Genomic DNA, 57,671 nt, shown 5'->3' on the forward strand with positions numbered 1-57,671 from the left:
CGTGTATACGTAAATCCTGACGGAAGTTGATCCCTAACCTGAACGCCCGTCGCATCCTGAGGACCACTATTGGTTACGATTATATCGAAAGAAACTTCTGAACCAATTAGTGGCGTTGTATTTCCGCCCACAATTGTTTTAGTCAACGATAAATCGGCAGCTAAATTTGTTGGCGTTACAATTACGCTTCCATAATCGTCTTCGGTTGTTACTCCATTATTTGGTGTACTGTCAGGATCCGGTAAATCACTGGCAGTAACTTCGGCAATATTGGTGTAATCGCCCGTAACATTTACGATTCCGCTTATCGTTAAAGTCTCTGATTTGCCGTTAATTAATCCTCCAACATTCCAGATTCCAGTCGTAGTATCATACGTTCCGGTAGAAATACTCGAACGTGTATACGTAAATCCTGATGGAAGTTGATCCATAACCTGAACGCCCGTTGCATCCTGAGGACCACTATTGGTTACGATTATATCGAAAGAAACTTCTGAACCAATTAGTGGCGTTGTATTTCCGCCCACAATTGTTTTAGTCAACGATAAATCGGCAGCTAAATTGGTTGGCGTTACAGTGACGCTTCCATAATCATCTTCGGTTGTTACTCCATTATTTGGGGTACTGTCAGGATCCGGTAAATCACTGGCAGTAACTTCGGCAATATTGGTGTAATCACCTGTAGCATTTACGATTCCGCTTATCGTTAAAGTCTCTGATTTTCCGTTAATTAATCCTCCAACATTCCAGATTCCCGTCGTAGCATCATATGTTCCGGTAGAAATACTCGAACGTGTATACGTAAATCCTGATGGAAGTTGATCCGTAACCTGAACACCCGTCGCATCCTGAGGACCACTATTGGTCACAATTATATCAAAAGAAACTTCTGAACCAATTAGTGGTGTTGTATTTCCGCCCACAATTGTTTTAGTCAACGATAAATCCGCAGACTGTGCTGTAGGAGTGGTTGTAACTGTTGCGTAATCATCTTCAGTCGTTACTCCGTTATTTGGGGTACTATCGGGATCCGGTAAACTGCTCGCAGTAACTTCGGCAATATTGGTATAATCACCCGTGGCGTTTACGGTAGCGGTTATCACTAATGTTTGTGATTGTCCGTTTGGTAGTCCTCCAACATTCCAGATTCCTGTACCCGCATCGTATGTTCCTGCTGAAGGAGCTGCAAGAGTAAAGGTATAACCAGTAGGAAGTGAATCGGTAACCTGAACACCCGTCGCATCCTGGGGGCCGCTATTGGTCACAATTACTTCAAAAGATATTTGTGAACCCACTAGTGGCGTTGTATTTCCTCCAACAATTGTTTTAGTTAAGGATAAATCGGCAGCAATTGGAATTGGTGTCACAATTGCAGTGTCGTAATCGTCCTCTGTTGTGACTCCATTATTAGGCGTACTATCAATATCAGGCTGATCACAACTTGTCACTTCTGCAATGTTGAGGTAATCACCTGTAGGATTTACATTTACTGTTAAAAGTAAGACTTCTGTAGTTCCGGCATTCACTACACCAACATCCCAAATACCGGAAGTCTCATTATAAGTACCGGAAGTTGAACTAAATAAAACATAACTGTATCCTGATGGAAGCAAATCTTTTACCTGAACACCAGTTGCCGTATTTAAACTACTATTTCTTACTCTAATTTCAAAAGAAATCTGAGAACCTACCAATGGTGTTAAAGTATTATTTACAACCGTTTTCGTCAACGACAAATCTACCACATTTGGCAAAAGCGTAACGGTAGCGTCATCCTGATCGTCTTCGGTTGGAACATTATTATTTGGTGTACTGTCAGGATCCGGAAGATCACTCTTTGTAACTTCAGCCGTATTAATATAAGTTCCTGTTGCATTCACCGTTGCATCAAAAGTAAGATTCAATAATCCTCCATTTGCTAAACTTAGGTTTTGCCACAACAAAGTACTACTGGCAGCATCATAAACACCTCCATTTGATACGGATCCCGGAACCAGTGTATATCCATTTGGAAGAACATCTTTAATGGCAACTCCCGTAGCATTTCCGGGTCCATTATTAGTAAGAGCCAGTGTAAATGTCACCACTCCTCCCGCTGTTGAACTAATTGGAGTAACCGTTTTGGCTAATTCTAAATCAGCATTTTGCAAGGTAACAACAGCATCATCCTGATCGTCTTCTGTAGCGACATTGTTATTCGGCGTACTGTCGGGATCATTTTGATCAGAGGTAATAACTTGCGCTATATTTTGATATCCATTTACAGCACTTGATACATTTACGGTTGCTGTAATTGTTAATGTTGCGAAATTTCCATTGTTTAAAGTTCCAACTGTCCAGATCCCTGTACCGGCGTCGTAAGCTCCCGCACCGGTATCACTTACATAAGTGTACCCTACCGGCAATTGATCTCTTACCGATACATTAGTTGCATTGTTTGGCCCTGAATTGGTTACCATCACGGTGAAAACAACATTATCACCAATACTTACAACAGTTGGCAATACTGATTTTTGCAAAGACAAGTCGGCTGATTGTATTGAAACGGTCGCATCATCCTGATCATCTTCGGTTGGAATATTGTTATTAGGTGTACTGTCAATATCAAATTGATTGCAAGCAACAACCTCTGCTGAGTTTAAATAAGTACCTGACGCATTTACTGTAGCTTTAAAAGTCAGGCTTAATGTTGTTCCCAGTGCAACATTCAAATTAGACCAACTTATAGAAGAATCTCCTATATTATAAACTCCTCCATTGCTAACAGAACCTGGAACTATTGTATATCCGTTAGGTAAAAGGTCTTTTACTCCCACGCCTGTAGCACTAACTGTTCCTCCTACGGCAGGATTATTGAATACATCTATGGTAAATGTCACCACGGCACCAACATTTACGTTGATTGGTGTAACTGATTTTGTCAATTCCAAATCGGTTCTCGCAATTATGGTAATACTCACCTGATCGGCAGCAACCGCGCAAGGTCCGTTTGTAACACGCCACTCAAAAACTGTTGTTCCTACATCTAGCCCTGTAACTGTTGTAGTTGGCGAATTTACATTCCCAAAAACAACTGATGAAGTCCCTGAAATCTTAACCCATTTTCCTTGTCCGACTGTAGGCGGAGTTGCTCCCAGCATAACCGGAGTAAATTGAGGCAAAGTCTGATCGGGACCTGCATTGGCATTAATGGGTTGTTCGTAAATTTCAATACGCATTGTATCTGAAGAAGAGCAGCCATCATTATTTGCCGTCGTTGCTGTCCAGGTAAACTCATAAGTACCGACGCTTAAACCAAAAACAAGCGTTGTAGGATTATTCGGTGATGCAATATTAGCAGGATTCCCCAAAGTTTGAGTCCATGTACCAATACCTTGCGTTACCGGAACTGCTGCCAGATTGGTCTGTGTCACGGCACATAATTCCTGATCGGGTCCTGCATCAGCAGTAGTTGGAGGCACATCATTAAACGTAACTGAAACCTGATCTACAGAAGGCTGACATAATGATGGATTTGTAAATGGCCCGTTTGTTACCGTCCAGGTCAAAGTATAAGTTCCTAAAGCCGTAATATTTGATAAAGTTGTTTGTGGATTATTTGGACTATCAATAATCACCTGCCCTCCTGACGGATCATCTGCCGGAGCTGCAAAAGACCATTTCCCAATTCCTGCTGTAGGTGCAACAGCATTGGTTTTATAGGTTCGCTGACAGGCAACGGTATCGTCCGGCCCTGCATTTGCCTGACTTGGAGCCTGAAATACATTGATACGGACAATATCGGATAAGTCTCTACAACTTCCTCCTCCACCCGGGCCTCCGTTGGAATTTTTAAATGTCCATTTCAAAATATACAAGCCCGGCACTGTCAGACCGGTAACCTGTGTAGTCGGATTATTAATATCGGTTATATTGGCAACACTTCCTCCGGGTTGTAATACCCACTCCCATTCTGCGGTAGTTACATCAATAGGTTTTGCATTTCCTGCTAAAGTTATTGTACCTCCCACATCGGTGATACAGATACTTTGATCAGGTCCTGCATCAGGCTGAACACTCGCTCCGCTATTTACCGTAACAGTTACACTATCTGAGGTTCCCGGACAGGTGTTTCCTGATGTAAAATTATAGACACTGGTGGTATAAGTAAACACATACGTATTTCCCGGAACCACCGTTGCATTTGCTACATAACTGTTTGATGGCGATTGTGTAATGGTAACACCTACCGGATTACCGCTTGTCAGGGTCCATGTACCGGTAGAATTTTCGGTACCGATTAATTGTACACTTGCCACATCACAATAGGTTGCATCTGACCCCGCAGAAGCCGGGGCCGAAACTTCAATAACCACATCATCAAACGATCCCGTGCATAAAAAGTTTTCGGTACTTGTTACTTTCCATCTAAAAATATATCTTCCTTCTACAAGATTATTAATAACTGTATTAGGGTCCATAGGATCTACAATCCAAGGGATATTAGGTGCTCCTGCTAAAAGTGACCATTCACCCCCTTCAAAAAATTCATCGTAGGAACTTCCTGCCATCGTAACAGAAGTTCCGTTGCAAATCTCCTGATCCGGGCCTGCATTTGCAGTATGTGGTGGCACACCAAGCAAAATTTTAACATCATCAAATGCGGTAGAACAACTTCCTGCCGTCACGGTCCAACGAAAAACATAGGCTCCACTCCTCTCAAATGTAAATACAGCCTGAGGATCTGTTACATCACTAATAGTATAATCCCCAAGTCCGCTAACTCTTGACCATACTCCAATAGCTCCGCTGGACAATGTTGCATTCATCGTTATTGTTGTTCCACAAACACTTTGGTCGGGTCCGGCTCCTGCTGTTGCCGGATTTTCTGCTACCGTTATTTCTACTGAATCCGAAGAATTACCACATAAACTAGAATCTAGAGTAATGGTCCAGGTAAATTTATAAGTACCATCGGCCGGTATTGTAACTGCGGTCTGAGGATCATTAATATTGGCAAAAACTACACCTGCACTTGGAATGACCGTCCATGTACCTTCCTCATTAATAGCGGGAGTATTGGCATTTAAGTTTATGGTTGTTGTACCATCCGGATAACAAGTATCGGTGCCGGCCATAGCCACGGTCGGTGCCATATCGGCAGAAGTTACGACCGACATATCATTTGAAACGGGTGCACTACAACCAGTTGTTCCCGGATGTAAAAAACCTATCGTCCATCGCAAGACATTTGTCGCACCGGCTGTTAAAAATCCGGTTGCCACAGCATTAGGATTATTTATATCTGAGAAAACAATAACATCGGGGCCGGAAACCTGAGACCACTGTCCATATTCTCCTGCTGCAGGAATGCTTCCATTCAGTGCAATTTGTGAGTTTAAACAAGCTCCCTGATCCGGTCCGGCATCAACGGTTGTTAATATGGCATTTGAAACATAAACCGTAACATTATCGGTAGACAAAGGACATTTAGTTCCTCCTCCTTTTGTGATATACTGAAACTCATAAGTTCCCGGCACTAAACCGGTAGCTGTGGTATTCTGTGCCATCGGATTGACTATAGTAGCATCATTTGGACCGCTTAATTGTGTCCAATAGCTAGTTCCTTGTGCGGTAATACCAACTCCTTCCAAAGGTGCTATTGTTTCACCACAATTTAAACTAACATCTGATCCTGCATTAGATGGGGTAGCCTGAGCCGATACAATAACAGCGATACTATCAAAACCGTAATCACAACCTACCGGTAAATTCCCATCTTCTGTTCTGGCAAATTGTAAGGAATAAGTTCCCGGTATTGTTAAATTTGGCAAAGTCACACTGGTATCTCCAATCTGAACCGGAGCCGTCGGGAAAGGGCCAAGCGGAGATCCAACCGGACCATCCAAAATTCGATATCGGTTATATCCTGTGCCCGTAACGGTGATTGGTATGGTAAATTGCGTTTGTTCACAATCTCCATAGAGATCATTACCTCCATTTACCGAAATACTTCTGGTCGCCCCTTTATACTCTACTATATAATCTTTTGTAAAAATACAACCGGTATTAGAATTTGTTAAAGTATAACGAAATCTGTACGGATCTCCCGCATCAGAAATATTAGTGACCAAAGTGGTTGGACTTGAAGGCGATTGTATAGATCCCGGAGGCAATGTTGCTCCTCCGATTTGTGTCCATAAAACTGTTTCCCCTGCAAACAATGGTGCTGGCGCAGAAAGGGTTACCTGAGTAATAGTATTATCACAAAAATAAATATTTTCTGTACCACCCGGAAGTACCGTTACATCCTGAGTAGCAGGCGGAACAGTAATTGTTACTTCATCACTACCCGATGCACAAGGTCCGGTAACGGTCCATCTTAAAACATAGGTTCCTTCCTGTAAATTAGAAACCGTATTGGTATTAGAATTTGGATTAGAAAAAACAGGAACATTGGGCCCACTTACAAATGACCAGGTTCCCATTTGACCATTCAGTCCGCAACCTCCAAAAGAAGCATTTAAGTTAACACTTTGTGTAGTTGTATAACAATTACTCAATGTAATATCAGATCCTGCCGTAATAGGTGTAACACCACCATAATTAGTAATCGTAATAGATGAAGAAGTACTGCAAAAACGTCCGGGAGCATATTCGGGGCCTGTAATGATCCAAGTCATTGTGGTTGTACCACAGCTGTTTGGTGGCAGTGTTATAGTGGTAGTCGCTGAAGTTGGAAAATTCATGATAACTCCGGCATTATTGGATCCTGTTACCTCCCAATGTCCTGTTTCTCCAGGATTTTGAGGTGTATTTCCCGAAATAACAAGACTGCCCGAAGAATTAGGACACGAAGCAATATCCACCCCTGCATTAGCTATTGTAATTGGCATTACAACAACTGTTTTATCCTGAAAAGCTGTAACACCATCACCACAAGTTGCCGAATAACGAAAAACATAGGTGTTACCACCTGCATATCCGGTTACAGTTGTCGTAGATGACGTAGGAGATGTTATCGTGACTGAGGGTCCGCTTATTTGTGTCCATTTTACTGTTCCAATGATCGGAGAAGGATTATTTCCCTGCAAAATCATAGGATCAGTGGCACAAATAGTTTCATTGAGCACCCCCGCATTAATCGTACAGTTCTGCGCTTTTACGCTTATTAAAGTTCCGAAAAACAAAATAAGGCTCCAAAAAAATAGCTTCTTTCCGATAATTTTATATCCAAAAAGTCTTGTTTGGTAATCTTGTTCCATATAGTTTACTTTTTATAGTGGAAAAACTTTATTCAAACATTAAGCAGACCTTTAGCAATTACAATACCTGCAAACGTCTGACTTTATAATATGCATAGATTTTAATTTTAACATATAATTCTCATCAGTTCCGGCCTGATCTAAAATCACTTTCTCCAACTCCTGCAGGAGAACAGATGGACGTGGTATGAAACTGCATATCGTTACTATACTTTTGATTAATGTCGGTCTGTTTAATTCGCCTCAAAAAGTAGAAAACGACCCAAAACCTTTATCAATCCTTAAAACAATTACAATATTTGGGGCACCTTTCGGTAAATATTTGTCTGTTGTTTTCTTAACCAAATATGCTTTGCTAAACTTCTACCGGCACTATTTGGGGAAGGCCGTTGAGGAAAAAGAAGAATACTTCCGTCTGATAGTCTCGTAAATTGATTCTGCTTTTCCTCACAGTTAGCATTTAAACAATTATTGGCGAGAATCGTAATTTAATTTTTTCTAAAAATACCTTAGAAATTAGGTCGTCCTTTTTTAATTGGTTACACCATTTCTTCAAATTAAAAATTACATTTTCGCTTGTAACTGAAATAAGGTTAAAATTAAGTTATTTAACTTTTTTTTAGTTTCCATTTCTTTTCAAACATGTTTCATTTTATAATATGAAACAAGAAAAGAGTATAAACGAGTAGCTTTTTTCTCAATTTTTCAAAAATTAAAGGAGGAAGAAATCGAGCAAAGGATTTTTAGAAATCAAGATTATGATCTGAATATACGCTGATTGTGTTTTTAAAAGACATTAAAATGGTGGTCAATTTTATACTTTGTTATTTCAAAGTTTCACAACTGGCAAAAAAAATGCAAACGTTCTGTCTGCAAAATTTTAATTTTAAAATTATACTACTCCTTAGCATCTTTTTTTCATGTTTATTATTCATATAAACATTGTGATGAGGTCTACCAACATGATGCGATTCATATTTTATATTAGAAATCCAACCATGCTCTTTTGATTTTTTTTTGGAAAGGCACAGGAGTCATTTAATCATGGTTAAAAGAAAAATCTTCTGCCCTTTTTGTTTATGATAATATGACAGCCTCATAGGGGCGCTATATCTATAGATTAAATTTGACAACAATGACGTTAAACTCCAGAGAAACGTCATAACAAATTTATATACCGCTCCTCCGGAGCTCCCTTTGCGTTGGAACTATTTGCTATAAATATGCCGCTTCTCCGAAGCTTAAGAAATACAACTGTGAATAAATTGAATTTGATGATGTAAAGCTCCAGAGGAGCGAAATATTTATAGATTCGAATTTGAAAATAATCATGTAAAGCTCCAGAGGAGCGGCATAACTTTGCGTCGAAACATTTGATATAAATAGGTCGTTTCTCCAAAGCCTAAGAAATACAACGGTGAATAGATCGAATTTGATAATGTGAAGCTCCAGAGGAGCGAAATATTTATAGATTTAAATTTGAAAATAATCATGTAAAGCTCCGGAGGAGCGGCATAACTATAAATATCTCGCTTCTCCTAAACTTAAGAAATACAACTGTGAATAGATCGAATTTGATAATGTGAACCTCCGGAGGAGCGAAATATTTATAGATTCAAATTTGAAAATAATCATGTAAAGCTCCGGAGGAGCGGCATAACTTTACGTCGAAATATCACAGAACCACAAAAAGAAGCATTGCAATAAAACTTGGAATATGATAACGAAATTTTTTCCAACCATGACCAAGGAATCACTAAGTTTTATTTTTCTGTACAATTTAGTGAGAAATATTTTTTAGCCGATTTAGCAAATTTGTTCAGATCGTTTTTATCTAAAAAAAAGAATCTGCTAAATCTGCGTGAAAACTAAAAAAACTATCATTAATGCGTTCCTAAAGTTTTCAAAACCAATTCGGCAATATCTTTTGTGACTTGTGTTGGCGAGTTACAATCGCAATTGCTAAATCCGAGGACATAAATATCTTCTGAAGGAATATAAACTCCCATCGTTTTAAAACCAAAAATGCTTCCTCCATGTTCTCGTATTGGTATTCCGATTAGTTCTTTAATATGCCATCCGTAGCCATAAGTAAATTCATCACCATTGTTTAATTTATATTTTAGGAAAGCTTTATTTGTTTCTTTACTGCCTAACAATGTATTTTCTTTAAGAGCATTTTGCCATTTCAACATATCGTCCGCAGTAGACATCAAGGAACCCGATGAAAAAGGAACACTAAAATTGATGCTCGTTTTATTGACATATCCGCTTTCTTTTTTATGATAGCCGTATGCCCTGTTTTTAATAATTTTGCGATCGCTGGCATAATAGGACTGCTTCATTCCTATTTTTTCAAAAATATGTTTTGTCACAAAATCTTCATAGGTTTCTCCCGAAACCAGCTCGATAATATATCCTAAAAGAACGTAACCTGAATTGTTGTATTCAAATTTTTCTCCCGGCAGAAAATCCACGGGTTCATTCTTAAAAAAATCAACCATCATTTTTGGTGTCATTTCTTTTTGTGCGATATCCCAAAGCGATTTCATTTTTGTAAAATCTTTAATTCCGGAAGTATGCGTCAATAAATGATGAATGGTTATTTTATCACCGGAGGGATAATCCGAAATATAGTTTGAAATAGTTTGATTTACGTCTAACTTCCCCTGCTCTTCTAACATTAATATGGCAATGGCTGTAAATTGTTTTGTCATTGAACCCAACTGAAATACATGTTGTGGCGTCAGATCAACATTCAATTCCAAATTGGCTTTACCGAAAGCTTTCTTGTAAACTATTTTACCCTTTTTAGCAACCATAAATACACCTCCGGGTCCATTACTGTCTTTAAACTGTGTCTGAATGAGATTGTCAATTTTAACTTCTGTACTCTGAGCCAAAATTGCATTTAACGGATTAACCGCAATGAATAGAAATAACAGTATACTAATTTGTTTGATGTGCCTCATGTCTCTTTTTTATAAAGTTTAATCACCTTTGATTTCATTTTAGACGGAAAGACTTTAGGATTGGTTACAAATTTTAAAAAAGGAATGAACCAAAACTATTTACAGTTAACAAACCATCGCATTACATCAAAACAGATTTCGCAAAAATTTCAAAATCTGAAGAGACTCGATTTCTATTAAATCCCATAAAAAACAAAACCCCGCAAGAAATAATTCTCACAAGGTTTAAAAAGCAGTTATTAAAATTTTATAAACTGCAAAAATTTAGTTTTTACTTAAGTAGAATGTCTTTGCGAACTTTAATTATTTGCAAAAGAGTATAAAAGAAATCTTCGCGAACCCTGCGTTTAAAAAACGCAACAGTACTATTTTAATACGATACTATTTCAACAAAATTTTATCGTTTGTAATATGCAACAATACTGGCTTTGGCTAGGGTTTGATTCCAAAGATTGAACCCTACTACAGCAGGATTTGTATTCTCATTAACTCCTAACTTGTCTGTTTTTAAAGCATAAACGGTTAGTACATATTGATGAAATCCGTGACCTTCGGGTGGGCAAGCTCCTCCAAATCCTTTTATTCCATAATCCGTTATGCTTTGAATGGCTTCTTTGGGTGCCAGATTGAGTTTAAGGTTACCTGCATTTGTTACCAATTCATGTACGTTTGCAGGGATATCAAATACAACCCAATGCCAGAATCCGCTTCCAGTTGGTGCATCGGGGTCGTACATCGTTATGGCAAAACTTTTTGTCCCTTCCGGAGCATTTTTCCAAAGTAATTGTGGGGATTGGTTGTCTCCCGAGCATCCAAATCCGCTAAACTCTTGCTTTTTTGTAATTTCTCCTCCCAGATCATTACTGGTTAACGTAAATGTTTTTTGCCCGAAAAGGGTAACAGAGAAAATTAAAGACAGTACCAGAATCAAATTTGCTTTTTTCATTTTATTGCGATTTAAAATTTTAAGCAAATTTAACTGATATACGAACTTAAAAATTATAGCATCCGGTTCAAAAAATGTTGCTAAAAGTTCAACTTTTCTGATGGTACTTTGGGGTAACACCGTATTTTGATTTGTAGGCCTGAATAAAACTGGATAAGTTCTCGTAACCGACTTCGGAATATATTTCAGAAGAACTTCTTTGCTCCTGACTCAGCAAAGAATGTGCGTATTCCAATCTTTTATTTTGAAACCATTTGCTGGGCGATTCCGAGTAGTGTTTTTCAAATTCCCTTTTAAAAGTAGAAATACTCATATCACATAAAAAAGCCAATTCGCTTAAGGTTAATTTACTCAATTGATTGCTCTCTACAATACGAATGAATTTTTGTGTTGCCCCGCTATTATTCAGCGCTAGTGAAAGCAGAAAATCTGTTCCGCGTGTTGCTGTAAGGTACAGCATAATTTCTTCAAACTTCACTTCCAATAAGAGACGTTGCGCGTTTTGTGAAAGCTTCGAAATATCCGACAAGCTGTTGACAAACCCTTTTATAAACGCATCATATTCAAAGGAAAAAACAGGTTTATAATCGGTTGGATCGGTACTGTTTAATTCAAATTTCCTCATAAATTTCAACAAGGCTTCATTCGAAAAGAAAAGAAGAACACTTTTGTAATTCTTAGTTTCAGAAAGTTTTTCTGTCATTAAACAATGACCCGATTTCATTATAATAAACTTCGAACTGGTAATGGATAAGGATGAATTTTCGAAAACAATTTCTTTAGTTCCTTCCATCAAAAAGCTAAAGGTGTTTTGGTTCAAAATGATTTGTTGCTTCGAAATTTCCTTCGTACTGCTATAATCGAAAACTTGTACCGATTGCGGAGATGCCACAAGTAACTCATCAGGAATTCTAATTATGTTCATTCTATTTTTATGAAGTTTTGCGGCAGATTTAAAGTAAAATGTATTGAATGTAATTCCTAAAATGATTTTTTCAGAATAATCTATATATTAAAAACATCCAATGCATACAAATCATTATTTTTCAACAGCCAAATTACAAAAAAAAGACAAGGCAACAGCGCATTCCTGCTTATACAACCACTAAACTCTCAGGTTTCGGTACATACAGCTTCTAATGACTTAAAAAAGCAACTGTTAATTACCTTACTTTATTTACAATTTCAAAATATTGCTTTACAATAAGTTAATCTTAATACTATAAAAGTTTTACTACTTTTAGCCTATTAAATCCTGAATTTCGAAAAACAATAAAACAGAACCTTAAAAAAGGAGCTTCTTTTTTTCGTAAAATTCAATTATTACAAATTAAAAAGTTCGCAGAAACCGGAACTGATTCGTTTTCAAACGAACTCAAATTTGGTTTAGACTTTGTCTGTTTACATCATTACTAAGTAAATTAGAAAAGTTTTTAATTTAAGATTTCCTTTTTTTACGCCAAGACATTCTTACGAGCCAAATTATAAATACGCTTTCTTTTTTTCCAATTTTTAAATTATAAGTATGAAAAAAATTTATGAAACAGAGACTAGTTTTGCCGATTTAGGAGATCGAAAGATTGCTTATCGCTCGTATGGCAAAGGAAAAACAATACTCTTCATAAACCGCTTCAGAGGAACACTCGACACCTGGGATCCTTTATTTATAGCTGTAATGGCTAAAAAATTTAATGTCATTACTTTTGATTATTCGGGCATTGGCTCTTCAACAGGAACGTTGGCTCCTGATATAGCACTCGTAGCCAAAGATGTAAAAGATCTGGCTGATGCTCTAAAATTGAGTACTATTATCGTTCTGGGCTGGTCCTATGGTGGTTTGGTAGCACAGGCAGCTACATTATTGTACCCTAATTTGGTCACACATTCTATTTTACTGGGAACAAATCCTCCCGGAAAAAACAAAGTTCCCCTTGAACCTGCTTTTTTAGATGTGGCACTAAAACCGCTAAATGATTTTGAAGATGAAATCATTTTATTCTTCGAACCAAAATCAGAAACCAGTCGTGCCGCTGCAAAAGTATCGCACGAGAGAATCCATAAAAAAATCGATATCAAAAAAATTCCTTCCACTATCGACGTCTTTCAACTCTATTTTTCGGGAGGGGACAGCTTTAGGGAAGATATTTTAAACTTTAGGGAACAGCTCAAAAAAACAAAAACTCCAATTTTAGTCATTTCCGGGGATCATGATATTAGTTTTGCGGTAGAAAACTGGTATCCCTTTATCAATCAGATGATCAATTCACAACTGATCGTCTACTCCGAAACCGGCCACGCCCCGCAGCATCAATATCCCGAGCTGACTTCTAAGTATATTATCAACTTCGTGAAATATACTTATTAATCGCAGTTTGCAATCACCGTTTAAACCTGAAACCTGAAACTTGAAACCTGAAACTTGAAACCTGAAACTTGAAACTTGATACCTCGATAGTTAACCATTTCATAACACCCACATTACCATTACTTTATATTAGTTTTATTAATTTGAATAAAACTAATCGTTATGAAATTCTTTAACCTAAATTTCTTGGTCTCTTTTAAAGAATGGCTTTTCTTAAAAGCTATGCAATCTTCTTTCCTTCATTAATAAACCATACCCATAAAGGAAAGCAGCATTTAAATGAGTAAAACAGAAAACGCACTTTTAAATAAAGAACAATTTGGAGAGGAATTCCTGTGGGGTGTATCTACAGCCGCTTTTCAAATTGAAGGAGCTCATGATGCCGATGGCAAAGGAGCTTCAATCTGGGATGTTTTTACGTCGCAAAAAGGGAAGATAAAAAATGGCCATCATGCGCTGTCGGCTTGTGATTTCTATACCCATTATAAAAACGACATTGCACTAATCCGGGAACTCAACATTCCGAACTTTCGATTTTCGATCAGTTGGCCCCGAATTATGCCAAACGGAACGCATCCTGTCAACCAGTCAGGAGTCGATTACTACAATAGAATCATTGATTTTTTACTGGAATGTAATATCGAACCGTGGGTTACGCTTTACCATTGGGATTTACCACATGCCCTGGAAGAAAAAGGCGGATGGACCAATCGGGAGTCCGTTACCTGGTTCTCGGAATATAGCGAAGTTTGTGTACACTATTTTGGTGACAGAGTTAAAAATTGGATGGTAATCAATGAGCCTTCTGTTTTTACTGGTGCCGGTTATTTTCTTGGGATACATGCTCCGGGGAAAAAAGGCTTGACCAATTATCTCAAGGCCATGCATCATGTCACTTTATCTACAGCCGCCGGTGCTAAAATGATACGAAGCAGACTGCCTGAAGCCAATATTGGCACTACATTTTCATGTACGCATATCGAACCCGAAACTGACAAACCAAAAGATAAAGAAGCCGCAAAACGTGTAGATACGTTACTGAACAGAACTTTTATAGAGCCTATTTTAGGACTCGGTTATCCGAAAGAGGATTTAGCAGTCCTTAAAAAACTCAAAAATTATATATTGGAAGATGATTTGAACAATATGTCTTTTGATTTCGATTTTATTGGTCTCCAATGTTATACCAGAGAGGTAGTAAGAGCTTCCTTACTGATTCCCTATATTGGTGCCGAACTAGTCAGTGCCGAAAAAAGAAACGTACTCGCAACCGAGATGGGCTGGGAAGTTTACCCTCCGGCTCTGTATCATATCATAAAAAGGTTTAACGCCTACGCAAACATAAAGAAAATCATTATTACCGAAAACGGTGCCGCTTTTCCGGATATTGTCAAAAATGGAAAAGTGTATGATATCAAACGTACACATTACATTCAGGATCATTTAGAGCAAGTACTCAAAGCCAAAAAAGACGGTTATCATGTCGACGGTTATTTTGTATGGAGCCTTACGGATAACTTTGAATGGGCAGAAGGTTACAACGCCAGATTTGGATTAATCCATATTGATTTTGATACTCAAAAAAGAACCATCAAACAATCCGGAATGTGGTTTCGTGACTTTTTATCGAAAAACAACTAGAAAAAAACGACTATCCTTTCTTAGATTATTTTTAAAATCTTTAAATAAAATAGACTATTCCTTCTTTAGCAAGTGCACAACAGTAAACCTCAACCTTTTTGGCTTGAGGTTTATTATTTAACTCAAAGTGCTAGTTGAATAATACTGTATACTGTAAAATGTAAAATGTGAAATGTAAAATGTGAAATGTGAAATGTAATAAGTTTTTTTTAAACTCATTACTATCTTACATTGTACGAACATATGGTTGTGTAAGATCGCTGAAATACAGTTCCAATACACTTATATTCTAACGCTTCACTTAAAGACAATAAAATCAGTCAATTAAATATTTTACCATTTCAGACTAGCATATCTCATTATACATCTTACATTTTACATCTTACATTATACATTTTACATTTTACATTTTACATTTTACATTTTACATTTTACATGTTGCATCTCACATTTTACAACTAGTAACTAGTAGCATGAATTATTTCCAGCAATCTAAACAAAAAATGCATTTTTTTAGAAGCATTAAAATCAGAATAACTTCCGCTAAAAAATTGCAAATTAATACTATTTTATAATGTAAAACTTTAATAAATATCTATTAATTCAAAATATATCTTACAAAATTCAACTGTATTTGATTGCAAATTATTATATTTCACTATTCTAAAAGGTAATCTTTATTATGAAAAATAATGTATCACACGAACCTTATGAATTGGTTCTTACAGAATTAGTAGATGAATCTCCAAAAAGCGAGCAAACATCCAGTTTTTTCGAGCTTGTATACGTTGTTCAGGGAAATGGATTACAACATTTTGCCGGCAATACGGTTGACTATGAGCAAGGCCATTTGTTTCTTTTGACTCCAAAAGACTCACATCGTTTGAATTTTCAGGAGCCCACAAAATTGTTTATTATTCGATTTAATACGGTTTATTTAAACGGAACTTCACAACAAGAAATACTCAGACCGATAGAAGTAATTCTTAAAAATGCTTCACATGAAGCCGGTTGTATCTTAAAAAATGACGATGATAAAAGGATCGTTCATCCGTTAATAGAAGCTATTATAAGAGAACATCAAAACAAAGGATTGTATCAAAAGGAGTTGCTCACTCAATACATCAATACGCTGTTGGTAATCGTTGCCCGAAATGTTATGTCCACCCTCCCGGAGAAAATTAACGATCAAAGTGATCAGAAAGTAGTTCAGATCTTGCAATATGTACAAGCTAACATTTACAATCCTGAAAAACTTAGAGGGGAACACATTAGCAATAAATTTGGAATCTCTGAAAGTTATCTGGGGCGTTTTTTTCGCAGACATACCAATGAGACACTTCAGCAATATCAAACGACTTACAAGCTCAGCTTAATTGAAAATCGCTTGCTGCATACCCATATGCGTATCAATGAAATTGCTGACGAATTTGGTTTTACCGATAAAAGCCATCTCAACAATATGTTCAAAAAACACAGAGGATTCAGCCCGTCTGAATACCGTAAGATGTTTTATGGGTTAGGAGGGCTTTGATTATTAAGAACGATTCGGGAATCACAGTTTAACCGAAAAGCCGAAAAGTTTTTTGCACGCAGATTTAGCAGATTATGCTGATATTTTTGTTTTGTTATTTCGATAAAAAAAATCTAAATAAATCTGCTAAATCTGCGTGAAAAAAAAAATCCAAGCAAACAAAAGACAAGTCTCACTTAAGTAAAACTAACTTTTAATTATTATTAAACTCAACAACTTTGCGGTCCTTGCGAAAAATATTTACGCACTTTGCGGTTAAGCTTTTTAACCGCAACAACTATATTAAATTAACTTTTAATACCTTATTAATTTATAAGGTTTTATGCAAAACAGCAACAGCCTCTTTCCAAGTATTTACTCTTAGGTAGTTTTCTTTATCTGTGTTGTGAAATGAAGTAAACATGATGGGTTTACCCATGCAAAAATCTAAATTCTTCGGGTGATCATCAATCATATAATCAGTATTGATAATTCTTTTGCTACCGCATAAAATAATATTTTCCCAGCCAATAAAAGAAAAATGTTCTCTAAGCCATTCTAATTTTTCAGCAAGAGACAGCGGAAATTCCATTGCAGCAGAAACAATAAAAATTTCAAAATTTTCTTGCAACAAACGCAAACTTTCAACGGCGTCCGTCATTACAGGCAGTGTTCTAAAAAAATCTTTGGAGTTCAAAATAGCACGTAAATTTTCTTTTCCCGGAAATGCTTTTTCTTCACTTAGACCCTGAATGTTTTCTTTTGAGATTGCAATTCCGTATTGCTCTTTGTAATAGGTAATCAAATGGGTTTCGATATCGGCAATCACACCATCCATGTCAATTGCAATTGTTTTCTTTTTCATAGTAGATTAATTTTGCGGTAAAATTATGCAAAAACTGCAAAACATTGCAAAATTTAACTTATTTTTGCAATATAAATTTGCAACACCAATGAAAAAAGAAGAGCGTCAAAAAATAATAGTGGACTATTTGTCTAAAGAACATCGTGTAACTTCAACAGAATTGAGCGACTATCTGAGTGTTTCAGAAGACACGATTAGACGTGATGTAAAAGAACTCTCGGATCAGGGTCTTTTAAAGGCTGTTCGTGGTGGTGCTGTTGCTCCATCTCCTATTCCGCTACATTATCGCAAAAGAGAAAAACACGATATTGAAAACAAAAAAGTCATCGCTGAAAAGGCTATTTCTTATCTTAAAGACGGGCAGGTCGTATTTATTGATGGTGGAACTACCTCGTTGGCTTTAGTACAAAGTTTTCCTTATGATTTGAAAATAACTGTCATAACAAATAGTTTTCCTGTAGCGGTATTAATTGAAGATTTACCCAATATTGAATTGATTTTTGCCGGCGGAAAAATGTGTAAAACGTCTTTTGCAACCGCCAGTATCGAAACAATCGATTTCTTTAGAAACTTTAGAGCTGATATTTGCATTTTGGGAATCTGCAGTATTCATCATGAAAGAGGTATTACCGGAGTTTTACACGATGACTCACAGATTAAAAAGAATATGATTCAAAATTCTAATTTTGTAATCGCCCTGAGTTCCATCGAAAAAGTAGGAACTGCCGAGTCTTATCATGTATGCCCTATTAAAGACATTAATGTACTGGTAACAAATATCTCTCCCGACGACAAAATTTTAAAGGTTTACAAAGACGCCGGTTTAACAATCCTTTAAAATATGTTGTCGTAACTGTTTTAGTTTGCCACGACCCGAGCGATAGCGAACAGGCGAAGCAATTGCACGAATTCACACGAATTGTTTTGTTTTAATGCGAACACAAGTATTGAATGTCTACAATGAATCCAAAAAAAAACCTCAAATCTGTGAAATCTGTGGCTATAACTTTTTTGCCACAGATTTCACAGATTAAAAAGATTACATCCAAGTTTTTAAAATTTAATTCGTGTGAATTCGTGCAATTCGAGGCTAAAATAAAAAACCTCCCGGGAGCGCACACTCCCGGAAGGTTTTCATCTACAATTCAAAAACACTATTTATTTCCAGCCTCCACCTAAGTCCTTGTAAACATGAACTGCGGCATTTAATTGGTCCTTTTTGGTTTCTATTAATTCTAATTTTGATTCTAAAGCATCTCTTTGTGTCATCAGCACTTCAAAATAATCTACTCTGGCAGATTTAAATAAGTCATTAGAAACATCAATAGAGGTGTTTAGAGCTGCTACTTGTTTTGATTTTAAATCGTAACTTTTTTCTAAGTTACTGATTTTTGAAAGTTCATTTGAAACTTCAATATAAGCGTTCAAAACCGTACGATCATAATTGTATAATGCCTGAAGCTGTCTTGCATTGGCATTGCTAAATTCTGCTTTGATCGCATTTCTGTTTATCAACGGTGCAGCCAGATCGCCTGCTAATGAATACAGCAGCGACTCCGGAAACGTTAATAAATAAGAAGGATTAAATGCATTTACTCCTATGGCAGCCGAAATATCCAAAGAAGGATAGAATTCGGCACGTGCTACTTTTACGTCCAGTTTTGCAGCGGTAAGTTCCATTTCGGCTTGTTTGATATCCGGGCGATTCTGCAATAATTGAGACGGAATTCCGGAACTAACAGTTGATGGCAACAAACTTAAAAAGTTGTTTCTATCTCGCTTAATTTCCTGTGGATATTGACCCACCAAAAAGTTAATCCTGTTTTCCGTCTCTTTTATTTGCTGAAGAATAACAAACTCCTTGCTTTTCGAATCCATCACCTCAGCCTGAAATTTCTGAACCCCCAGTTCAGTTGCTCTTGCAGCTTGTTTTTGGATTTTTACAATTTCTAAAGCATTCGATTGCAATTCTATATTTTGTTTTACAATGTCCAACTGACTGTCAAGAGCCAATAATTCATAATAAGAACTGGCTATTTCTGCAATCAGGTTAGTCACCACAAAATTCTTTCCTTCGACGGTTGATAGATATCGGCTCACTGCTGCTTTCTTAGAATTACGCAATTTTTTCCAGATATCTACTTCCCAGTTGGCATAAGCGGCTACTACAAAGTCACCAAGTGGATCGGGTGTTTCTTTCCCGGGTTTTATTTCTGTAGTGGCATCACCGGCACCCTGACTTGTATATCTTCCGACTTTCTCTACTCCTGCTCCCGCTCTTACCCCTACTTTTGGCAGATAAGCTCCTTTTTTAATACGGACGTCATTTTTAGCGATTTCAATTTCCTGCAAAGTGATCATCAATTCCTGATTGTTTTTCAGGGCGGTATCAATTAACTGTACCAGATTTTGATCCTTAAAAAAATCACGCCACGGAATAGTAGCGGTATTGATTGTATCCTTACTATTGGTGTACGCCTCAGGAACAATCTTTTTATTTGGAGTTTCGGTTGTAGCCTGTGGTGCCTTGCAGCTGACTGCTGCAAGACAAAGACCTAACACAATACTATATTGTAACTTAAATTTATACATGATTATTATCAATTTCTTCTGTTAATGGATTCTCTCTTTCATGTTTTACCAATTTGTGCTTCTCTGCTATTTTTGCAAAAATGTAATACAATCCCGGAATAATAAACACCCCACAAATGGTTCCTAAAAGCATACCTCCGGCAGCGGCTGTACCAATGGTTCTATTCCCGATTTTACCGGGACCCGTAGCAAACGCAAGCGGCAATAATCCGGCAATAAAAGCAAATGAAGTCATTAAGATTGGACGGAACCTTGCTTTTGAACCTTCCATAGCCGATTCAAAAACCGATTTTCCTGCTGCATGCCTCTGAATTGCAAACTCTACAATCAGTACGGCATTTTTACCCAGTAAACCAATAAGCATTACCATGGCCACCTGCGCATAAATATTGTTCTCTAATCCTGTTAGTTTTAGTAAAAGGAAAGCTCCAAAAATACCCGCCGGTAAAGAAAAAATTACGGATAAAGGAAGAATAAAACTCTCGTATTGAGCTGCCAAAACCAGATACACAAACCCTAAACAGATCAGGAATACCCAAATAGCCTGATTGCCTTGTGCCACCTCATCGGCAGAAATACCGGCCCAGTCAATATCATATCCTCTTGGCAGTTTTTTGGCGGCAACCTCCTGAATTACTTTAATGGCCGTACCCGAGCTATATCCCGGAGCTGCTCCACCACTAATCTCTGTAGAAGTATACATATTGTGTCTGGTAATTTCTGAGAGACCGTATACTTTTTCTAATTTCATAAAGGCAGAGAAAGGCACCATTTCATCGCGATTGTTTTTTACATACAGTTTTAAAATATCATCCGGTTGTGCACGATATTCCGGTGCCGCCTGAACGATTACTTTATAATTAATCCCGTATTTAATAAAACTGATTTCATAATTACTTCCCACAAGAGTTGACAGCGTATTCATTGCGTTCTCGATAGAAACTCCTTTTTGCTGTGCCAAATCATTGTCAACTTTCATCATATACTGAGGAAAACTGGCACTAAAGAAACTAAATACATTAGAGAGTTCTTCTCTTTTATTTAATTCTTCTACAAACTCCTTATTAACTTCTTCTAATTTTTTGAAATCACTGGTACCTGTTTTGTCCAGTAAGCGAAGTTCAAATCCTCCCGCTGCTCCATATCCCGGTACTGCCGGCGGTTGGAAAAACTCGATATTAGCTCCCGGAATATCTTTTGATTTTTCCTCCAGCTCTATCATAATCTCCTGTACAGAATGTTTACGATCGTTCCAGTCTTTTAAGTTGATCAGACACGTTCCGGCATTAGACCCTGTACCTTCCGTTAAAATTTCATAACCTGCCAATGACGAAACTGATTTTACACCTTCTACCGTTTCGGCGATCTTTTGCAATTTCTCTGCAATATTATTGGTTCTTTCTAATGAAGATCCCGGAGGCGTTTGAATAATAGCGTAAAACATTCCCTGATCCTCATTCGGAATAAATCCGGAAGGAACGGTACTGCTAACTAACCATGTTCCGGCACAAAAACCAACAAGTACCACTACGGTAACGATTCTTCTGTCTACGATTTTGGCTAATACATTTTGATATTTTCCCTGCGCAAGGTTAAACTTATTGTTAAAACCATCAATAAAAAGATTTACAGGAGTTTTCTTTTTAGGCTGACCGTGGTTGTTTTTCAACATCATCGCACAAAGTGCAGGTGTCAAAGTTAAGGCCACAATACCCGAAAGGATAATAGCGGTTGCCATTGTTATCGAAAACTGTCTGTAAAATACCCCAACCGGACCGGACATAAAGGCAACAGGTATAAATACCGCAGCCATCAGGAACGTAATCGCAATAATAGCTCCGGCAATCTCATGCATCGCTTTTTTAGTTGCTTTATAGGCAGAGAGATGCTCTTCTTCCATCTTGGCGTGAACGGCCTCAATAACCACAATCGCATCATCGACAACGACTCCAATTGCCAATACCAGAGCAAATAGCGTAATCAAGTTCAACGAAATATCAAAAAACTGCATGAAAACAAAAGTTCCAACCAACGAAACCGGTACCGCAATTGCCGGAATAACCGTAGAACGCCAGTCTCCTAAGAAAAGAAACACCACTAATCCTACCAGAATAAAAGCTTCAATTAAGGTGTGGATTACTTTTTCGATAGAGGCATCGAGGAATTTAGAAACGTCATATGAAATTTCATATTCCATTCCTTTTGGAAATTTCTGTTTAATTTTTTCCAGTTTGGCTTTTACGTCTTCAATAACCTGATTGGCATTACTTCCGAAAGATTGTTTCAATACAATTGCTGCAGAAGGACGACCATTCAAATTAGAATAAATATCATACATTGAACTTCCAAACTCCACTTTAGCAATATCTTTCAAACGCAACAATTCCCCATTGCTATTCGATCTTACTACAATATTCTCATATTGCTCTTTATTTGTAAAACGTCCGGAATACTTTAACACATATTCAAATGCTTGAGAGCGTTTACCGGAACTTTCTCCTGTTTTACCTGGTGAAGCTTCCAAACTTTGGCTGGATAAGGCTTCCATCACCTCATCGGCAGAAATTTTGTAGGCCAGCATTCGATCAGGTTTCAACCAGATACGCATGGCATATTCACGAGTTCCCAAGATATCTCCTGAACCAACACCGTTTACCCTTTTCAATTCAGACAGTACATTGATATCGGCATAGTTGTATAAAAACTTCATGTCGGTATTTTTATCCGTACTATAAAGATTCACATACATCAACATACTCGGAACTTCACGCGTAATTTTCACTCCCTCTCTTACTACCAATGGAGGTAATTTATTTGTAACCGAAGCCACACGGTTTTGAACATTAATAGCGGCCTGATTTGGGTCAGTCCCTAAATTGAATACAACCTGTATACTTGCCTCACCATCGTTACCGGCATCAGAAGTCATATATTTCATTCCCGGAACACCATTTAAGGCTCTTTCTAAAGGAATAACAACCGATTTGATCATCAACTCTCCGTTAGATCCCGGGTAATCTGCCGTAACATTTACCATTGGAGGAGAGATTGAAGGGAACTGGGTAATTGGTAAATTCAGTACAGACAGTACCCCTAAAAAGACAATGATCAGCGATATTACGATCGACAATACAGGTCTTTGAATAAATTTATTAAACATTTTTGTATTTTTTTAATGATTAAACCAATTAGACCTATTCTGCTTTAACACGTAAATGATTCATGACCGCTTTAGGAGATTGGTACTCATACTGAATCTTGTCATTTTCTTTTACTTTCTGAACACCTTCAAGTAAGATTTTATCATTTTCTGCCAGTCCGTTGCTAACCACATACAAATCAGGAATCTCACCTGTAATTGTGATTTCTTTTGAACTTACTTTATTGCTTTTATCAATTACAAAAACATATTTTTTATCCTGAATTTCATAAGTTGCTTTTTGCGGAATTACAATAGCATTTTTAAGAGGTACAAGCATTTGAATTTGCCCGGTTTCCCCATTTCTCAATAGTTTTCCGGTGTTAGGAAATCTCGCTCTAAAAGCAATATTTCCGGTTTCATTGTTAAATTCACTTTCGATTACTTCAACGTTTCCTTTGTATTTAAACGTTTCTCCATTAGCCAAAACCAAACCAACTTTAGCATCTGCACGGTCTTTAACATCGGTTTGATATTGAAGATATTCCGGTTCTGAAACGTTGAAATAAGCAAACATCTGACTGTTGTCTGAAAGGCTTGTCAACAACTCCCTTTCGTCGATAAGGCTTCCCAATTTTAACGGAATTCTGTCAATGGTTCCGTCAAATGGAGCTCTGATCTCTGTAAAGGATAAATGCAATTTTGCAAGGGCAACTTCTGCTTTTGCTGCCTGAAGTTTAGACATGGCAACCGCTTGTTCGTTTTTGGAAACAATATTTTTATCTGCTAATGTTTTGGTATTTTGTAATTCTATTTCAGCAGATTTTTGCTCGGCCTGAGCTTTAAGTAATTCCGCTTCATACATCTTAGGCATGATTTTGAACAATAATTGGCCTGCTTTTACAAACTGACCTTCATCTACATAAATATTCTGTAGAAAACCTTTTTCCTGAGCGCGGATTTCGATGTTTCGAACCGATTTGATTTGCGAAACATACTGTTTGGTAAATGAAGTATCAATTTTTACAGGATTTGTAACTGTAAATTTTTCAACCTCTTCTTTTTCTTCTTTTTTTGATGTACAACTGGTAAGGCACAACAAGGCAGCTAAGCCTGTTAACACGACAATTCTTTTCATGAGTATAATAAATGGAAATTAAGCGAATAAATGCCGGAAATAGGAAATTCCCAGGTCTGAAAATAAAATCAGTCGCCAGAATAAAACGTGAAAAGGTAGAATGAAAAAGTATCTCAAAAATACAATTCGCACTTATGCAGGATCACGCTTTGGCAACCGATGTATAAGTCGAATCAAATTCTTAAAACTCTCTGAGTAATATAAATAGGATTTGGCTGGCCACAAGATGGCCCTAAAATTTCAAAACGACTATAAGAATTTACAACAATCTGACGAGAGAATGCCAGATACAAATTAGCTACTAAGCTATGATTTGTTGCAAAAATTTTATTTGTAAGTCCATCTTTAAGCGTATCATTTCCAAGACATTCTTCATCAAGATCAACATCTGCATCTTCAATTATTGAACTGCCTTGCTCCTGATTGGTGAATTTTACGCGGTGTCTTTTTTCAAGATTGTGATGAGAATTCAGATGAGTTCCGGCATTAAGATATTGCCCTCCGCCCAGCAGAAGGAAATTCATGAATACTAAAAATACTACTAACTTTCTCATTCGAGTGCGAATGTAATAAAAGATCGGAATAAAAAAAATAAAATAAGAAAGTCTTAACAAGTCCAGACAAACGAAAACGTTTTCATTTTATAATTTATTTTTTCTACAAATAAGGTTTTGCAAAACCAACATAAAAAAAACAGAAACAAACTACTAATCAACAATTTAAGTCGTAAAAAAACAGCTTACTTTTTTGCCAAATCATTACAATAAAACTTCCATAATTGTAAAATTTTGCCCTGCTTTATTAAAGTTTTTATGGGTATCTTTCATTCCAAATTTTTCGTAGAATGCTTTTTTATGGCTACGAGCATTACACCATACTTTTGTAAGTTCCTTTTCTTTTGCCAATTTCAGGATGTAACGTAACAACTCTGAAGCAATTCCTTTTCCTTGATATTCTTCTAAAGTGGCTAATTTTCTAAACTGCATTTCACCATTAGAAATAAAGCAGGAAACAATCGAAACTAACTTTTCTTCTGTAAAAACTCCAAAATGCAAACCTAAATCATCTTCTGCCAGTTGTACAAATTCAAAAGGTTCGTTTGGCCACATTACCTCATGCCGAATCTGCCAGGTTTGTGATGCTTTAATTTCTCTAATTTCCATATGCTATTTGCTTGTATTCCATACTTTCAAATTTACAGTATTTTTTAACATTCTTTCCATAATAACAAGTACTCCTTACCACTATCTACCGCTATTATAACACCAAAATAATTCCGATTTAACAACCCATTCTGGTTAATAATATTTAATTTTATCCCATATAAATCGAATAGATTCAACTATGAAAAACTTCATTTTAGCATCGTTATTATGTATTAGTGTAAACGGTTTTGCACAATTAGTAACATTTGGCCCTCAATTTTCTTCTAATATCACTTCCGCCGTCACGGATGATTTTAGTTCGAAAAGTTCCGGAATGGGTATCGAAGTAGCCGGATTTGCAAGAGTAAATCTATTGCTTTTTTACGGTCAGGCCGAATTTGGATATTCTAAGTCAAGATTTAGTGTCTCTCAAACCGGAATTGGTGAAACCGAATATGAACTGGCGGGAACTGACGCTACCCTAATCGCCGGATTTAAAATTGTACCTTTAGGAAAACTAGGGAACGTTAGACTTTTTGTGGGTTATAATTGGAAAAATTACTCCAGCATAGATGCCAACAACAACTTGAATTATGTTGCTTTGGAACGTAATAACAGCAGCGTTCTCGGTGGTGTCGGAGTTGATTTATGGAAGTTTACTTTAGACTACCGATATCTTGCCGGTTTAACAGATCTGGATGCTTCTAACAGAAAATTAAAAACCGGAATTTCAAATATTTCATTAGGTTATAAGTTCCTGTAAGCAACCCCAAAACCTAAAATAAGTAAATATTGTCTCTTTTTACAACTAACTAAAAAGACGATAATAACTCTTGTAATTATTTTTAACACATAGAAACATAGTATCGAAAACGAGAAAAGACGTTTCACTTGTTTAAAATTTCAATTGTCAGTCTGAGCGAAGCCGAAGACCTCATCGTTTGTGTATGTGACAGAAATGAGTTTCTTTTCCTCGTTCCTTTTTATAAATGAAATCTATGTTTCTATATGTTAATTCTAATTTCTACAAATTGCATCCAATGAGAATGGCAATAAACTATTATTTCTATAGTTCTAAAACTTTAGTATAAAATCGTTCGGCGTTATTAGTACTAATTTTTTCGACTCCGTTTATATCTTTTTTGGCAATATTAATCAGGTGTAATATATTTCCCGATTCATTTAAAGAACAAATCCAGGCACTCCCGTTTGACCAAACAATTGCCGAAAATAAAGAATCTGCCTCTTCTTCGTTATAAAAAACCAAATCTTCCGTTTTTACCCACTTCTTCAATTTTGTCTTTTTATCTTCTTCATAAAACAAAACCTTTGTTTCGCTTATTTCAATTACTTCAGTAACTGTTTTATTTTCATCTTCTTCAGTTCTAACTGCCCAAGTTGGCTTATTACCATCCAAACGCCAGTTACCAAGTGTTTTAGAAAAAAAATCTTTCCTTAATCTCTTTTTTAAGGCCGTTATCTTTTTCATTGCTTCTTTCCCGACTTCATTCTCCCGATGTATTTTACAGGCAACAGAGAAAAGATCCAATGCTTTATCTAACTCCTCTTTTTTATAATAAGAAATAGCCAAATCATATCTGTTTTTCTGAAATGACACTTTTGAAGCGCCTTGAGAGAAAATTTCAGACGACAGTAATAAAACGAGGAAAACGAGATACCTTTTCATATTCATTTTTAGCAAAATTAATTTCATTTGCAAATTTTACAGAAACACAAATTAGAGCGCTTCGTTTCTATTGCGATGCCAAAAATATTTACTGTCAGTACATAAACTGATCCAAAAAAGACTTAAAACTAACAGGATAAGTTTTTTTACTCTAGGGAATACATCCCAAAAAAAGCCACTAAACAACACTCCTTAAAAACAAAAAACAATATTTTACCAACAACTTGTATACAAAAAAAACTGCCCCAAAAAGTTAGATCCTTTTTGGGGCAGTCCGAAATTAAAATTCTGTTTTTTCTAGCTTTTCCAAGTATTATTGTTTGGAGTGGCATCCATAAAAATACCTCCGTCAATTGTTACTTGTTTGATTTGTTTTTTATTTTTTGAAGCAACGCTAGCCACTTTTTGATTCTTCTCCCAAATAGCCGGTGTTTGATGTAATGTTTCTTTTGTATCGTCTGCATAAACAATATTCACATCAAATGGAATAGCAAAGCCACCTGTATTTTCTATCAAAATAGTTTGACCATTAACGCTTTTAACAGAAAGATCAATATAATTATTAGTGAAAAACCAATTATTAAAAAACCAATTTAAATTCTTTCCGGAAGCACTATTTATCGAATTAAAATAATCCCACGGAATCGGGTGTTTTCCATTCCAATTGTCCATATAGGCATGTAATGATTTTTTGAATAATGCATCTCCAAGCAAATCTTTTAGCGCAATATAAGACAGTGAGGCCTTCCCGTAGGAGTTATTTCCATATCCGGCGCCTGAAAGCTGTGAAGACATAGAAATAATAGGCTGATCTTCTTCTGTTGACGGATCACTTATGTATTGTTTTACTCTAAATTCTTTATAAGACTTATCTGCAGCTTCTTTACCATGCTGTGAAATACCGATTAAATATTCAAAAGTAGTAGCCCAACCCTCATCCATAAAAGCATATCGTGTTTCATTGATTCCCATATAAAAAGGGAAATACGTATGTGCTACCTCATGGTCCTGAACTAATTGAGCAAAAACAGGGTCATTCATTTGTGAATCATTACACATCATTGGATATTCCATATCGGCGAATCCCTGAAAAGCAGTCATTTTAGAAAAAGGATATGGAATTCCCGGCCAATTGTTCGAAAACCAATCTAACGCATATTGGTTGTTTTTTACAGACACTACAAAATCAGTCCCTTTTATATCATAAGCCGCCTGAACACTGGCACGACGGTTTGTTTTTTTGTCTACCACTACACTACTTGCATCCCATAAATAATGGTCGCTCAATCCGAAACAAACGTCTGTAATATTTTTGGCTTCAAATTTCCAGATATTCCAATCATTTTGTTTGGTTACGACACCACTTTTCATTTCCTGCTCGTTAGCAATATGAAGCACTTCATCTGTTACATATGATTTTTTCAGACGAGCTGAAAATTCAGGTTGCAAAACCTCATCCGGATTTAATAAATCCCCTGTCCCATATACCACATAGTTTTTTGGTGCTTTAACAGAATACGTATAATCATTAAAATCATTATAAAATTCCTGACGATCTGTATGAGGCAATCTGTCCCATCCGTTATAATCATCAAAAACCGTAACTCTTGGGTAACTGTACGCTACAAAGAAAGTAGTATTATCTATTTGTCCTTCTCTTCCACTTTCCTTAGATAAAGGGTAATTCCAATCGATATTGATTGTTATTTTGCTATGAGGAAGCATTGGCTTTTTCATTTTTACATTTCCAACCGTTCCCCAGTTTCTTCCATTCTCATTATAAACTTCTCCTTCAATTTTAAGAGACGTGATGGTTAATCCTGCACTCAAAAAATCATCACTTACATCTCCTCCACGCGGTGAAGTGGGTTTATGAAGATTATTCACAAATCGAATTGGTAAATTTCTTAAGGTATCATTACTATTGTTTTCGTAAATGATAGTTTCAGTACCACTGACTACCTTAGTTTCTGCATTAACTGTAAGTTCCATAGTATACTTACCGTGATTTTGCCAATATTTTTTTCCCGGTTTTCCATCCATAGAACGGGTTCCGTTTTCGTAAGCTTCTTGAACATTTCTGGGCATATAAAGCTTTTGCGAAAAGCCGTTTTGCGACAGAAACAGAAACCCAAAAAGCAATAATTGGAGTACATTTTTTTTCATAAGTGATTTAGTTGTTAGTTGATTGATTAATTATGATATCAAAATTAGTGGAAGATTCTACACAAATGTTACACTACAAAGTAAAATTATACTTTTAGTAGTTTACTTAAGTTATTCCTTAATAATTTTTTTTCCCTTTTACATTTCACTTTTCACTTTTCACTTTTCACTCAAAAAAAACCGCCCTTTTCAAAAAAGAAAAAGACGGTAATCAAAAATTAATATATAACCTTTGCTCTACAAAATATAATCGGTATTAATAAAATTCGATTCTTTGCTGTTAAGCAATTCCTGCAAAATTTTATTGTTATAATCAATATCTTTTGAAGCAACAAATGTACGAATGGAGAAAGAACGCAAGGCGTCCGGAATACTTAAAGTACCCACGGCAGAATCTTTACGCCCAGTAAAAGGAAAGGCATCCGGGCCTCTTTGACAAGAACTGTTTAAGTTTACTCTGCAAACTAAATTGACCAAAGCATCAATAAGCGGTGCTAAAGTTTTAATATCTTTTCCGAATAAACTCACCTGTTGTCCGTAATTAGATTCGGCCATATCTTTTAATGGTTCTTTGATATCTTTAAAAGAAATTACCGGAACTACCGGACCAAATTGTTCTTCATGATAAACACGCATCTGTTTGTTTACAGGGAATAAAACCGCCGGAAAAATATAATTGTCAGCATGTTTTCCCCCTTTTTCATTCAGTATCTCTGCTCCTTTACTTTTTGCATCATCAATTAATTCCTGAATATAGGACGGCTTCTCCGTTTCCGGAAGCGGTGTTAATGAAACTCCTTTGTCCCATGGATTCCCGAATACTAAAGCATCTACTTTTTCGGAAAAACGTCTGTTAAATTCTTCTCTAATCGATTCGTGTACGTATAATACTTTCAAAGCCGTACAACGCTGACCGTTAAAAGACAAACTTCCTGTTATACATTCCTGGATAGCCAAATCTAAATCGGCATCCGGCAAAATAATTGCAGGATTTTTGGCTTCGAGACCTAAAATCAAACGCAGTCTGTTTTTATTAGGGTGCTGATCCTGTAGAGCAATGGCAGATTTACTGTTCCCGATTAAGGCTAACACATCAACTTTTCCTGATTTCATTATCGGAGAAGCCACTTCGCGCCCTCTGCCATAAACAATATTGATTACCCCTTTCGGGAAACTGCTTCTAAATGCTTCCAGCAATGGCGAAATACACAGAACACCATGTTTAGCCGGTTTAAAAATTACAGCATTCCCCATAATCAAGGCCGGAATCAACAACGAGAATGTTTCATTTAACGGATAATTATAAGGTCCAAGGCACAAAACAACTCCTAATGGGCCACGACGAATCATAGCGTTTACGCCTTGTACTTTAGAGAAATGAGAACTTCTTCCGTTAAGTTCTTTATAACTGTCAATTGTGTCGTAAATATATTCTACAGTCCTGTCAAATTCTTTTTGGGAATCTCCTAATGATTTTCCAATTTCCCACATTAAAAATTTCACCACTTCTTCTCGTGTAGCCTTCATTTGTGTCACGAAACTTTCCATGCACTTTATACGATCGGCAACTTTCATCGTTGGCCACAAACCTTGTCCCATATCATAAGCTGCCGTCGCAGCATCTACTACTTCATGCGCCTCTTTTTCTCCCATAAAAGGAATAGAGCCCAATAATGTCGGCGTATATTTTTCTGTAGATGAAATAGTCGAAAAAACAGGTGTGGTTTGTCCGGTCCATTGTTTCAATTCACCATTTACAAGATAGGTATCTTGATTGATAAGGGTTTTAATCTGAAATTCTTCGGGTATTAAACTCATAATCTTGGTTATTTGTAATTTGGTTATTAATCGCATTTTAAAAGAAAAAAAGAGGCTTTTTGGCCTCTTTTTCTTTATTATTGTACTGTATCACCTTCCCAGTCCAGGATACCACCAAGTAAATTATAGGCATTTGCTATCCCTAATTCATTCATGATCTGGCATGCCTTAGCACTTCTGGCTCCGGAACGGCAATACACATAGTAATTTTTACTTTTATCTAATTCTTCGATTTCGTAAATAAAACCTTGTCCTTTATTAATGTCAATATTTACGGCATTCTCGATGTAGCCGTCATTAAATTCGTCTTCAGTTCTTACGTCAAGTATAACTGCATTCTCGTCAGCAGCCAGTTGAGCAACCCAATCTTCTTGTGATAAATTCATAATAAATGTGTTTTTGTAAAATTACGACGTTTCTATTAATTAAAAACGTGCCAAATGCGATTTCGATTATTATTCTCAGAAAACGTTTTAGAGAAAGGATTATAATCAGTATTTCACAAAAATACTCACTATTTTTAAAAATTCAGTCTATAAAATCGATAGAAAATAGGATTTTTTCATTTGCATAAAATAGGTCTTAAAAACAATTTTCTGACAACTAATACCATTTCAATCTGCTATCTTTGTAAAAAATTATACATTTTAAGTTCTTTTTGACAATAAAAATAAAATTCAAACCCCTAAAATCATTCGTTTGAAAGAGAAAAAAGTAACTCATACATTATAAACCTGGTTCTTCTTTTTATAAAAAATGAAATAACTCTCATCAGCTTATAAATGATGATTCCGTGAGTATTAAAAAAAACAAACATGCAAAATCCGTTAAAAAATATCTTCCCTAATTTCTCCGATGAACTTATCGCTACTATTGAAGAAAATGCAAGTTCACAGGATTTCGAAGCTGGAACCATCTTAATGCGAACCGGACAATACATTAAAAACACGGTTTTGATCACCAAAGGGAAAATCAAAATTTATCGCGAGGGTGAAGACGGAGGAGAATTTTTAATGTACTACCTACAACCCGGACAAGCCTGTGCCATCTCAATGATTTGTACCGCCAAAAGCGAAAAAAGCCAGATCATGGCCAAAGTTGTAGAAGATGTTTCGGTAATGATGATCCCCTTGCAAATGATGGACAAATGGATGATGGAACACAGATCCTGGTACGAATTTGTAATAGATACCTACAGGAGTCGTTTTGAAGAGGTTCTCGAGGTTGTAGATAATATCGCCTTTCGTTCTATGGATGAACGTCTCGAATTTTATCTAAAAAGACATTCCGATGCCTGTGGTTGCACTGAAGTCAAATTATCCCATCAGGAAATCGCAACAGAATTGAATACCTCCAGAGAGGTTGTCTCCAGATTACTCAAAAAAATGGAACAACGTGGTCTCGTTAAATTAAACCGAAATCAGATTGAGATTTTGAAATGAGATTAGAAAAACACGAATTACACTAATTTGCACTAATTTTTTCTTAGTTTTTCTATCTCTAAAAAAATTGCGCTAATTCATAGTGGTAAAAAATGTTTGTCACAGATTAGAAGATTAAAAAGATTAAAAATCTGTGCGAATCTTTTTAATCTGTGGCAAGAAAAACTATTCGTGTAATTCGTGGCTAAAAAACAACGACGGATTAGAAGATTAAAAAACTAAAAATCTATGCGAATCCTTTTAATCTGTGGCAAGAAAAACTATTCGTGTAATTCGCGGCTAAAAAACAACGACGGATTAGAAGATTAAAAAAATTAAAATCTGTGCGAATCCTTTTAATCTGTGGCAAGAAAAACTATTCGTGTAAATTCGTGCAATTAGTGGCAAAAGAAAAAACAATTCGTGCAAATTCGTGAAATTCGTGTTTAAAAAGGTCTTATGTGATAAATGTTACTGTAGATTTCTACCAAACAAAGCACCTTTGCTTAAAAATACAATAAATGGAATATTTCGGTTACTTTGCTTCGATTATCATAGGAATCTCACTTGGCTTAATTGGCGGCGGCGGATCTATTCTTACTATTCCGATTTTGGTGTATTTGTTTAGAGTAAATCCCGAACAAGCCACTTCGTATTCTTTATTTATAGTGGGGTTAACCGCTTTATTTGGAAGTTACAGTCATTATAAAATGGGGAATCTAAAACTAAAATCTGCTTTGTATTTTGCCATTCCGTCAGTGATTTCGATCTTGATCATCCGGGAGGTTATTTTTCCTCAAATTGCTCAAACCTTATTTTCAGTAGCTTCTTATACCGTTTCAAAAGATTTTCTGATCATGATTATCTTTTCCGTATTGATGATTACAGCGGCGGTCTCGATGATCAACAAAAACAAACCTGAAATAAAAGGTGCCGAAACCAACTACCCTCAACTAAGCTTAATTGGTTTTCTAGTGGGAATTGTAACCGGATTTCTGGGTGCCGGTGGCGGCTTTTTGATTATTCCGGCCTTACTTTTTTTCGCCAATCTACCCATGAAACAAGCCGTTGGAACTTCCCTATTAATTATCACAATTAATTCCTGCATAGGATTTGGAGGCGATTTGTACATCGGAACACCGATAGACTACACCTTTTTACTAAGCGTATCCGCCATGGCACTTATCGGAATGATCATTGGAAGTCAGCTTTCTAAAAAAATTGATGGTGCCAAACTGAAACCTATTTTTGGGTGGTTTGTTCTCGTAATGGGATTTTATATTATTACTAAGGAAGTTTTATTTTAAGGCCTGAAGTTTTATATTCTTTTTTAACTATCTCTTGTTGTAATTAGAGGTTCAAAAAAACATCCAAAGAGGTTTAACTGAAAATCGAAATTTTGGCTAAAGCCTCTAATTATGAGCACTCTATTGCTCCTCCAGCTAAAGCTGAAGGCTATTGAAATTTTTATTCTATTTATAAGTTTTATCCTAATTTCAACAACTTCTTCTTTTTATTAATTGCTACCAAATTTAGTTGGAGATTTACAAATACACATTAAAAAAACTTTAGCCAAGCCTACCCTTTTGGCTAAAGCCCTTGTTTAACAATCTAAAATTAATCCTCCAACTGAAGCTGGAGGCTATTCATTTTTTTGTTCCATTTGTTGATTTCATTATAATATAACCCCTTTTAATTGCCTTCAGCTTTAGCTGGAGATTTACAAATACACACTAAAAAGGCTTTAGCCAAAACAAGTATTTTCACTAAAGCCCTTAATAACAACCTAAAATTAATCCTCTCCAGCTGAAGCTGAAGCTTATTCATTTTTTTGCTCCATTTGTTGATTTCATTATAATAGCTAACCCTTTTTAATTGCCTCAAGCTTTAGCTGGAGATTTACAAATACACACTAAAAAGGCTTTAGCCAAAACAAGCGTTTTGACTAAAGCCCTTAATAACAACCTAAAATTAATCCTCCAGCTAAAGCTGGAATCTATTGAATACTCTTGCTTTAATGCTCCCCATACCCAATATCATCCATTTTACCGCTAAAAACACGATACTGAATAATAAAATAAACAACCACCAACGCCAAAGCCACAAAAAACCAACTCATTCCCACAGACAAACCGTATTCGCCGGCTGCAGCGTTGTAAATCGTTAATGACGGATTGACTTTATTAGTAGAAGGCAAAACATTAGGAAAAATAGAAACTGCTGTTGAAGCAAATCCTCCGACCAAAAACAAGGTTGAAAATATAAAACCGTGTCCGTCTTTTTTAAAAGAGCGTACTTTAAACAAACCTACTATTCCAACAAAAGTCATTAGAGGGAAAAACCAAAGAATCGGATTCTCAATAAAGTTATGGAACGGTTTCGGCTCGATAAAATGCCAGATTTGTAAGGAGATAAAAACCAAAATCAGTAAGACAATATTGAGTTTAAAAACGACATTTTTGAGTTTTATATTTAAGGATGAATTGGTTTTGTAAATAATCCAGTTGGCACCGTGAATGGTTAGCGCGACCACACTTACAATTCCGAGAAACAAGGTAAACCAATCGATAATTCCCAATTCATTGGCCTGCGGACTAAAAGTTGGATTCCATAAAGGCAAAAAGAAATAATGAGCTTCCTGAGTAGAAACGCCATTGGTTACCATTCCTAAATTAACACCACGAACGATATTCCCCAAAGCAATCCCAAAAAACAAAGCCAAAAGCAAACTGGCAATCCCAAAAGCTTTATCCCAAATAGTCTCCCACATCGGATGGTGGATTTGTCCGCGCATTTCTAAACCAATAGCACGAAAAATCAACAACCACAAAATCATGATTAAAGGCAGATAAAATCCGCTAAAAGAAGAAGCGTATAAAGTTGGGAAAGCAAAAAACAAAACCCCTCCGGCTGCAATAATCCAAACCTCATTCGCATCCCAAAACGGACCAATAGCGTTGGTAATTGCTTTTTTATCTTTTTCTGTTTTTGCAAAAAACAAATGAATGATTCCCGCTCCAAAATCGTAACCGTCTAAAACAATATAAACGGCCAAAATTCCCATTAAAACTACGTACCAAAAAAATTCCATATTTATATATTTTCAGTTAAAGCCTCCTTGTGAGGGCCTTTGTTGATAATTTTCCCAATCAATAATAAAAACAACATTCCGAGTAAAAGGTACAATCCGATAAAACCTAATAATGTAAACAAAGTATTTCCGGAAGAAACGGTTGGTGAAGCTCCTTCGGCTGTTCGCAATAAATTATAAACCAGCCACGGTTGTCTTCCTAACTCGGCAGTATACCAGCCTGTTGTATTGGCAATATAGGGAAACGGCATCATAAAAAGCAAGGACCATAAAATCCATTTTGTTTCAAATAGTTTCCCGCGAATAAGTTGAAAAAGAGCACAAGCCATTAAACCTATAAACAAAGTTCCGAGTCCAACCATAATATGATAGGCATAGTACAATCCTGAGATATTAGTGGGATGCAGATCTTCTTCAAATTGATCCAGACCTTTAATTTCCTGATCCCAATTTCCATAAGTAAGGAAACTCAGAATGTTTGGAACTGCGATCTTATTATCCAGTTTTTTATCTTTTACATCGGGTTGCCCAATTAAAACAATCTCGGAGCCTTTTTTCTCGGTGTGGAAAATTCCTTCCATAGCCGCAAATGTTACCGGTTGGTATTTCACTACATTTTTTGCCAGTAAATCTCCTGTGGGAACAGCAACAATCATACTTGCAATTAATCCGAAAATAACTCCGGTTTTAAGAAACAGTTTCCCAAAAACAATATTCTTTTTGCTTAAAATATAGAAAGAACCTATTCCTGCCACAACAAAAGAACTCGTTACTAGAGAGGCTGCCTGATTGTGTAAATAGGACGGCCAAAGCCACGGATTTAAAAACAGCGCTTTAAAATTTGTTAATACAAACTTTCCATTCTCCAAAATCTCATACCCCACCGGGTTCTGCATCCACGAATGTGTTGCGATGATTAAATAACCACTGGCCCATGAACCAATGCAAATCAATAATCCGGTGACAAAATGCCATTTATGTCCGAGAAGTTTTTCTCCAAATAAAAACAGACCTAAAAAAGAGGATTCTAAGAAAAAAGAAAACATGCCCTCCATTGCCAGAGTCTGACCGATGATACCACCAGTCAATTCGGAGAATTTAGCCCAGTTTGTTCCAAATTGAAACTCCATCGGGATTCCGGTCACCACACCCATCGCAAAATTTAGAGCGAAGATTCTCATCCAAAAATGCGTGGCGTGATTATATTGTTCGTTTTGAGTTTTTAAATATTTCCATTTGAAGTACACAATGATCAGTGAAAGACCCATTGTAAGTTGCGGAAAAAGATAGTGAAAGGTAATTGTGAAGGCGAATTGCATTCGGTCATAAAAAAGCATTTCTTCCATGAGTGGTATTTTTATTATGAAGTCCCACAAATTTACCTATTAAAGTCCAAAATCAGGACCTTAAAAAAAAGTTTCTTACTTGATATTTCGTAAACTTTTCAGTACTTTGAAAAGGCTCTTATTTTTTTTAAACCATATAAGTGATGTAAGTTTATTTTAGTGCTGTGCTTTGACTTTATGGAACGCAAATAAAAAGCCTCTGAATAGAGGCTAACCTGTTTTTAGTTATTAGATATAATTCTGGTATTTGTTTCGTTACAGAGCTAATATTAATCGAACTTCTTTATCTATTTTTTGGTTCTTTTATATTGGCTCTAAAACTCATGTAAACATGGTAAAAATCTTCTAAATGTTTGGGCACATCCACTTGTAGTTCTAAAAAATAGTGACATAATGTTGGTGTGTCATAAAATTCTAAATCTTGTATGATACAACGAGTACCATGTATACAATTTCTAACTAAATGAAAATCATCGCCTATATTTGTGATACTGCAACCATATTCCTCTTCAAAATATTCTGTTAATTGAGTAAAATTCATTTATAGAGAGATAATTTCTTTATTACTTATTTCAATGTCATTTTTAGCCATAAAGTCAAAATACAATTTTGCACACTTTTTTAAAGAAATAAGAACACCTTCCTCAGAGTTCGATTGCGCACAAATTACCGGTATATCAGATAGATACCCAAAGAAATATCCACTATTGTCATGTTGAATAATAATTGCGTCTGTTTTCATAAGTTCTTGTTTGAGGTTGATGAGTACTTCTAATTAAGCGGGGACAATGTAAACAAGATCACTTAAAAATCAACACACTGGCCTTACGCTTTACCCTTAGATAATACAATATTATAACTTTTTTCTTACATAAAAATAAAATTACTGTTAATTTTTCAATATAGCAATCAAAATATAGTTGTTAGATTGCTCCTAACTCTATTGAGATTGACATTAATTTAAATCACACAAAAATTATCTATAAGTCCCTGAATAATTTTCGCCGTCCATAAGATTTACAAAATGCCCGATCGCTAATCAAATTACATTCGTCTGATTTTAATGCTTTAACCCGTTTATTTTCTTTCGTATTTTCACAAAAAACAAATTTCTGTAACATTAGTCACTTATTTTCCAAAAAAACAAAGTTACCTTTGTCACACATTATTTTAGATTGTTTATCATGAAAATAGAACAAATTTACACCGGATGCCTAGCACAAGGTGCTTACTATATCACTTCAAATGGCGAGGCGGCCATTATTGATCCGCTTAGAGAAATTCAACCTTATTTAGATCGTTTGGAACGTGACGGCGTAAAGCTGAAATATATTTTTGAAACTCATTTTCATGCCGATTTCGTTTCCGGTCACGTCGACTTAAGCAAAGAAACACAAGCTCCTATTGTTTACGGGCCAGATGCTGCCTGCGAATTTGATTGTATTTCAGCAAAAGACGGACAAGAATTTAAAATCGGAAGTATTACAATAAAAGTGTTGCATACTCCGGGTCACACCATGGAAAGCACCACTTATTTGCTGATTGACGAAAACGGAAAAGACCACGCTATTTTCTCCGGAGATACGTTATTTATCGGAGATGTCGGGCGTCCGGATTTGGCGCAAAAAGCAGCCGGAATGACTCAGGATCAATTGGCGGGGATTTTATTTCATTCGCTAAGAGATAAAATCATGACGCTCGCAGATGATGTTATTGTTTATCCTGCGCATGGTGCCGGAAGTGCTTGCGGAAAAAACATGAGTAAAGAAACTGTTTCTACTATTGGAAATCAAAAAGCAACCAATTATGCTTTGCGTGCTAATATGACGGAAACAGAATTTATTGCTGAGGTAACCGATGGACTATTGCCTCCACCTGCTTATTTTAGTATGAATGTTGCAATGAATAAAAACGGTTACGAAAGCTTTGAGTCTGTTTTAAATAACGGAATGAAAGCCGTAAACGCAAAAGAATTTGAAGCCGTTACCGAAGAAACCGGAGCTTTGATCCTCGACACCAGAAGTGCTGCCGATTTTAGCAAAGGGTTTATTCCACAATCTATTAATATCGGAATCAATGGCGATTTTGCTCCCTGGGTTGGTACTTTAATTGCCAATGTAAAGCAGCCTATTATATTGGTTACCGAAAAAGGACTGGAAGAAGAGACCGTAACCCGTTTAAGTCGTGTTGGTTTTGATACTATTATAGGTCATCTGGAAGGCGGTTTTGAAGCCTGGCAGAAAGCAGGTTTCGAAGTGGATACTGTAAACCGAATTACTGCTGCACAATTTGCAAGCGAATTTAAAATGGCAGAAGATAAAGTAATTGACATCCGTAAAGAAACAGAATACGCTGCTGAACATATTGAAGAAGCATACAGCAAACCGCTTGCTTATATCAATGACTGGGTAAAAGACATCAACCCGAATGAACATTTTTATCTGCATTGTGCAGGAGGATATCGCAGTATGATCGCGGCTTCGATTTTACAAGCACGCGGTTTTAGAAACTTCTCAGAAGTTGAAGGCGGTTTTGGAGCTATCTCTAAAACAGAAATCCCAAAATCAGATTTTGTCTGCCAAAGTAAAGTTTTGTAAATGAATTAATAGGTACAAAGGTTCAAAGGTGCAGAGGCACAAAGTTCTGAGCCTTTGAACTTATGAAAAGTGGCTAAGATTCTGAGTCACTAAGGTTCTAAGTTTTGAACCTTTATTACTTAGAATCTAAAAAAACTTTAAACTCACACAAAGCAAAAACTTACCAACTCAGAATCTTAGTAACTCTGAACCTTTAAATAAAAAATATGAATCTACTAGAAATAATAAAAGAACCTTGGCCTTGGTATGTTTCAGGTCCGCTTATTGGATTAACTGTACCGATTTTGTTAATCATAGGAAATAAATCATTTGGGATTAGTTCGTCATTGCGACATATCTGTGCCATGTGTATTCCTGCCAATATTTCCTTTTTTAAATACGACTGGAAAAAAGAAAGCTGGAATCTGTTCTTCGTTTTCGGAATATTTTTAGGAGGTATCATTGCAACGGCATTTTTGTCAAACCCAAATGCAATTGAAATCAATGCTAAACTTTCGGAGCAATTAGCCACTTATAGCATTACCGATCATTCCGGTTTATTGCCTGCGCAACTTTTCTCATGGGAAAGTTTATTTACACTACGCGGATTCATTATGATTGTAGTGGGTGGATTTTTAGTAGGCTTCGGAACGCGTTATGCGGGAGGATGCACAAGTGGTCATGCCATTATGGGAATTTCAAATTTACAATGGCCGTCTTTAGTTGCTACTATCTGTTTTATGATTGGTGGTTTTGCTATGGCCAATTTGATTCTTCCTTATATTCTTTCACTTTAATATTTTAAAAATGGCTAACTCAAATTTAGAAAATAAAAATACAGATACAGAAGGAATCAACGGAAGTCAATTAAAAGACTCCGCGTTCTCCAATCTAAAATACCTTGTTGTCGGAATCTTTTTCGGAATTGTATTCGTAAAAGCAGAAATCATCAGCTGGTATCGTATTCAGGAAATGTTTCAATTACAGTCCTTCTTTATGTACGGCGTAATCGGAAGTGCCGTTGTGGTAGGCATTATATCAGTATGGTTGATTAAAAAATTCGATATTAAAACCATTCAAGGAGAAAAAATCGAAATTCAACCCAAAACATTCAGCAAAGGACAAATTTATGGTGGCCTCCTATTCGGATTTGGATGGGCTATAACCGGTGCTTGTCCCGGCCCTCTTTTTGCACAAATTGGTACCGGAGTTACGGTAATTGTCGTTACTTTAGTCAGTGCAATAGCCGGAACATGGGTTTATGGCTTGCTAAAAGACAAGCTTCCTCATTAATTTTTTTACTTTATACTTACAAATTCACCCGGCAGGTTTTAAAAACTTGTCGGGTGATTTTTTTTTCACCCAGACCTTTTTCTTAGTTTAAAAAATAGTTAAATCACTCAAAAGCAATACTTTAAAAAGTAAAAATAGTTTACTTTTATTTCGGTTTTAAAAGACTAAAATCTCTCTCAAAACCAGCCGTTAATAAAATTAACAAAAAATTAACACTACACTTGTATATACAACTATTAAAAGATATACATTTGTATATACAAATTATACACTTACGACTATGACAATTGAAGAGGTTATTAAAAGTACAGTTAAGATGGATAATGCGAAAAAAGTTATTCTGAATATTATGTACACGCAAAATGTGATTCTGGATCATTTTAATGAAATATTAAAACCATATGATCTGTCAGGAGAACAATATAACGTGTTACGCATATTAAGAGGACAAAAAGGAAATCCTGCAAATATGTGTGTGATCCAGGAGCGTATGCTGGCCAAAACCAGTAACACCACCCGTCTGGTAGACAAATTGTTGCTAAAAGAACTGGTAACGAGAAATGTTTGCCCGAACAACAGAAGAAAAATAGAAGTTTTAATTACCCAAAAGGGATTAGATATCTTAAAAGAATTAGATCCGAAAGTAGACAACCACGAGCGAGCGTTTGCTGAGAATCTGGAACCAGATGAATTAGAATTATTAAATCAATTTTTAGAAAAATACCGCAATCAAAACAATTAACAGTATGAGTACATTTTTAGAAAATCAAAATTGGAGATATGCAACAAAACAATTTGATGCAACCAAAAAAATAGCAGAAACAGATTTAAATACTATAAAAGAAGCTGTTAGACTTAGCGCCTCTTCTTACGGTTTACAACCTTACAAAGTAGTTATCGTTGACAATCCGGAATTAAGAGAGCAACTAAAAGCAGCTGCTTTCGGGCAAACACAAATTACAGATGCTTCTCACCTGTTTGTTTTTGCAAATGATGTTAACGCAGGAGCAGAATCTGTAGACCAATATATTAACACCATCAGCGAAACAAGAGGCGTGCCTAGTGAGTCATTAGCAGGATTTAGCGATATGATGAAAGGGGCAATTTCCAGATTGTCTGAAGAAGCAAAACACAACTGGACTGCCAAACAAACTTATATTGCCTTAGGAAACTTACTAAACGTAGCTGCCGAATTGAGAATTGACGCTACTCCAATGGAAGGTTATAACGCCGCTGCATTTAATGAAATCTTAGGATTTGACAAATTAGGTTTAAATGCGTCAGTAGTTGCAACTGTGGGGTACCGACACGATGAAGACAGTACACAACATTACAAAAAAGTTAGAAAATCAAACGAAGAATTATTTATCACACTATAATTATTTAATAACAATCAAAAATCCATTTTAACAAATGAAAAATTTAAAAACAATTGCAATAGCATTATTCGTAGCAGTAGCTAGCGTTTCAGTAAACGCACAAACTAAGAAAATCGACGTAAAAGCGTCTTCTATCAAATGGGTAGGTAAAAAAGTAACCGGAGAGCACTCAGGTACAGTAAACTTTAAAGAAGGTGCTGTCGTTTTAAAAGGAAAAAAACTAGTTGGTGGTAGCTTTACTGTTGATATGAATTCCTTAACTGCAACTGATATTACAGGAGAATACCAAGGAAAATTAAACGGTCACTTAAAAGCGGACGATTTCTTTGGAACTGCAAAATTCCCAACTGCAAAATTAGTTTTCAAAACGGTAGCAGCTAAAGCAACTAATGTGTATACTGTAACGGCAGACTTAACAATCAAAGGAATTACTAAACCGGTAACTTTTGATATTACTGTAAACGGAAATACTGCAACTACTGCATTTAAAGTAGACAGAACTAAATACGATATTAAATACAACTCTGGTAACTTCTTCGAAAACTTAGGAGACAAAACGATCAATGACGATTTCGAATTGACTGTAGCTTTAAAATTCTAATATTTCAGACATACTAATTCAGAAATTTGGATGGCCTCAATAGTTTTATACTATTGGGGCTTCTTTTTTTTATTCTATTTCCAAAAAAATAACGTTCTTAATGGTAATGTAACACTTTCGTAATACCGCACAGGACGTTGATTAACATTGGTCTTCTACTTTTGAGCAAATTAAAAAAATCAAAAACTAGAAATCAAATAGTTATGAAAACAAAAGCATGCCTTGTTATTATCACCCTCATCAGCTCTTTTATTTTACACGCTCAACAACAGCAAAAAGGAATTATTGGTACTTCAAACTGGATGAACAATTGGACTAATTTTAAACCTTTTGCAAACGAATATAGTGAAGCAACCAATATCATTGCCGGAACAATAAACAAAGACACAAAACTTTTAAAACGCAATACCTATCAATTAGTTGGTGTCGTTTACGTAACCAATAACGCTACTTTAACCATAGAACCGGGAACTATAATTCGCGGGGATGATAAAACCTGTGGCACACTGGTCATCACAAATGGTTCTAAAATTTTGGCCGAAGGTTTAGAAACGGATCCGATTGTTTTTACTTCGAATAAAGAAAAAACAGAAAGACGTCCGGGTGACTGGGGTGGTATCATTATTTTAGGAAAAGCACCCATAAACACACTTGGAGGTGTACATACCTTGCCTTTTGACTTAGAACCTCTTCTGAACCATTACGGAGGTCAGGATGCCGAAGATAATTCGGGAATTTTAAAATACGTACGAATTGAGTATGCCGGAAGAAAATTGAGTGCCTTAAAAGAACTTAACGGACTTTCTCTGGCCGGAGTAGGAAGAAAAACGGTTTTAAATAGTATTCAGATCAGTTATTCAAATGACGATTCTTTTGAATGTTATGGTGGAGATTTAAACCTGAACAATCTTATTTCTTACCGCACCACCGATGATGATTTTGATTTTACACAAGGCGCGCAAATCAACATTAGCAATAGTATCGCCATTCGTCATCCGTTTTCTTCAGATGTTTCCGGATCAAGATGTTTTGAAATAGACTCTTACGATAAAATCCAAAATACGGATATGAGCAAAAAACTGACTCGCATCAATGCCAGCAACATAACATTGGTGAATCTGGAAGAGAACAATCAGGGCTTGGTAAGAGAATCTGTTTATGTAAAAGAAAATGCATTTTTCAACTTAACCAACAGTATCGTTTCAGGCTTTTCCCCTTTTGTATTACTAGACCAAAATATCGGAGACATCAATGCTAATTTAGCCAAAATCACCTTTAAAAATATAATTGCGAACAATTGCAATGGCGGAATTACAAGCGAATCCAATAGTGCTAATGGATCACTTCAAACTTGGTACAATCAACCTGAATTTGCGATCGGATATTCAAAATTAAAAAACAACGAGCTGTTTACAATGCCCAATATCAAAGGAAATCCTGACTTTAGAGCCAACGTAAACAACACGATTGCAATTGGAAATTAAGCACTTAAAAACTACTTACCATTTTAAAATTTAACAAATTTCTAAATTTAGAAAAGTTTTTTTTGAAATTTTATGTGCTCTAATTCAAATTACATTTATATCTTTGTCGCAACAAAAAAAGAAATGAGAACAATTTTAAACAATACTTGGTGGTGGAAGAATTTACGTCAAACGTCGTGAACGAAGCTTCCTATGGTACTTTAAAAACTATAAATATAAAAGGCTTGTCATCACGACAAGCCTTTTTTTTTGATAAAAACCGAACTAATTAAACATTAAAAACTATATACTTTGAAACCTTTTATACTCAACACACACTACAAACAAATCCTGGCAGATACCATCACGCCGGTAAGTATTTATTTTAAAATCAGAGATAAATTCCCAAACAGTCTATTACTTGAAAGTAGCGATTATCACGGAAGTGACAACAGTTTCTCGTACGTTTGCTGCAATCCTATAGCGACAATCAAAATTGAAAACGAAGTCATTTCAAAAACATTTCCTGACGGAACATCGGAAACCATTGCAATTGATAACTCGACCAATATCCCTGAAATAATTCAGGATTTTTCAAGACAGTTTAAATCAGAAAAAAATGATTTTAAATTCATCAATAATGGCTTGTTCGGCTACATATCTTATGATGCGGTTCGTTATTTTGATAAAGTTTCAATTGCCAAAAAAGACAATACAACATCAATTCCGGATTTATTCTACGCCGTTTATCAGAACATTATTGCGATCAACCATTTCAAAAATGAAGCTTATATCTTTTGCCACAGTGTAAACGACAAAAACAACATTTCAGAAATAGAACAATTACTGCAATCCAGAAATATCGCTTCTTATAAATTCACCAAAGAAGGAGAAGGATTTTCGAATTTAACAGATGAAGAATTCAAACACAATGTGGCTTTAGCCAAAAAACACTGTTTCCGTGGAGATGTATTTCAATTGGTTTTATCACGTCGTTTTACACAAGGTTTCAAAGGAGACGAATTTAATGTTTACAGAGCTTTGCGAAGCATAAACCCTTCTCCGTATTTATTCTTTTTTGATTACGGAGATTTCAAAATATTTGGCTCTTCACCGGAAGCACAAATTATCGTAAAAAACCGAAAAGCAGAAATTCACCCTATTGCCGGAACATTCAAAAGAACCGGAAATGATGAACGCGATGCCCTCTTAGCCAAAGAACTTTCAGAAGACAAAAAAGAAAACAGCGAACACGTAATGTTGGTTGACTTAGCCAGAAATGATTTAAGCAGAAATGGCCACGATGTCAATGTTGAAAAATACAGAGAAGTTCAATTCTTCTCGCATGTCATTCACTTAGTTTCAAAAGTTACAGGACATTTACATGATAAAGCCACCACTATGCAGGTTGTTGCAGATACTTTTCCGGCCGGAACTTTAAGCGGAGCACCAAAACACAGAGCGATACAATTGATTGAAAATTACGAAAAAACCAATCGTAATTTCTATGGCGGCGCCATTGGCTTCATGGATTTTGAAGGCAATTTTAATCATGCCATCATGATTCGAACTTTCCTTAGTAAAAACCACCAATTGCACTGTCAGGCCGGAGCCGGAATTGTTGCCAGTTCAGACGAAGAAAGCGAAATGCAGGAAGTGTATAATAAACTTAAAGCGCTGAACAAAGCCTTAGAAATGGCGGAGAAAATTTAGCAATAATCTCAAAACCTGAAACTTGAAACTTGAAACAAAAAAAAACTAAACCATAAAACCATAAATAAAAATGAAAAAAACATTGTCCCTTTTAGTAGTATTAATCACAATTTCAGCTTGTAATTCAGAAAAAAAACAAAACCTTGTTGAAGGAACCTGGCGTTTAATATCAGCAGAAACGACAGAGAAAGATTCTACTTTTTCTACTTTCAATTCAAAAACAAAAATGATTAAAATTATAAATGATTCCCACTTTGCTTTTTTTAATCATGATTTACAGAATGGAAAAGATTCAACAAATGCCGTATTTTTTGGAGGAGGCGGAAAATATACTTTAAAGGATAGCGTGTACACCGAACATCTGGAATATTTCAATAACCGCCAATGGGAAAACAATAAGTTTGAGTTCGTAGTAAAAGTTAAAAACGATACCCTGATTCAAAAAGGAATCGAAAAAATAGAAAAATTAGGAGTCGATCGTGTTATTGTAGAGAAATACGTTCGAGAAAAATAGAAAACAAATAGTTTCAGGTTCCGGGTTTCAAGTTTAATGTTCCAACAACTTGAAACCTGAAACAAAGAAAACCTGAAACAAAAAATAATAACATCATGAAAAAAATACTAGTTATAGACAATTACGATAGTTTCACTTACAACCTGGTACACTATTTAGAAGATTTAAATTGCGAAGTTACCGTATACAGAAACGACGAATTTGATATCGATGAGATCAGTTCTTTCAATAAAATTTTACTCTCTCCGGGGCCCGGAATTCCGGATGAGGCAGGATTATTAAAAGCAGTGATTCAAAAATACGGCCCGACCAAAAGCATTTTAGGTGTTTGTTTGGGACAGCAAGCAATTGGAGAAGTTTTTGGAGGAACACTTTCTAACCTTGACAAAGTATATCATGGTGTTGCTACAAATGTTAAAACAGTCGTTTCTGATGAAGTTTTGTTTGAAGGTTTAGGCAGTGAATTTGAAGTTGGGCGTTACCATTCGTGGGTTGTTGATGCTAATCTGCCGGAAGTTTTAGAAGCCACTTCAATTGACGAAAACGGCCAAATTATGTCACTAAGACACAAAACTTTTGATGTAAGAGGCGTTCAGTTTCACCCGGAAAGTGTATTAACCCCAAACGGAAAGAGGATTTTGGAGAATTGGATAAAGGGGTAGTTATCAGTTTGCAGTTTCAATGAAATGTCAAATGTGAAATGCCAAACTTGAAACCTGAAACTTGAAACAAAACTTAACATCTCAGAACCTTAGAATCTTTAAAGAAAAAAAATGAAAAATATATTAAACAAATTAATCAATCACGAAGTACTTTCTAAAGAGGAAGCCAAAGACGTATTGATTAATATCTCAAGCGGTGCTTATAATCCGAGTCAGATTTCAGCTTTTTTGACTGTGTTTATGATGAGAAGCATTACTATTGAAGAACTTTCGGGTTTTCGTGAAGCCTTGTTAGAATTGTGTATACGGGTAGACTTATCTGCCTATAATGCCATCGACCTATGTGGAACCGGTGGTGACGGAAAAGATACTTTCAATATCTCGACCTTGGCTTCCTTTGTTGCCGCTGGAGCAGGGATAAAAGTAGCCAAACACGGAAATTATGGTGTATCTTCTATTTCCGGGTCAAGCAACGTGATGGAAAAAATGGGTATCAAATTTAGCAGCGATCCCGGTTTTCTGGAAAAATGTATGGATCAGGCCGGAATTTGTGTTTTACACGCCCCTTTGTTTCACCCTGCAATGAAAAATGTTGGCCCAATCCGAAAAGAACTAGCGGTAAAAACCTTCTTCAATATGTTAGGTCCAATGGTAAACCCATCGTTTCCTAAAAATCAATTGGTTGGTGTTTTCAATTTGGAATTAGCCCGAATGTACGCTTATCTCTACCAAAATACCGATGTGAATTTTACGATTTTACATTCGCTTGACGGTTATGATGAAATTTCATTAACAGGCCCGACAAAAATCATTACCAGCGATATGGAAGGTATGTTAAAACCGGAAGATTTTAAAGTTCGTCTTTTATCACAAAGAGAAATTGAAGGCGGAAGAACAATAGAAGAATCTGCTGATATGTTTACCAATATCATTTCCGGAAAAGGAAGTGAGGCTCAGAATAATGTGGTTTGTGCAAACGCCGCAATGGCCATTGCAACCGTAACAAAATGTTCTGCAAAAGAAGGTTTTACACTGGCAAAAGAAAGTTTATTCTCCGGAAAAGGATTAAAAGCGCTAAAAAAATTACAAGAATTAAGTAAGTAAAAAAAATCAAGTTTCAAATTCCAAATTCCAACAACTTGAAACCTGAAACCTGAAACAAACAACCAATGAATATACTCGATAAAATAATATTCGACAAACAAAGAGAAGTAGTTCTTAAAAAAACAATCATCCCGGTTTCGCAACTGGAAAGTTCAGTTTTTTTTGAAAGACAAACGATTTCTTTAAGTCAAAAGTTAAAACAAAGTTCGACGGGAATAATCGCAGAACACAAACGCCGCTCTCCTTCAAAATTAGTAATCAATCATAATTTTACGGTAGAAGAAGTAGTGAAAGGGTATGAAAACGCAGGTGCCTGTGGAATCTCTGTTTTAACTGACGGAAAATATTTTGGAGGTTCGCTTGACGATTTACTTCTGGCGAGAGCTTCTGTAAACCTGCCGCTTTTGCGAAAAGAATTTATTGTAGATGAGTATCAAATTTTGGAAGCCAAAGCATTTGGTGCCGATTTGATTTTACTGATTGCAGCCGTTTTGACCCGTGAAGAAATCAAATCACTTTCAGAATTTGCTAAAAAACTGGGCTTAGAAGTTTTACTCGAAGTTCACAATCAGGAAGAACTGGAAAAATCGATTATGCCAACACTTGACATGATTGGCGTGAATAACAGAAATCTTAAAACTTTTGAAGTAAGTCTGGATTTCAGCAAACAATTGGCCTCGCAAATTCCGGATGATTTCGTAAAAGTTTCAGAAAGCGGCATTTCGTCTGTAGAAGCCATATCTGAATTAAAACCATACGGATATAAAGGCTTCTTAATTGGAGAAAATTTCATGAAAACCGATAATGCCGGTAAAGCCGCGACAGAATTTATCAGCCAATTGTGAAAATGTAATATCTAAAAATTTAGCCACTAATTTCACGAATTAGCACGAATTGAATTTGCGTAAATTAGGGAAATTAGTGGCAAAAAAAAAGCACATAAAGCTTTGCGAACCCCGCGTTTATAAAGATTAACAATATAAAAAACCTAGCGCACTTTGCGGTTAAAAAAAAAAGAAAAAATGAAACTCAAGATCTGTGGCATGAAATATCTCGATAATATTCTCGAAGTAGGAGCGCTCCTACCCGATTATATGGGATTTATTTTCTGGGAAAAATCTGCTCGTTATTTTGACGGAACGATTCCCGAACTGATTAAAACAATTAAAAAAACAGGCGTTTTTGTAGATGAAACCGTTGAAAACATTATCTCTAAAATCGACAAATATCATTTACAAACTGTTCAATTACACGGAAAAGAATCCGTTGCATTTTGTCAGGAATTAAAAGCTAAAATCGATGCCCGAATTGATCTTACTACAGAAATCATTAAAGTATTCTCTGTTGATGAGAGTTTTGATTTCGACCTTTTAAAACCATACGAAGAGGTCTGTGATTATTTTCTATTCGATACAAAAGGAAAACTACCTGGTGGAAACGGAACTACTTTCGACTGGACAATACTGGAAAATTACAAATCCGAAAAGCCACTCTTCTTAAGCGGAGGCATCGGAATTGACGAAATACCGATGATTAAAGACCTCAAAATTCCGATTTACGCTATTGACGTAAACAGCAAATTTGAACTTGAACCGGGATTAAAAAACACAAGTCTATTAAAAAAGTTTCAGAAAAAATTAAAACCTGCAACTATAAACCCAAAACAACTATACAATGAATTATAATGTCAACGAAAAAGGATATTACGGCGAATTTGGAGGGGCTTACATTCCCGAAATGCTGTATCCAAATGTAGAAGAATTACGCCAGCAATACTTAAAAATCATAGCAGAACCTGATTTTAAAGCAGAGTTCGATCAATTATTAAAAGATTATGTCGGACGTCCAAGCCCTTTGTATTTTGCCAAGCGTATATCTGAAAAATACAATACCAAAGTTTATTTAAAAAGAGAGGATTTAAATCATACAGGAGCCCATAAAGTCAACAATACGATTGGACAGATATTAGTCGCCAAACGTTTGGGTAAAAAACGAATTATTGCAGAAACCGGTGCAGGTCAGCATGGTGTAGCAACAGCAACCGTTTGTGCTTTAATGGGAATTGAATGTATCGTATACATGGGTGAAATTGACATTGCCCGTCAGGCACCAAACGTTGCCCGTATGAAAATGCTGGGGGCAGAAGTCCGTCCGGCACTTTCGGGTTCAAAAACGTTAAAGGATGCTACAAACGAAGCCATCCGCGATTGGATCAACAATCCGGTTGACACCCACTATATCATTGGATCTGCTATTGGGCCACACCCTTACCCGGATATGGTAACCCGTTTTCAAAGTATTATTTCTGAAGAAATAAAATGGCAGTTAAAAGAAAAAGAAGGTCGTGAAAACCCGGATTATGTTGTTGCCTGTATCGGTGGCGGAAGTAATGCCGCAGGAACGTATTATCACTTTTTACACGAACCGGAAGTAGGCATTATCGCCGTTGAAGCTGCCGGAAAAGGAGTTGACAGCGGTCACAGTGCCGCCACCAGTAAATTAGGGAAAGTAGGTATTATTCACGGTTGCAAAACCTTACTAATGCAAACTCCTGATGGTCAGATTACGGAACCTTATTCGATTTCTGCAGGTCTTGATTATCCGGGAGTTGGTCCTATGCACGCTCATTTGGCGCAAACGGGCCGTGGCGAATTCTTCTCCGTAACCGATGATGAAGCGATGAATGCCGGTCTGGAACTTACTAAACTGGAAGGGATAATTCCGGCAATTGAAAGTGCCCATGCCTTTGCGGTTTTAGATCAGAAAAAATTCAAGCCAACTGATGTTGTTGTAATCAGTCTTTCAGGTCGTGGTGATAAAGATTTAGACAATTACATCGAGTACTTTAAATTGTAATAAAAATCGTAATTTGCATGTTCGCAAGGGTCGGACTTTTTATTGACATGATCCTTAAAAACAAACAAATAACGAGAAAAATAATAATTATGGAACAGCTATTCTCTTACGGAACCCTACGCTCAAAAGAAATTCAAATGCAAATTTTTAATAAATTATTGAACGGAAAAGCAGATCAACTTTCCGCCTATAAACTAAAAGACCTAAAAATAGAAGAAGAATTTGGAATGGCGGACTATTTTGTAGCGGTACCAAGCGAAAACCCTTCTGACTCCATTAAAGGCATTGTTTATACCATTTCTAACGAAGATTTAACCAAAGCTGACCAATTTGAATCCAATTCGTATAGAAGGGTTCGAATAACATTGAAGTCCGGAACTATTGCGTGGATTTATATTGAAAGTTAAGCATTACGACTTTCTAAGAATTTATTGAAAAACCGACAACACAAGCGAAAACTAGTAATTAAGTATAATTAACACCCAAATGATCTTAGCAGCAGCTCAAACAAAACCAAAACGTGGCGATATTGATTTTAATTTAGAAGATCATTATCGTTTGATTAAAATCGCGGGACAAAAAGGAGTTCATTTAATCGCATTTCCCGAACTGTCAATTACCGGTTATGAAAGAGAAAATGCTGCGGAATTAGCTTTTACAAAAGACGATCCCAGAATCGATACTTTAAAAGAATTAGCTGCTGCATACAATATCATAATTGTCGCCGGCGCTCCGATTCAAACCGAAACAGAATTGTTTATTGGAGAGTTTGTTATTTTTCCGGATCATTCGGTTTCTATTTATACCAAGCAATTTCTGCATGAAGGCGAAGATGAATTCTTCCAGCCTTCATTCGATTACAACCCGACGGTTAGCCTTGAAAATCAAAAAATAGCATTTGCCATCTGTGCCGATATTGACAATCCACTGCATCCTGAGAATGCAAGTAAAAAAGAAACTTCGATTTATATTGCCAGTATCTTTTTTTCTCCAAACGGGATTCCAAATGCGTACAGGAATTTACAAAATTATGCTCAAAAACATCAGATGCATGTTCTGATGTCCAATTTTAGTGGTGAATCCTGGGGATCACCCTCTGCAGGAAAAAGTGCATTTTGGAACAACAAAGGAGAACTCGTTGCGCAAATGAACGATTCAGACTCAGGCCTTTTGGTACTGGAAAATAAAAATGATAATTGGACAAGTGAAATTATCGTTGATTAAATAAAACAACCATACTTAACCGGTTTTGAAAACAGGTTAGGCTAAAATAAAAAGACATTAAAATGAACAGAATAACTCAAAAACTACAAGAAGATAAAAAGATTCTTTCTATTTACTTTTCGGCCGGCTATCCCAACTTAAACGACACGGTACAGATTATACAGGATCTTGAAAAAAATGGTGTTGATTTAATTGAAATTGGCCTGCCATTCAGCGATCCTTTGGCTGATGGACCAACTATTCAGGAGAGCTCTACCCAAGCTTTAAATAACGGAATGACTACTCAACTTCTTTTTGAACAGTTGAAAAACATTCGCGAAAGCGTAAAAATTCCGTTGATTATTATGGGCTACTTCAATCCGATGTTGCAATATGGAGTTGAGGAATTCTGCAAAAAATGTGCTGAAATTGGTATTGACGGCTTAATTATTCCGGATCTTCCGGTTGATGTTTATGCAGACCAATACAAAGCTATCCTCGAAAAATACGGTTTAATCAATGTACTGTTGATTACACCGCAAACTTCAGAAGAGCGAATTCGTTTTATCGATAGTGTTTCGGACGGATTTATTTATATGGTAAGTTCTGCAAGTGTAACCGGTTCTCAGACAGGATTTGGGAATATACAGGAAAATTACTTCGAAAGAATTGCAGCCATGGAGTTAAAAAATCCACAAATTGTTGGTTTCGGAATTTCAAACAAAGAGACTTTTAACCAGGCAACTAAATTTGCAAAAGGCGCCATTATTGGAAGTGCCTTTATCAAACATTTAGCGGAAAGCGGAAGTGAGAAGATCGAAGAATTTATCGGTGGAATTCGATAGATTTCTTTCTGTTATACATATCAAAAACGGCGTTTATATTTTAAATGCCGTTTTTTTTATTTTGTCACAACCCGAGCGATAGCGAACAGGCGAAACAATTGCACTAATTTTCACGAATTGTTTTGTTTTTTAATCTGAACTAAATTACTGAGCGGTAAGCCATTGATAAAATAAAAAAATCCTTTAAATCTGTAAAATCTGTGGCTACTTCTTTTTTGCCACAGATTAAAAGAATTAAACTGATTCTTTCTTAGTTAAAAAAAATAATTCGTGAAAATTCGTGCAATTTGCGGCTAAATTATTTACCACAAATTTCTGTTTTATTGATCTTAACTCTGAGTTTTAAACGCAGCGTTAAAACCAATTTTTATTTATCATAATTTTTCTTAAAAATAGCCTTACATTTTATGTTAATATTTTGTTAAAATAAAATTAAACAACTGTTTAAATTAAACGCTTGTTTAATTTTGTAGGCAATTAGAAATATACCATGTCTAAAATTGAATTAAACGATAAAAAAATTCAGATTCTGGAGGTTTCAGAAAAACTTTTTTCTGAACGAGGATTTGAGGGAACATCTATACGGGACATCTCAAAAGCGGCCAAAATAAATATCGCTATGGTTTCCTATTATTTTGGTTCTAAAGACCGCCTCTTAGAGTCTTTAATTATCTACAAAACTTCTGATCTAAAATTAAAGATTGAAAATTTACTGCATGAAAATCTCGAGCCTATTGATAAAGTCAATAAATTAATCGAAATTTACATCAACAGAATCAATTGTAACAAAGGGATTTTCAGAGTTTTACACTTTGAATTTGCATCAAGAAAGAAAGAAGAAAACCTACAAGCCTTTACAGAACTTAAAAAAGGAAATTTAAAACTTGTGGAAAGCATCATTAAAGAAGGACAGGCAAAAGGTGTTTTTAGAAAAGATGTTATCATTCCGTTAATCACTCCGACTATACTGGGGACTTTTTTTCACTTTCATATGAATAAAACATTCTTTCAGGATTTACTTCAATTAGATACTGAAACCAAGTATGATACCTACATTAAAACCAGTCTTACAAATCACATTCAACAAACTATAAAAGCGCTACTTGTTTATGAAAATTAGTCAATTAATGCTCTTTGGTGTTTTCTTCATCGGAATTTCATCAATAGAAGCACAAGAAAAAACAAGTTTAACCTTAGATGAGGCCGTTAAATTGGCTTGGGAAAAAAGTAACGAAGTTACTCTTGCCAATACTAAGGTAAACTCAAAAAAATACGAGTTACAAAACGTCAAGAACAATCAATATCCTGATATTAAAATTGCGGGGCAATACCAGCGTTTAACAAAAGCTTCCATTGACATGCATAATGACGAAGCCAATGCAGAACCAATGCCGGCACCTAATCAGGTACTATTTGGTCAGGCTACTGTAAGTCTGCCGATATTCTCCGGGTTTAAAATTCAAAACAGTATCGACGCTTACGATAATCTTTACGAAGCAGAAAACGCAACTGCTGCCAAAACTAAAGAAGATGTAGCCTTACGTGTCATCACCTATTACACTGCCTTATACAAAGCGCAAAAAACATTGGATCTGTTAAACGAAAATCAAAAGCAGGCCAAACAGCGTGTGACTGATTTTAAAGAGTTAGAGAAAAATGGAATCATTCCAAGAAATGATTTATTAAAAGCACAATTGTTAGTTTCAAAAACACAATTATCAATTGATGAAGCAAATAACAATCTGAATAACATAAATTTTTATCTGACGACTTTACTAAAATTAGATGCGACAGTAAAACTTCAGATTAACGAGTCAGATTTCTTTAATTTAAAAACAAGCAATGCACCAACTTCTGATGCTATGGCGCTTGAAAACAGAAAAGATCTGGAGGCCATACGTTTTCAGCAAAAAGCCAGTGAAGCAAACATTAAGATTGCAAGATCAGGATACTACCCTACACTAGCTTTGTTAGGGGGTTACACTGCTTTTGACCTTAAAGACTTTATTACGGTAAAATATGCAATGAATTTTGGAGTAGGTTTGTCTTATGATTTATCCGGAATTCTAAAAAACAGTGCAGCCGTAAGAGTAGCAGAAAGCAAAGCTTTAGAAGTAAAAAATACGGAGGCTATTATGACAGATCGAATTAAAGTTGAAGTTCAGAAATCTGTTGAAGACTATGATCTGGCCATCAACCAGAGTGTGGTTTATGATGAGGCCTTACAACAGGCGGAAGAAAACTACAGACTTGTAAAAGACAAATTCGACAATGGTTTATCTGATACCAATGATTTAGTTGAAGCTGATGTTGAACATCTAAGCGCCAAAATAAATACTGCGTTGTCTAAAGCAACCATTATTCAAAAATATTACGAATTACTTTCAGTATCAGGACAATTATCACAATCATTCAATCTTTCTAAAATATAATCGCTAGCTCTCATGGAAAAGAAAAAAACAAATACTAAATTCATCATTATACTAACCGTTTTGGTCTTAGTGGGCGGAATTTACGGAATAACAAAATACATGCATTCTTTAGCTCACGAGGAAACGGATGATGCTCAGATTGAGAAAAAAATGAACCCGATTATCCCAAGAGTATCCGGTTATGTTAGCAAAGTATATGTAAAAGATAATGATTTTGTAAAAAAAGGAGATACTTTGTTTACGATTGACAAAAGAGATTATCAATTAAAAATTGACGAAGCTACTGCCGCTGTTTTAGGAGCTGAAGGCCAGTACGAAGCTGCAAAAGCTGATATCGGAAGTGCTTATGCAAGCATCTCTGTTTCTGATGCCAACATGAAATCGGCAAGTGGTTCTATCGAAAGCGCAAAAATAAGACTGAGACAACTGACAAACGATTACAACCGTTACAACAATTTGTACAAAACACATACGATCACAAAGCAACAATACGAGCAGGCATTGACTGCAAAAGAAGAAGCAGAAAATCAAGTACGTGTTTTACAACAACAACAAAGAGCAAGTTCTTTTCAGAAAACGGTAATCGAATCTAAATCTAAAGCTTCCGACAAACAAACAGAAGTAGCTGCTGCCAACATCAAAAGAGCAAAAACAATGTTGGATGTAGCGAAATTAAATCTTACATATACTGTTGTAACTGCCGCTATTGACGGTCAGGTTTCTAAAGTAGATATCCAACCGGGGCAATTGGTTCAACCCGGACAATCTTTATTCTACATCATCAATAATAATGAGGCTTGGGTTGTAGCAAACTTTAAAGAAACGCAATTAAACAAAATGGTTGTGGGACAAAAAGTATCTTTAAAAGTAGACGCTTACCCTAACTATGAATTTAAAGGAACTGTAACTTCATTTTCACCGGCAACAGGATCTCGTTTTTCTTTACTACCTCCTGATAATGCAACCGGAAACTTCGTAAAAACAATCCAGAGACTACCGGTAAAAATAAGTTTAGACGAATCAAACGATCCGGAAAAAGTAAAATTATTGCGTCCTGGGATGAATGTTGATGTAGACGTACATTTGAAATAAAATGGCAGCAGTACAAGCAGACGATGATTTAGTAGAATACGGTTTCAGACGTGTCATCATTACGATTACAGCAGTACTTTGTGCCTTGCTTGAAATTGTTGATACCACGATTGTAAACGTAGCACTAACAGACATGCGAGGTAGCCTTGGTGCTACTTTGACCGATGTGGCCTGGGTGATTACAGCATACGCCATTGCGAATGTTATTGTAATACCGATGACGAGCTGGCTTTCGCAACAATTTGGAAGACGTAATTATTTTGTGGCCTCTATCATCCTATTTACGGTTTGTTCTTTTTTATGCGGAAATGCCACTAATATCTGGGAACTGGTAGCCTTCAGGTTCGTACAAGGTATGGGCGGAGGAGCATTACTGGTAACCGCTCAGACTATTATTACTGAAAGTTATCCCGTAGCAAAACGTGGTATGGCACAAGCTATTTATGGAATGGGTGTAATTGTTGGCCCAACTTTAGGTCCGCCTTTAGGAGGGTATTTAGTAGATAATTATTCCTGGCCTTATATCTTTTATATCAATATTCCTTTGGGAATTATAGCTACTCTTTTGGCAATAACTTTTGTTAGAAGTCCAAAATACGGAGAAAAATTAAAAGCGAATCAGGTAGACTGGTGGGGAATCATCCTTTTGGCTACGTTTATCGGATCTTTACAATTTGTTTTAGAACACGGACAGCAAGACGATTGGTTTAATGATCCGTTAATTACCGGATTAAGTGTTGTTACTGTTTTTGGTTTAATCCTATTTATCTGGAGAGAGTTAACGTATAAATATCCGATTGTAAATCTAAGCGTACTAAAAGATGGAAATCTAAGAATCGGAACCGTAAT

General features: G+C 36.0%; 47 protein-coding genes (2 of these 47 cut by a window edge). 29 read left to right on the top strand and 18 right to left on the bottom strand.

Features of this window, described 5'->3' with window-relative positions; genetic code table 11:
* On the bottom strand, positions 1 to 7,244 hold the 5' portion of the coding sequence (locus tag G3A47_RS10065) for a PKD domain-containing protein (RefSeq protein ID WP_166922032.1). Its footprint begins 6,820 nt before the window's first position; only the first 7,244 of its 14,064 coding nucleotides appear in the window; its start codon is at positions 7,242 to 7,244; its stop codon lies beyond the left edge, outside the window.
* Between the two features lie 187 nt (positions 7,245 to 7,431).
* Here G3A47_RS10065 and G3A47_RS10070 point away from each other — a divergent pair, with 187 nt between their 5' ends.
* The gene (locus tag G3A47_RS10070; protein WP_166922033.1) at positions 7,432 to 7,674 is read left to right on the top strand and encodes a hypothetical protein; all 243 of its coding nucleotides are present in this window, start codon (positions 7,432 to 7,434) and stop codon (positions 7,672 to 7,674) included.
* 1,453 nt (positions 7,675 to 9,127) lie between these two features.
* Here the strand turns inward: G3A47_RS10070 and G3A47_RS10075 are convergent.
* The 3 genes from G3A47_RS10075 to G3A47_RS10085 form a co-directional block, all read right to left on the bottom strand.
* Positions 9,128 to 10,216 carry a serine hydrolase domain-containing protein gene (locus G3A47_RS10075; protein WP_166922034.1) on the bottom strand — a complete coding sequence of 363 codons (1,089 nt, stop codon included), beginning with the start codon at positions 10,214 to 10,216 and terminating at the stop codon, positions 9,128 to 9,130.
* A 397-nt stretch (positions 10,217 to 10,613) separates the two neighbouring features.
* Positions 10,614 to 11,162, bottom strand: a complete 549-nt coding sequence (locus G3A47_RS10080; RefSeq protein WP_166922035.1) for a YbhB/YbcL family Raf kinase inhibitor-like protein — start codon at positions 11,160 to 11,162, stop codon at positions 10,614 to 10,616.
* Between the two features lie 88 nt (positions 11,163 to 11,250).
* Positions 11,251 to 12,087 carry a helix-turn-helix domain-containing protein gene (locus G3A47_RS10085; protein ID WP_166922036.1) on the bottom strand — a complete coding sequence of 279 codons (837 nt, stop codon included), beginning with the start codon at positions 12,085 to 12,087 and terminating at the stop codon, positions 11,251 to 11,253.
* 600 nt (positions 12,088 to 12,687) lie between these two features.
* Between G3A47_RS10085 and G3A47_RS10090 the strand changes: the two genes are divergently transcribed.
* The 3 genes from G3A47_RS10090 (at position 12,688) to G3A47_RS10100 (ending at position 16,702) form a co-directional block, all read left to right on the top strand.
* Positions 12,688 to 13,527 (top strand): alpha/beta fold hydrolase, encoded by an 840-nt coding sequence (locus G3A47_RS10090; protein ID WP_166922037.1) that lies wholly within the window; start codon positions 12,688 to 12,690, stop codon positions 13,525 to 13,527.
* Between the two features lie 279 nt (positions 13,528 to 13,806).
* Positions 13,807 to 15,168, top strand: a complete 1,362-nt coding sequence (locus tag G3A47_RS10095) for a GH1 family beta-glucosidase (protein ID WP_166922038.1) — start codon at positions 13,807 to 13,809, stop codon at positions 15,166 to 15,168.
* A gap of 682 nt (positions 15,169 to 15,850) precedes the next feature.
* Positions 15,851 to 16,702 carry an AraC family transcriptional regulator gene (locus tag G3A47_RS10100; RefSeq protein WP_166922039.1) on the top strand — a complete coding sequence of 284 codons (852 nt, stop codon included), beginning with the start codon at positions 15,851 to 15,853 and terminating at the stop codon, positions 16,700 to 16,702.
* Positions 16,703 to 17,012: 310 nt separating this feature from the next.
* Here the strand turns inward: G3A47_RS10100 and G3A47_RS10105 are convergent, their stop codons facing one another.
* Positions 17,013 to 17,546, bottom strand: coding sequence for a 5' nucleotidase, NT5C type (locus G3A47_RS10105; protein WP_166922040.1), 534 nt, complete (start codon positions 17,544 to 17,546; stop codon positions 17,013 to 17,015).
* A gap of 88 nt (positions 17,547 to 17,634) precedes the next feature.
* Between G3A47_RS10105 and G3A47_RS10110 the strand changes: the two genes are divergently transcribed.
* Complete coding sequence (locus G3A47_RS10110) at positions 17,635 to 18,384, top strand: DeoR/GlpR family DNA-binding transcription regulator (RefSeq protein WP_243860412.1); 750 nt, start codon at positions 17,635 to 17,637, stop codon at positions 18,382 to 18,384.
* A 320-nt stretch (positions 18,385 to 18,704) separates the two neighbouring features.
* Here the strand turns inward: G3A47_RS10110 and G3A47_RS10115 are convergent, their stop codons facing one another.
* From G3A47_RS10115 to G3A47_RS10135, 5 genes are all read right to left on the bottom strand, one after another.
* A complete protein-coding gene (locus G3A47_RS10115) occupies positions 18,705 to 20,138 on the bottom strand; it encodes a TolC family protein (RefSeq protein ID WP_166922042.1) in 1,434 nt (477 codons plus the stop codon).
* On the bottom strand, positions 20,131 to 23,298 hold the full coding sequence (locus G3A47_RS10120; protein ID WP_166922043.1) for an efflux RND transporter permease subunit: 3,168 nt from the start codon (positions 23,296 to 23,298) through the stop codon (positions 20,131 to 20,133). Before G3A47_RS10120 ends, G3A47_RS10115 begins: the two co-directional genes overlap by 8 nt.
* 34 nt (positions 23,299 to 23,332) lie before the next feature.
* The gene (locus tag G3A47_RS10125) at positions 23,333 to 24,415 is read right to left on the bottom strand and encodes an efflux RND transporter periplasmic adaptor subunit (protein WP_166922044.1); all 1,083 of its coding nucleotides are present in this window, start codon (positions 24,413 to 24,415) and stop codon (positions 23,333 to 23,335) included.
* Between the two features lie 173 nt (positions 24,416 to 24,588).
* On the bottom strand, positions 24,589 to 24,969 hold the full coding sequence (locus tag G3A47_RS10130) for a hypothetical protein (protein WP_166922045.1): 381 nt from the start codon (positions 24,967 to 24,969) through the stop codon (positions 24,589 to 24,591).
* A gap of 204 nt (positions 24,970 to 25,173) precedes the next feature.
* Positions 25,174 to 25,578 (bottom strand): GNAT family N-acetyltransferase, encoded by a 405-nt coding sequence (locus tag G3A47_RS10135; RefSeq protein WP_166922046.1) that lies wholly within the window; start codon positions 25,576 to 25,578, stop codon positions 25,174 to 25,176.
* Positions 25,579 to 25,759: 181 nt separating this feature from the next.
* Between G3A47_RS10135 and G3A47_RS10140 the strand changes: the two genes are divergently transcribed.
* Positions 25,760 to 26,323, top strand: coding sequence for a PorT family protein (locus tag G3A47_RS10140; RefSeq protein WP_166922047.1), 564 nt, complete (start codon positions 25,760 to 25,762; stop codon positions 26,321 to 26,323).
* 303 nt (positions 26,324 to 26,626) lie between these two features.
* Here the strand turns inward: G3A47_RS10140 and G3A47_RS10145 are convergent, their stop codons facing one another.
* The 4 genes from G3A47_RS10145 to G3A47_RS10160 form a co-directional block, all read right to left on the bottom strand.
* A complete protein-coding gene (locus G3A47_RS10145; protein ID WP_166922048.1) occupies positions 26,627 to 27,247 on the bottom strand; it encodes a tetratricopeptide repeat protein in 621 nt (206 codons plus the stop codon).
* A gap of 297 nt (positions 27,248 to 27,544) precedes the next feature.
* Positions 27,545 to 29,413 carry a M1 family metallopeptidase gene (locus G3A47_RS10150; protein ID WP_166922049.1) on the bottom strand — a complete coding sequence of 623 codons (1,869 nt, stop codon included), beginning with the start codon at positions 29,411 to 29,413 and terminating at the stop codon, positions 27,545 to 27,547.
* A gap of 237 nt (positions 29,414 to 29,650) precedes the next feature.
* Complete coding sequence (locus G3A47_RS10155; RefSeq protein ID WP_166922050.1) at positions 29,651 to 31,231, bottom strand: NADP-dependent glyceraldehyde-3-phosphate dehydrogenase; 1,581 nt, start codon at positions 31,229 to 31,231, stop codon at positions 29,651 to 29,653.
* Positions 31,232 to 31,308: 77 nt separating this feature from the next.
* Positions 31,309 to 31,617 carry a rhodanese-like domain-containing protein gene (locus tag G3A47_RS10160; protein WP_166922051.1) on the bottom strand — a complete coding sequence of 103 codons (309 nt, stop codon included), beginning with the start codon at positions 31,615 to 31,617 and terminating at the stop codon, positions 31,309 to 31,311.
* A 429-nt stretch (positions 31,618 to 32,046) separates the two neighbouring features.
* Between G3A47_RS10160 and G3A47_RS10165 the strand changes: the two genes are divergently transcribed.
* Together G3A47_RS10165 and G3A47_RS10170 are read left to right on the top strand one after the other, a co-directional pair.
* Entirely contained in the window at positions 32,047 to 32,673 is a 627-nt protein-coding gene (locus G3A47_RS10165) for a Crp/Fnr family transcriptional regulator (RefSeq protein ID WP_166922052.1), read from the top strand.
* 500 nt (positions 32,674 to 33,173) lie between these two features.
* Positions 33,174 to 33,959, top strand: a complete 786-nt coding sequence (locus G3A47_RS10170) for a sulfite exporter TauE/SafE family protein (protein ID WP_166922053.1) — start codon at positions 33,174 to 33,176, stop codon at positions 33,957 to 33,959.
* A 707-nt stretch (positions 33,960 to 34,666) separates the two neighbouring features.
* Here the strand turns inward: G3A47_RS10170 and cydB are convergent.
* The 4 genes from cydB to G3A47_RS10190 all read right to left on the bottom strand — a co-directional run bounded on the left by cydB (position 34,667) and on the right by G3A47_RS10190 (position 37,831).
* Positions 34,667 to 35,743, bottom strand: coding sequence for a cytochrome d ubiquinol oxidase subunit II (cydB, locus tag G3A47_RS10175; protein WP_166922054.1), 1,077 nt, complete (start codon positions 35,741 to 35,743; stop codon positions 34,667 to 34,669).
* Between the two features lie 2 nt (positions 35,744 to 35,745).
* Complete coding sequence (locus tag G3A47_RS10180) at positions 35,746 to 37,089, bottom strand: cytochrome ubiquinol oxidase subunit I (RefSeq protein ID WP_166922055.1); 1,344 nt, start codon at positions 37,087 to 37,089, stop codon at positions 35,746 to 35,748.
* A gap of 283 nt (positions 37,090 to 37,372) precedes the next feature.
* Entirely contained in the window at positions 37,373 to 37,630 is a 258-nt protein-coding gene (locus G3A47_RS10185; protein ID WP_166922056.1) for a hypothetical protein, read from the bottom strand.
* The gene (locus G3A47_RS10190; RefSeq protein WP_166922057.1) at positions 37,631 to 37,831 is read right to left on the bottom strand and encodes a type II toxin-antitoxin system HicB family antitoxin; all 201 of its coding nucleotides are present in this window, start codon (positions 37,829 to 37,831) and stop codon (positions 37,631 to 37,633) included.
* 442 nt (positions 37,832 to 38,273) lie between these two features.
* Between G3A47_RS10190 and G3A47_RS10195 the strand changes: the two genes are divergently transcribed.
* The 21 genes from G3A47_RS10195 to G3A47_RS10295 form a co-directional block, all read left to right on the top strand.
* Entirely contained in the window at positions 38,274 to 39,686 is a 1,413-nt protein-coding gene (locus G3A47_RS10195; protein WP_166922058.1) for an MBL fold metallo-hydrolase, read from the top strand.
* A gap of 206 nt (positions 39,687 to 39,892) precedes the next feature.
* Positions 39,893 to 40,462 (top strand): YeeE/YedE family protein, encoded by a 570-nt coding sequence (locus G3A47_RS10200; protein ID WP_166922059.1) that lies wholly within the window; start codon positions 39,893 to 39,895, stop codon positions 40,460 to 40,462.
* A 10-nt stretch (positions 40,463 to 40,472) separates the two neighbouring features.
* The gene (locus tag G3A47_RS10205) at positions 40,473 to 40,958 is read left to right on the top strand and encodes a DUF6691 family protein (RefSeq protein ID WP_166922060.1); all 486 of its coding nucleotides are present in this window, start codon (positions 40,473 to 40,475) and stop codon (positions 40,956 to 40,958) included.
* A gap of 280 nt (positions 40,959 to 41,238) precedes the next feature.
* Positions 41,239 to 41,700, top strand: coding sequence for a MarR family winged helix-turn-helix transcriptional regulator (locus G3A47_RS10210; RefSeq protein WP_166922061.1), 462 nt, complete (start codon positions 41,239 to 41,241; stop codon positions 41,698 to 41,700).
* Positions 41,701 to 41,704: 4 nt separating this feature from the next.
* Positions 41,705 to 42,337, top strand: coding sequence for an NAD(P)H-dependent oxidoreductase (locus G3A47_RS10215; RefSeq protein ID WP_166922062.1), 633 nt, complete (start codon positions 41,705 to 41,707; stop codon positions 42,335 to 42,337).
* Positions 42,338 to 42,371: 34 nt separating this feature from the next.
* Positions 42,372 to 42,938 (top strand): YceI family protein, encoded by a 567-nt coding sequence (locus G3A47_RS10220; protein ID WP_166922063.1) that lies wholly within the window; start codon positions 42,372 to 42,374, stop codon positions 42,936 to 42,938.
* Positions 42,939 to 43,141: 203 nt separating this feature from the next.
* The gene (locus tag G3A47_RS10225; protein WP_166922064.1) at positions 43,142 to 44,422 is read left to right on the top strand and encodes a hypothetical protein; all 1,281 of its coding nucleotides are present in this window, start codon (positions 43,142 to 43,144) and stop codon (positions 44,420 to 44,422) included.
* Positions 44,423 to 44,713: 291 nt separating this feature from the next.
* The gene (locus tag G3A47_RS10230; RefSeq protein WP_166922065.1) at positions 44,714 to 46,114 is read left to right on the top strand and encodes an anthranilate synthase component I family protein; all 1,401 of its coding nucleotides are present in this window, start codon (positions 44,714 to 44,716) and stop codon (positions 46,112 to 46,114) included.
* A 70-nt stretch (positions 46,115 to 46,184) separates the two neighbouring features.
* Complete coding sequence (locus tag G3A47_RS10235; protein WP_166922066.1) at positions 46,185 to 46,628, top strand: hypothetical protein; 444 nt, start codon at positions 46,185 to 46,187, stop codon at positions 46,626 to 46,628.
* Positions 46,629 to 46,723: 95 nt separating this feature from the next.
* Positions 46,724 to 47,290 carry an anthranilate synthase component II gene (locus tag G3A47_RS10240; RefSeq protein WP_166922067.1) on the top strand — a complete coding sequence of 189 codons (567 nt, stop codon included), beginning with the start codon at positions 46,724 to 46,726 and terminating at the stop codon, positions 47,288 to 47,290.
* A 111-nt stretch (positions 47,291 to 47,401) separates the two neighbouring features.
* Positions 47,402 to 48,394 carry an anthranilate phosphoribosyltransferase gene (gene trpD / locus G3A47_RS10245; protein WP_166922068.1) on the top strand — a complete coding sequence of 331 codons (993 nt, stop codon included), beginning with the start codon at positions 47,402 to 47,404 and terminating at the stop codon, positions 48,392 to 48,394.
* A 65-nt stretch (positions 48,395 to 48,459) separates the two neighbouring features.
* The gene (gene trpC / locus G3A47_RS10250; protein ID WP_166922069.1) at positions 48,460 to 49,239 is read left to right on the top strand and encodes an indole-3-glycerol phosphate synthase TrpC; all 780 of its coding nucleotides are present in this window, start codon (positions 48,460 to 48,462) and stop codon (positions 49,237 to 49,239) included.
* Positions 49,240 to 49,416: 177 nt separating this feature from the next.
* The gene (locus G3A47_RS10255) at positions 49,417 to 50,079 is read left to right on the top strand and encodes a phosphoribosylanthranilate isomerase (RefSeq protein WP_166922070.1); all 663 of its coding nucleotides are present in this window, start codon (positions 49,417 to 49,419) and stop codon (positions 50,077 to 50,079) included.
* Positions 50,069 to 51,250, top strand: a complete 1,182-nt coding sequence (trpB, locus tag G3A47_RS10260) for a tryptophan synthase subunit beta (protein WP_166922071.1) — start codon at positions 50,069 to 50,071, stop codon at positions 51,248 to 51,250. The genes G3A47_RS10255 and trpB overlap by 11 nt, the downstream gene beginning before the upstream one ends.
* A gap of 89 nt (positions 51,251 to 51,339) precedes the next feature.
* On the top strand, positions 51,340 to 51,657 hold the full coding sequence (locus G3A47_RS10265) for a gamma-glutamylcyclotransferase family protein (RefSeq protein WP_166922072.1): 318 nt from the start codon (positions 51,340 to 51,342) through the stop codon (positions 51,655 to 51,657).
* A 79-nt stretch (positions 51,658 to 51,736) separates the two neighbouring features.
* Positions 51,737 to 52,474 (top strand): carbon-nitrogen hydrolase family protein, encoded by a 738-nt coding sequence (locus G3A47_RS10270; protein WP_166922073.1) that lies wholly within the window; start codon positions 51,737 to 51,739, stop codon positions 52,472 to 52,474.
* Positions 52,475 to 52,536: 62 nt separating this feature from the next.
* Positions 52,537 to 53,298, top strand: coding sequence for a tryptophan synthase subunit alpha (trpA, locus tag G3A47_RS10275; protein WP_166922074.1), 762 nt, complete (start codon positions 52,537 to 52,539; stop codon positions 53,296 to 53,298).
* Positions 53,299 to 53,788: 490 nt separating this feature from the next.
* Positions 53,789 to 54,418 carry a TetR/AcrR family transcriptional regulator gene (locus G3A47_RS10280; RefSeq protein WP_166922075.1) on the top strand — a complete coding sequence of 210 codons (630 nt, stop codon included), beginning with the start codon at positions 53,789 to 53,791 and terminating at the stop codon, positions 54,416 to 54,418.
* Positions 54,408 to 55,730, top strand: a complete 1,323-nt coding sequence (locus tag G3A47_RS10285; RefSeq protein WP_166922076.1) for a TolC family protein — start codon at positions 54,408 to 54,410, stop codon at positions 55,728 to 55,730. Before G3A47_RS10280 ends, G3A47_RS10285 begins: the two co-directional genes overlap by 11 nt.
* A gap of 12 nt (positions 55,731 to 55,742) precedes the next feature.
* A complete protein-coding gene (locus tag G3A47_RS10290) occupies positions 55,743 to 56,822 on the top strand; it encodes an HlyD family secretion protein (RefSeq protein WP_166922077.1) in 1,080 nt (359 codons plus the stop codon).
* Position 56,823: 1 nt separating this feature from the next.
* On the top strand, positions 56,824 to 57,671 hold the 5' portion of the coding sequence (locus G3A47_RS10295) for an MDR family MFS transporter (RefSeq protein ID WP_166922078.1). 739 nt of this gene lie beyond the right edge of the window; the window shows 848 of its 1,587 coding nt (coding positions 1-848); its start codon is at positions 56,824 to 56,826; its stop codon lies off the right edge, out of view.

Source organism: Flavobacterium poyangense (genome assembly GCF_011751075.1).
Lineage (GTDB): Bacteria > Bacteroidota > Bacteroidia > Flavobacteriales > Flavobacteriaceae > Flavobacterium > Flavobacterium poyangense.

Excerpts from the sequence above, each read along its gene's own strand:
- G3A47_RS10070 (WP_166922033.1), top strand. The coding sequence starts at position 7,432 with ATGAAACTGCATATCGTTACTATACTTTTGATTAATGTCGGTCTGTTT.
- G3A47_RS10075 (WP_166922034.1), bottom strand. The coding sequence starts at position 10,216 with ATGAGGCACATCAAACAAATTAGTATACTGTTATTTCTATTCATTGCG.
- G3A47_RS10080 (WP_166922035.1), bottom strand. The coding sequence starts at position 11,162 with ATGAAAAAAGCAAATTTGATTCTGGTACTGTCTTTAATTTTCTCTGTT.
- G3A47_RS10085 (WP_166922036.1), bottom strand. The coding sequence starts at position 12,087 with ATGAACATAATTAGAATTCCTGATGAGTTACTTGTGGCATCTCCGCAA.
- G3A47_RS10090 (WP_166922037.1), top strand. The coding sequence starts at position 12,688 with ATGAAAAAAATTTATGAAACAGAGACTAGTTTTGCCGATTTAGGAGAT.
- G3A47_RS10095 (WP_166922038.1), top strand. The coding sequence starts at position 13,807 with ATGAGTAAAACAGAAAACGCACTTTTAAATAAAGAACAATTTGGAGAG.
- G3A47_RS10100 (WP_166922039.1), top strand. The coding sequence starts at position 15,851 with ATGAAAAATAATGTATCACACGAACCTTATGAATTGGTTCTTACAGAA.
- G3A47_RS10105 (WP_166922040.1), bottom strand. The coding sequence starts at position 17,546 with ATGAAAAAGAAAACAATTGCAATTGACATGGATGGTGTGATTGCCGAT.
- G3A47_RS10110 (WP_243860412.1), top strand. The coding sequence starts at position 17,635 with ATGAAAAAAGAAGAGCGTCAAAAAATAATAGTGGACTATTTGTCTAAA.
- G3A47_RS10115 (WP_166922042.1), bottom strand. The coding sequence starts at position 20,138 with ATGTATAAATTTAAGTTACAATATAGTATTGTGTTAGGTCTTTGTCTT.
- G3A47_RS10120 (WP_166922043.1), bottom strand. The coding sequence starts at position 23,298 with ATGTTTAATAAATTTATTCAAAGACCTGTATTGTCGATCGTAATATCG.
- G3A47_RS10125 (WP_166922044.1), bottom strand. The coding sequence starts at position 24,415 with ATGAAAAGAATTGTCGTGTTAACAGGCTTAGCTGCCTTGTTGTGCCTT.
- G3A47_RS10130 (WP_166922045.1), bottom strand. The coding sequence starts at position 24,969 with ATGAGAAAGTTAGTAGTATTTTTAGTATTCATGAATTTCCTTCTGCTG.
- G3A47_RS10135 (WP_166922046.1), bottom strand. The coding sequence starts at position 25,578 with ATGGAAATTAGAGAAATTAAAGCATCACAAACCTGGCAGATTCGGCAT.
- G3A47_RS10140 (WP_166922047.1), top strand. The coding sequence starts at position 25,760 with ATGAAAAACTTCATTTTAGCATCGTTATTATGTATTAGTGTAAACGGT.
- G3A47_RS10145 (WP_166922048.1), bottom strand. The coding sequence starts at position 27,247 with ATGAAAAGGTATCTCGTTTTCCTCGTTTTATTACTGTCGTCTGAAATT.
- G3A47_RS10150 (WP_166922049.1), bottom strand. The coding sequence starts at position 29,413 with ATGAAAAAAAATGTACTCCAATTATTGCTTTTTGGGTTTCTGTTTCTG.
- G3A47_RS10155 (WP_166922050.1), bottom strand. The coding sequence starts at position 31,231 with ATGAGTTTAATACCCGAAGAATTTCAGATTAAAACCCTTATCAATCAA.
- G3A47_RS10160 (WP_166922051.1), bottom strand. The coding sequence starts at position 31,617 with ATGAATTTATCACAAGAAGATTGGGTTGCTCAACTGGCTGCTGACGAG.
- G3A47_RS10165 (WP_166922052.1), top strand. The coding sequence starts at position 32,047 with ATGCAAAATCCGTTAAAAAATATCTTCCCTAATTTCTCCGATGAACTT.
- G3A47_RS10170 (WP_166922053.1), top strand. The coding sequence starts at position 33,174 with ATGGAATATTTCGGTTACTTTGCTTCGATTATCATAGGAATCTCACTT.
- cydB (WP_166922054.1), bottom strand. The coding sequence starts at position 35,743 with ATGGAATTTTTTTGGTACGTAGTTTTAATGGGAATTTTGGCCGTTTAT.
- G3A47_RS10180 (WP_166922055.1), bottom strand. The coding sequence starts at position 37,089 with ATGGAAGAAATGCTTTTTTATGACCGAATGCAATTCGCCTTCACAATT.
- G3A47_RS10185 (WP_166922056.1), bottom strand. The coding sequence starts at position 37,630 with ATGAATTTTACTCAATTAACAGAATATTTTGAAGAGGAATATGGTTGC.
- G3A47_RS10190 (WP_166922057.1), bottom strand. The coding sequence starts at position 37,831 with ATGAAAACAGACGCAATTATTATTCAACATGACAATAGTGGATATTTC.
- G3A47_RS10195 (WP_166922058.1), top strand. The coding sequence starts at position 38,274 with ATGAAAATAGAACAAATTTACACCGGATGCCTAGCACAAGGTGCTTAC.
- G3A47_RS10200 (WP_166922059.1), top strand. The coding sequence starts at position 39,893 with ATGAATCTACTAGAAATAATAAAAGAACCTTGGCCTTGGTATGTTTCA.
- G3A47_RS10205 (WP_166922060.1), top strand. The coding sequence starts at position 40,473 with ATGGCTAACTCAAATTTAGAAAATAAAAATACAGATACAGAAGGAATC.
- G3A47_RS10210 (WP_166922061.1), top strand. The coding sequence starts at position 41,239 with ATGACAATTGAAGAGGTTATTAAAAGTACAGTTAAGATGGATAATGCG.
- G3A47_RS10215 (WP_166922062.1), top strand. The coding sequence starts at position 41,705 with ATGAGTACATTTTTAGAAAATCAAAATTGGAGATATGCAACAAAACAA.
- G3A47_RS10220 (WP_166922063.1), top strand. The coding sequence starts at position 42,372 with ATGAAAAATTTAAAAACAATTGCAATAGCATTATTCGTAGCAGTAGCT.
- G3A47_RS10225 (WP_166922064.1), top strand. The coding sequence starts at position 43,142 with ATGAAAACAAAAGCATGCCTTGTTATTATCACCCTCATCAGCTCTTTT.
- G3A47_RS10235 (WP_166922066.1), top strand. The coding sequence starts at position 46,185 with ATGAAAAAAACATTGTCCCTTTTAGTAGTATTAATCACAATTTCAGCT.
- G3A47_RS10240 (WP_166922067.1), top strand. The coding sequence starts at position 46,724 with ATGAAAAAAATACTAGTTATAGACAATTACGATAGTTTCACTTACAAC.
- trpD (WP_166922068.1), top strand. The coding sequence starts at position 47,402 with ATGAAAAATATATTAAACAAATTAATCAATCACGAAGTACTTTCTAAA.
- trpC (WP_166922069.1), top strand. The coding sequence starts at position 48,460 with ATGAATATACTCGATAAAATAATATTCGACAAACAAAGAGAAGTAGTT.
- G3A47_RS10255 (WP_166922070.1), top strand. The coding sequence starts at position 49,417 with ATGAAACTCAAGATCTGTGGCATGAAATATCTCGATAATATTCTCGAA.
- trpB (WP_166922071.1), top strand. The coding sequence starts at position 50,069 with ATGAATTATAATGTCAACGAAAAAGGATATTACGGCGAATTTGGAGGG.
- G3A47_RS10265 (WP_166922072.1), top strand. The coding sequence starts at position 51,340 with ATGGAACAGCTATTCTCTTACGGAACCCTACGCTCAAAAGAAATTCAA.
- G3A47_RS10270 (WP_166922073.1), top strand. The coding sequence starts at position 51,737 with ATGATCTTAGCAGCAGCTCAAACAAAACCAAAACGTGGCGATATTGAT.
- trpA (WP_166922074.1), top strand. The coding sequence starts at position 52,537 with ATGAACAGAATAACTCAAAAACTACAAGAAGATAAAAAGATTCTTTCT.
- G3A47_RS10280 (WP_166922075.1), top strand. The coding sequence starts at position 53,789 with ATGTCTAAAATTGAATTAAACGATAAAAAAATTCAGATTCTGGAGGTT.
- G3A47_RS10285 (WP_166922076.1), top strand. The coding sequence starts at position 54,408 with ATGAAAATTAGTCAATTAATGCTCTTTGGTGTTTTCTTCATCGGAATT.
- G3A47_RS10290 (WP_166922077.1), top strand. The coding sequence starts at position 55,743 with ATGGAAAAGAAAAAAACAAATACTAAATTCATCATTATACTAACCGTT.